We start from the raw sequence: 41507 nt of genomic DNA on the forward strand, positions 1-41507 counted from the left end.
CGCCGCTGCACGCGGCGTCGTCCCGGTCCGTGATTCCAAGGTGGTGGGCGGTCCGGTGCTGACGGTCCCCGCGACCGCGTTCGCGGCGTTCGTGGCGGGTGTGCGGGGCGGGACGTTCGACACCGCCTGACGGGCTGAGCAGCAGGACGCCTCACCGTTGTGCTCGCGGTGGGGTGTCCCGCTGCCCGGGGAGAGAGGGGGCAGGACGCTCTGCTCGCGGAACCGTGGAAGGCGCTGGGGCTGTTGTTCCCGCCCCTCGCGGGTCAGGCCGTGTTCGGTCCTCGGAGAGGGAGCGCCGATGCCTGCTCCCCGGGGTCGGGCCACGTCGCCACGAGTGCTCCCTGGTCCGGAAAGCGGGGGCCGGGGACCGTCTCCCGGGAGGGTTCGCCGTTGAGCCAGCACACCTGCTCGGGAGCGCCGTCGCCGGTGTCGAACAAGCAGCACACCCCGCCGCTGTCGGCGGTGAGGTCGGTGAACGCCTTTCGGATGCCGGCCGATCGCGCGAACAGGCCGCTCATCGCCGACGTCGCCGCCCAGCACTCCACTGACGCGTAGCCGGGATGTATGAGGGACGCGAACCGGATCGTCGCGTAGACGTACCCGATCGGGATGCGGCCGGCGGCATCCTGACCGGGACCACCTGTCCGCGCGTACTCGCGCAGTGCTTCATCGGCGTCGAACATGAGGGACATGTCGAGTTCGAGCGTGCTGCTCGCGGAGCAGTCGACCGGATCGCTCGCGAAGTTCGACGTGAAGGGGAGGACGACCCGGTCACTCCCGGGCAGGGTGATTTCGAGCGGCGGCACGGTACGCGCCGGTGGCGCCAGCTCGGCCATGCGGACCAGGACTCCGGCGACTTTCCGAGGACGCACATAGATGTCGTAGCCGTAGATCAGTCCCATAGCTTCCCCCCCCTGCCCCAGGCCGAACCGCACTCTCTCACGACCGGCCCCGGGGTCGTCTTCGCCGTTTCCGCTCCGGGGGCGCCCGGGGCCGGACATGCTTGCTCTCGGCAGTGTTCGGACAGCACGGTGTAGCCGGGAGGCAGCATGTTCCACACCGATTTCGTCAGCATGTACCCATGGCTGGCGAACGAGTTGGAGGAGACGCACGGCGGTCAGCCCGGCGTGGTGAACGAGGACGGGACCGAGCCCGGCCCCCTGAGCATCCCGTCCCACTCCGGCGGCGGCAGCATCGGCACGCTCACCGAGTGGTGGGCCTACGACGGAAGCCTGGGGCGCGCCGCCACGCACCTGCGCGGCTCGTGCTCGTGCGGCTGGCGGGGCGAGACCCTGTACCCGGTGGACTGGGACGAGGCCCACGAGGAACCGCCCTACGCGTACGACACCTCGGGCCCGGAGAGGGACTGGAAGCAGCACACCGAAGAGGTCCGCTCCGCCCTCGTCCCCCTGCCCGCGGACCTCGTCGCCCTCCTGGACCAGGTGAACGAGCAGGTGGCCCGGTTGTCCGACGGTGAACCGCTGCTCGCCCTGCGCGCGGGCAACATCCTGCTGAACGGCACCCAGTTGTCCCTGCAGAACGCGGCATGGACCGTCGAACGGGACGGAACCAGCATGAGCGCCGTCGGAGCCGCCATCGGATGCACCTCCGACCAGGCCGCCCGCCGCCTGCGCAGCTACCGCTGACCTCCCGGGCCGTACGCCCGGCCGGGCCGGAACCGGTGCCCGGCGGGATCCGTCCGCCTGGGAGCCCGTGCGGCTCCTTCGTGGCCTCGCTGCCGGCCTCCAGCAGGCCCCGGCGTACATGGATCTCTACGCCCACTCGCTCTGGGCCTTGCTCACCGTCAACCGGTGGCTGCCGCTGGCGGACCCCGCTCTCGCGGAAGCTCTCGCCGCGTACATCGCCCGGCTCCTCGACCACGACGGGATCACCCCGCGAGCCAGAGGAGAACTCAGTTCGGTGCACTACGTTCTACGCGAGAACAGCACATGACACATCGGAGGGCGCACTTCATGGCGGAGACAGAGCAGGAGCAGGCGAAGGGCACCACGGGCTTTCTGCTGGAGATGGGCATGCTCAAGCGCGCCAAGCGGTCCGGCTGGTGGATCGCCGGGGTCAAGGACCCCGAGACCATCGCCGAACACAGCTTCAGGGTCGCACTCATCGGCTCCGTACTCGCCATGATGGAGGGCGCCGACCCGGCGAAGACCGCCCTCCTCGGCCTGTGGCACGACACCCAGGAGACTCGCGTCGGCGACATTCCCCACATCGGCCGCCGCTACCTCGAAGCCGCCGGCAACGAGAAGGTCACCGCCGACCAGGTCTCCGCCGCACACCCGGCGGTGAAGGCCGGCGCCCAGCGAATCGTTGAGGAGTACGAGAACGGTGACTCCCCCGAAGTCATCTGCGCTCACGACGCCGACAAGCTCGAATGCCTCCTCCAAGCCGTCGAGTACCGCGAACAGGGCTGCTCGAACGTCCAGCCCTGGATCGACAGCAGCGTCGCCAAGCTCAAGACCGCCTCCGCGCAGTCCCTCGCCGAGGCCGCGCTCACCATGACGTCGATCGAGTGGCAGCAGACGTACCTTCGGTGACCCGGCGGTAGGCGGCCCCACCGGCCGAAGCCGCCGTACGTTCCCCCGCCGTCCTGGTCCTGCGCAGCTACGGGCAGCCGCCATAAGCCGGTTGACGTGCTTCGTCACGCGCGGGTCTGCCCGCCGGCGACGGCCGTCTTCGCTCCGCGCGGCGGCGCGGGTTCGTCGTGATCGAGGCGTACGGGTTGCCGGGGTGGGACGCCCCCGGGCCGTCCTCCCGCCGGGGTCGGACGTACGGAGGGGGCCCACCCGGCATCGGGTGGGCCCCCTCGTCGCGGGTGCCGCCGGTCTCCCGGGCTACCGGTCGCCGGAGGCCGTGCGGCGTCGGCGCATCCACCACGTCAGCGCGCCGCCGGCCGCCGCCAGCACGGCCGCGAGGCCGATCAGGAGGCCGACGGGGGTGTCGCTGCCGGTGTCGGCGAGGCCGCCGTCCGGGTCCGGCCGGTTGCCCGGCGGGGGAGTAGCGCCGTCATCGCCGGGCCCGGTGGGGTCCGGGGCCGGGGACGACGGCGGGTCGCTCGGCCTGCCGGTGTCCGACGGGGTCGGGGTCGGCCGTGGGCTGGGGTCCCCGCCCGGGTCCTCGTCGCTTCCGCCGTCCGCGGGGCCCGCGCCGAGGTAGAGCGTGTCCAGGTCCCGGTACGAGGTGTCGTCGGACTTACGGGAGTTGGCGGTGGTCGTGTCCAGGTCCCGGTTCTGCGCGACGAACTGCGCCTCGGGGATGTTCCGCTTCGGCTGCTTGGAGAAGTCGACGCCGCCGACGCCCTGGTTGTAGACCTTGCCGCCGTACTTCAGCTCGAACCACTCGATCCCCTTCTTGATCGAGTCCATGTAGCGGTTCCAGACCTGCTCGCGGGTCCAGTCCTGGTGCGGGTCGCGCAACGGCCACGCGGACACGTCGTCGCTGTCGATGATCGCGCGGAAGTCCGTCGCCTTCTTGGCGTCCTGCTGCCGGATGTACTCGGCGGCCACGCGGGCGGTGTAGACGGCCCGCAGGTCGGCGTAGTCGGGGTCGGTGTTGACCCGCTCCTCCACCAGCGGCATCACGTTGGCCGCGACGGACCGCTCGATCGCCTTCTTCTCGGCGTCCGAGAGGTCCTTGCACTCGGTGGAGCCGGGGACCGTGTAGTCCACGTCGAGCCACTGGGTGCTGACCTTGAGGGGGGCGTCCAGGATGTAGATCCCGCCGTCCTGCTCGCGGACCTGGGCGGGCTTCGGCTCGATCCACATCCGTACGCCCGGGAAGCACGGCATCCCGTCGCGGCGCGGCGCGGTGTCCCAGTACACCTTGGCCCCGGCGTGCTTGTCCGGGTTCACGGCCTCGCTGAAGTCGCGCTTCATCTCCAGGTCGGCCTCCAGGAGGACGCGGCCGGCGTCGGTCCTGCCGAACCGCGCGTCCATGACCTTGTTCGGCTGGTCCGGGTTGAGGTTCACCCAGAACTTGTCCGGGGTGAGAGCCAGCCAGGTGAACAGGGCGTCGGAGGAGAGCTGCATCCGGACCGCGCCGCCGAAGCCGGGGTTCGCGTCCGGGTCCGGCATCTGGTCGGCCTTCATGGAGTACGCCATGCCCTTGCCCTTGCCGAGCCCGCCGACGTAACGGAGTTCGAGGGTGGTGAAGTCCACGCCCCCCGGGCCGCCGCGCGGGAGCGTGCCCCGGGGGTCGAGGCGGTTGGCGTCCCGCTGGAAGCGGCGGGCCTCCTCCAGGGTCCTGCCCGAGGACAGGGCGCGCTCGTTGGCGGGGCCCCGGGTGCCGCAGGCGTTGGCGCCGGCCGCGAGCTGCCGGGTGCCGGTCTGGCAGCCGGGGGCGAACCAGCGCTGGTGGTCGGAGTAGCCCCGGATCGGAGTGGTCCGGGGCACCGGGTTGTACATCCGCTGGTTGCCCCGGACCTGGCCGCTCTTCCCGCCGCGCATCGCCTTCACGTCGCGTTCCAGGTCGGCGATGTGCTGGGCCTGGCCCTTGGTGAACTTCTTCGCGCCGGTGAAGCGGAAGGTGTGGTCGGGCAGCGACCGGGCGACGACCCGGTCCTTCGCGAGCTGGTCCGGCGTCAGCTTGGCGTTCGACTTGAACTCGTTGAACTCCTTCTTCACCCTGTTGTAGGCGTCGTAGCGGCGTTCACCGACCTTCGCGCCGTCCTTGTCGAACAGCTCGACGGTGACCTCGCACAGCCAATCCGGGCCGATCAGCTTGTAGTCGCGGACCAACTGCCCCTCGAAGCCCGACCCCTTGTGGTTGTTGATCTGGTTGCGGATGAACCGCTTGTCGAACCAGTGCTTGAAGTCCAGGCCCTCCTTGTGCGCCAGGAACCGGGCGTAGATCTCCATCGCGCGGTCGGCGGGCTTGCCGGAGGCGTCGGCGATCTTCTTCCAGGCGTCGACGTTCTTCTTCGGGTCGCCGGGTACCTGGGAGAGGGCCTTCTTCTGCTCGGCGGCGGTCGGAGCCTCCAGGCCGTCGTACGCCTGCCCGGGGAGGTCGAACTCGTAGTTCTTCGGAAGGGCCCGGTCCTTGTGGATCATGCCGGTGGGGTCGTCCGGGAAACCGGAGTCCGCCGGGGTCTTCTTGGCGGGCGACAGGCCGTTGCGGACGTCGCAGCGCTTTCCGGAGTTGGGCTTCAGCTTCGCGGAGACGGGCGGTCCGGCCGCCTCCGCGGTCTCGACATCGGGCAGGCCGGTCACCGTGACGGCGACGGCCAGAGACACCGCCGCCGCGAGGCGCGCGGTCAGCCGCCACCGGGACGGCGGGCGAAGTGTGTGGTGCACGAGCGTGTCCTCCCTCTCGCCGAGGACATGGGGGCGCGGGCGACGCGTAGGCCCCCGTGACATGTACGCGTCGCCCGGCCACCATAGGGGCCGCCCATGCCTCCGGGAGAGGGGTTCCGTCGTGTCGTGACACCTCAATTACGTTGGGGCGGGCGGGTGTTCACACGAAGTACAGAGCCTCCATGGCGCGCACCGCATCCTCCGCGTGCCGCACACGGAACGCCGTCGTACGGATCTCCTCCCACCCCCACGGATCCGACGGGCCGAGCGCCAGGCCCGCCAGTCGCGCCCACTCGACCTCGTTCGCGTCCTCGCGCAGATCGACACCGGCGTTGTCGAGCTGCCACCGCTTCAACTCCAGCGACGCGATGACGGCTCGCGGGTCGCCGGAGACCACGAAGGGCTCGTCGCCGAACCAGCCGGAGGCGTGGAACATCGCCCCGTCCGGCAGCCACACCACGTCCTCGGTGTGCTCACCGCCCCCGTGATAGGCCACCCGGCCGACGATCCGCGCGTCGGGGAACCGTTCGCGCAGCACGATGGCCGCCGCCAGCAGCGGCTCGTGGTTCCCGTCGGTCGCGAACGCCGGATCGGCGATGCTGAGCATGCCGCCCCACGCCCCCGCGTGGACGATGTCGAGGTCCTCGCGTACGGACGACGGCAGCGGCGTCAGCACCGAGCGCGGTCCGATGTCCTCCCGCACCTCTTCGACGCTCGGACACGACTCGGCGAACGCCCGTGCCGCCGCCGGGTCCTGGGCGGGCAGGTCGCGGGCGTCGACGTCGAACGGCGGCTGGGCCACGGTCAGATGGCACAGCCCCATCCCGCCACGCACGGTCCGGTCCGGCGCGGAGGTCCAGTGATCGGTGTTGGTCATGCGGGCCACCGTAGTGGCCGCCGGGGTCAGGCCGACCGCTGAGAGCCGTGACCGCCCCCGGAGTTCGTGGGGAAGGTGAACTCCAGGAGAAGCGCGCCCGCTTCGGTGTGCTCGACGCGTCGGAACCCGGCCTTCTCCCAGGCGCGTACGGCTCGCGTGTTCGTGGCGTCGGGATCGACCGTCGCGCGCCGCCAGCGGAGCGTTCCGCCCAGGTGCGCGAGGAGCGCCCGGGCGGCGTCCGGCCCCAACCCCCGTCCCCGCGCGGAGGGATGGAGCACCATGTCGATGCCGCCTTCCGCGGGGCGGCCGGTCGTCGCGGCCGCCGCTTCGGGGGCAGCGTCCTCGGCCGGGGCCGCGTACCAGTACTGGGCGTAGCCCACCGGTGAGTCGTCGGCCAGGACGAGATAGGACTGCACGCGCGGCCGACGCCGTCCGGTGTACTTCGCGGCCACCTCCTCGCGTGACAGCGGTACGCCGCCCCAGTGTTCGACGAAGCCGGGGGAGGAGAACCACCGGGCCAGCAGGTCGAGATCGGCCTCCGTGACCGGCACGAGACGGGTGAGCTTCCCGTCGAGCGGCGTCGCCGAGTCATCGGGCCCTGGCTCGGGCTCAGGCACGGGCAGGGGCGGCACGGGTGCGTCTCCCGTCGGGTGGCGGAGTCCTCCCCCTACTGTGCCCCTTCGCCCTCGGCCGCTCTCGCGCGGTCGGACTGTACCGCCCGGCGGGGCGAGGGCTACTCTCTGCGGGGCCTCGGTGCCGACACCGACGCGGAACAGGGGAGCGGACAGTGCGTACGACCACGGTGACCTGCGACGGGGACCAGATGCGGTGGGTGGAGCTGCCCGGTGAGGACCCGGCCCGCGTCTACGTGCACGGGCTGGGGGCCACGTCGCCCGCCTACTTCGCCGAGGTCGCCGTGCATCCGCTGCTGGCCGGCCGCCGCTCACTCCTGATCGACCTGCTCGGACACGGCCACAGCGACCGGCCGACGGACTTCGCCTACACGCTGGAAGCGCACGCCGACGCCCTCGCGAAGGCCCTGGAGTCGGCGGGCGTCACCGGGGCCGAGGTGGTCGCGCACAGCATGGGCGGCTCGGTGGCCGTCGTGCTGGCCGCCCGCCACCCGCACCTGGTCTCGCGGCTCGTCCTGGTCGACGCCAACCTCGATCCGATCGCGCCCGAGCGCGGGGCCGGCGGCAGCAGGGGCATCGCCGCGTACAGCGAGGAGGAGTTCCTCGCCGGGGGCTGGGAGGAGGTCCGCGACCGGGTGGGCCCCGGCTGGTGGTCCACCATGCGCCTCACCGGCCGCGTGGCCCTGCACCGCACCGCGACCCACCTCGCACGGGGGACCGTGCCCACCATGCGCGAACTGCTGCTCGGGCTGAGCATCCCCCGCGCCTACCTGCTGCCCGAAGCCGACGGGCCCCTCGCGGGCGCCGACGCGCTCACCCGGGCCGGGGTGTCCGTCGTCCCGGTCCCGGACTGCGGCCACAACATCATGCTGGACAACCCGCCGGGCTTCGTACGGGCGACGGCGGCGGCGCTCACGGACTGACCGGAGACGCGCCGGGAAGCCCCGGCGCGGAGGCGGCCCGGGCGGAGTCCTACGCTCGCGCCATGACGATCGACTACGAGTGGCGCGGCGACTTCGGCGACGACGAGGTCGACGCGCTGCACGCGGAGGGCTTCAACCACCCGCTGGTGAGCGGCGATTGGCTGAACCGGGTGCGACGCCACAGCCTGGGCTGGGTCTGCGCACGCGATGCCGGCGGCCTCGTCGGCTTCGTCAACGTCGCCTGGGACGGCGGAGTCCACGCGTTCCTCCTCGACACGGTGGTCGCGGGGAGCCACCGCGGGGCCGGGGTCGGAGCCGGCCTCGTCGCCGAGGCCGCCCGGCGGGCGCGGGCGGCCGAATGCGCCTGGCTGCACGCCGACTTCGAGGACGACCTGCGCCCGTTCTACGTCGACGCCTGCGGCTTCCGGCCGACTGCGGCGGGCCTCATCGCCCTCTGAGCCCCGCGCCTCCCCGAAACCCCGTGGGGCTTCCCCGCGTCTCTCCGAAACCCGTGGGGCTTTCCCGCGAGGGCCCGGCGCCCCTGCGCCCGTTGACGTTGACGCGGCGGGGGCTCGGCGCCCCCTGCCTCAGATGACGATGACGCGGCGGCCCCGCGTGTGCCCGGCCCGGCTGTCGGCGTGGGCGGCCGCCGCCTCGGTGAGCGCGTACGACTTCTCGACCGGGATGTGCAGCCTGCCGCGCGCGATGAGCGAGGCCGCCTCGGCCAGCGCGTCCGGCACGCTGCCCGCCACACCGGAGAACCGGACGCCGAACTCCGGCGCGCCCAGGTCGGCGATGGTGACCACCTTCGCCGGATCGCCGGTCAGCGCGACCAGATCGGGGATCACGCCCGAGCCCGCCAGGTCGAGCGCCGCGTCGACGGGGCCGAGCCCGCGCACCCGCTCCACCCAGCCGTCGCCGTACGTCGTGGCGAGCGCGCCCAGCTCCCGCAGGTAGTCCTGGTTGGCGGCGCCCGCCGTGCCGATGACCGTGACGCCCCTCTCCCGGGCGATCTGCAGCACCGCCGAGCCGACGCCGCCGGAGGCCCCGCTGACCAGCAGTTTCTGGCCCGGCCGCACGCCGACCTCGTCGATGATCCGCAGCGCCGTCTCCACCACGGACGGGTACCCGGCCGCCTCCGCGAACGACAGCCCGTCGGGCATCGGGGCCCAGGCCGACAGCACGGCGAACTCGGCGTACGTATCGGCCCCTTCGCCGAACACGCGGTCCCCGACCGCCACATCCGTGACGCCCTCGCCGACCTCGTCCACCACCCCGGCGGCGTCCAGACCCACCCCCGCCGGCAGTTCGACCGGATGGGCGCCGAGCGCCTGCCCCTCGCGCAGGCGCCAGTCGACCGGGTTCACCCCCGCCGCGCGCACGGAGACACGGATGCGGCCGGGGCCCGCATGGGGCTCCTCGGCGTCTATGAGGTCCAGGACGTCGGGGCCGCCGAACGCGGCGTAGCTCACTTTCTTCATGCCGAGGACCGTAACACTAACGGTTAGCCTTTCGGAACGGTTACTTCTTCGGCTTTGATAGCGTCACGCCATGAACGAGCCGTCCGGCCGCCGCGAGCGCAAGAAGGCCGCCACGCGCCAGAAGATCGCCGACACCGCGCTGCGCCTCTTCCTGGAGCGGGGGTACGAGGCCGTGGGCATCCGCGATGTCGCCGCCGAGGCGGACGTGGCGGTCACCACGCTCTTCTCGCACTTCGCGTCGAAGGAGGCGCTGGTCTTCGAGCAGGACCGGGGCTTCGAGCAGGGCCTCGTACGGGCGGTGGCCGACCGGGCCCCGGGCGAGCCGCTGATTCCCGCGCTGCGGAGCGAGATCCACGCGCTGGTGCGCCACTGCACCGCGCCCGGGGCGGCGCCGGTCTGGAACATGATCGAGGCGTCGCCCGCATTGCGCGAGTACGAGGAGTCGATGCGGCTGCGCCACGCGGAGTCGCTGGCCGCCGCGCTCGCCGCCGACCTCGGCGTACCGGAGGCGTCGATCGCCTGCCGGACGATCGCCCGCTTCGTGATCGACGCGTACGCCCTGGCCCGCGAGGCGGAGCAGCCGGAGGCGGCGGTGGACGAGGTCTTCCGGATGATCGAGGCCGCCTGGGCGGCGACGGACCTGGGCTGAGCCCCGGCCGGTCCGGCTCTCCTGCCGGGCCGGGCGCCCTCCGTGGAACAGCGCACCGTCCACCGGCCCCGCCGGGCGGTCGCCGCGCGCCCCGGCCGCCCGCACGGTTTCGACCCGTCCCCCGGGGGCAACCGGCCGCCATGGACACCAACATACGCATCGAAGAGCCGGCTCCGACCCAGGGCGACGAGCACCACCTCCTCCTCAGCGCCGACACCAACGGCGACGGCAAGCCGGACGTGTGGATGACGGACACGACCGGTGACGGCAGAGCGGACCTGTACCAGTTCGACACGACCGGCGACGGCACGGTCGACGTGACGGTGGTCGAGGGCGCGGAGGAGCCCGGTACGGACCGCCTCGTCGTCGAGGGCGACGGCGGCCACCCGCAGCAGGTCTGAGGCAGGGGCGGCGGACCGCGAGGGGCGCGACGGAGGGGGACGGAACCATGGCGGAAGCGGGTGGCGCGGGGCGGGGCGGTACGGGGTACTCACGGTCCGAAACGGGCCACAGGCCCCTGGTGGGGAAGGCGCTCGCCGTACTCGCCGCCGCGGCGGCGGCGGGCTTCGCCGCGGGAGCGGTCATCGGTGAGGAGAGGGTGAACACCTCTGCGGGGCTGTACAGCGCCGCGGCGTTCGTCCTGTTGTTCCTGGCCGCCATGGCCGGTGTGTGGTGGTGGAACCGCCGTCGGGCGGCGCGGTTCGGGATGAGCGCGGGCCGGTACCTGCGCGTAGGGCGGCTGGTCCAGCGCGGCAAGGCGCCGGACGACCCCGCCGAGCGCGAGGCCGCCGTCGACATCGCCGTACGCATGCGTCGCTCGGCGGCTTTCCACCACCCTCGGTTGATGTGGTGGCTGATGGGCGGCGTCGCGCTGCTCATGTCCCTGAGCGCGGTGCTGCATTTCGTCGACGGCGTGTACCTGCGGGGCTGGGGGAACCTTCTCCTGGCGGGCATGTTCCTGGTCAGCCCGCTGAGGATGGAACGCGGCAGGCGGCGGCTGGCGGCCGCCGAGCGCGCGCTCGGCATCACGGCCCCCGCCTGACCGGGGGGCGTACGGCGAGCGGCGGCGTACGCCGGGGCACGGAGAGCCAGGCGTCAGGGACGTACGGGAGACCATGTGCGAAGGGCCGCGAGAGGCCGGGCACGACGGGCGGTTTGGCCGCTCCCGGTGAGCGGGTCAGACTGTGGGCGGCCTCCCGCCCGCCGTGCCTCCCCGAACCTCCCCGTCAGGAACCCCCGTGTCCCACAGCTCCACCGCCGCCCCCGCCCCCGTGGCGGACGGCGACGCCTCCTCGCGCCCCGGTGAGCACCGGTTCAGCGCCGTCCTCCACCGGATAGCCGAGGAGATGGCGGCCCGCGACGACCACGGCGCCCCCGCCGACTACATCCCGATGCTCGCGGGCGCGGACCCCCGGCGCTTCGGCATGGCCGTCGCGGAACCGGACGGGACCGTGTACGGGGTGGGGGAGTGGCGGCAGCCGTTCTCCGCGCAGTCCATCACCAAGGTGTTCGCCCTGGCCCTGGCGCTCTCCCTGGACGGCGAGCGGATCTGGCGGGGCGTGGGCCGCGAGCCCTCGGGCAACCCCTTCAACTCCCTGGTGCAGCTGGAGTACGAGAACGGCATCCCCCGCAACCCGTTCATCAACGCCGGGGCCCTGGTGGTCACCGACCGGCTCCAGGAGCTGACCGGGGACGCCGCCGGGCAGGTACGGGAGCTGCTGCGCCGCGAGAGCGGCAACCCGGACATCGACTTCGTCCCGGAGGTCGCCGCGTCCGAGGCCGCCCACGGCGACCGCAACGCCGCGCTGGCCCACTTCATGGCCGCGTACGGCAACGTCACGCACCCGGTCCCCGACCTGCTCACCGCCTACTTCCGCCAGTGCTCGATCGAGGCGTCCTGCGCCGATCTGGCACTCTCCGCCGGCTTCCTCGCCCGGCACGGCGTACGGGCCGACGGCTCGGCGCTGCTCACCCGCAGCCAGGCGAAGCAGGTCAACGCGGTGATGCTGACTTGCGGGACGTACGACGCGGCGGGCGAGTTCGCCTACCGGGTCGGGCTGCCGGGCAAGAGCGGCGTGGGCGGGGGCATCATCGCGATCGTGCCCGGCGAGTGCACCCTGTGTGTCTGGAGCCCGGGGCTCGACCGGCGCGGCAACTCGGTGGCGGGCGTGGCGGCCCTCGACCGCTTCACCACCCTCACGGGGCTGTCCGTCTTCTGACGCCCTCCGACGCCGGCCCGCCCGCGCGGACGGGCCTGCCGCCTCAGGAGGAACGGGGCCGGCCCCGCGCGGACGTACCCGCCCCGCGCACGCGTGACCGTGCGCGGGGCTCACGCCACCGTGCGCGGCAGCCGCAGGCTCAGGCCGACCGTCAGGGCCACCGTCGCCAACTGCGCCACCAGGGTCACGACCAGCGCGTCCCGCATGCCGAGGCCCGGTACGAGGGCCAGGAACAGCGTGCCCAGCGTCGCCACTCCCAGGGCCAGGGCCGCCTGCTGGGTCGTCGTCATCACCCCGCCGCCCACCCCGGCCTTCTCCGGGGGGACGTCGGAGAGCACGATCCGGAACAGCACGGGGAGCTGGAGCCCCTGGCCGAGGCCCGCGACCGCGACGCCGGGCAGCAGACCCCACGGGCCGAGGCCGTCCCACGCGAGGTGGGCGGTCAGCGCCAGGACGGCGATGCCCGCGCCCTGGATCAGGCCGCCCGCCGTCACGACCCGGCTGCCGTGGCGGCGTACCAGGCGGGGTCCGGCCAGCGAGGCGCCGAAGAACGCCAGAGCCATCGGGGCCAGCGAGAGGCCGGCCGCCGCCGGGCCGAGGCGCAGGCCCTGCTGGAGCGCCACCGCGATCACGAACATGAAGCCGCCGAACCCGATCGAGAACGGCACCACCAGGGCCAGCCCCCGCCGCAGCGAGTCCAGCCGCAGCAGGCTCGGCGGGACCAGTGGCGCCCTGCCCAGCCGGTCGGCCCGGCGCTCTACCCGGTAGAAGGCGTACGCCGAGAAGGGGAACAGGGCCAGCGACAGCCAGGTCCACAGCGGCCAGCCCGCCGCCCGGCCCTCCGTCAGCGGAGCGAGCAGCGTGACCAGGGAGAGGGCCAGGAGCAGGGTGCCGGGTACGTCCACGGGGGCGGGGCGGTCCGAGCGGGTCTCCGGCACCGCGCGGGCGGCCAGGACCAGGCCCACGGCGGCGACCGGCACGTTCACCAGGAACACCGCCCGCCACCCCGCGCTCTCCCCGAAGACCGAGGAGAGCGGGGCGGCGGCGACCAGCACCCCGCCGAGGATCTGGCCCGCGACCATGGACAGCCCGGCCGTCGCCCCGTACAGGCTCATCGCCCGCGCCCGGTGCGGGCCGCGCGTCGCCGCCTGGATCGTGGCCAGCACCTGCGGCAGCATCAGCGCGGCGGCGGCGCCCTGCGCCACCCGGGCGCCCACCAGCGTCCAGGCGTCCGGGGCGAGTCCGCAGGCCAGCGAGGTGATCCCGAAGGCCGCCATCCCGGCCAGGAACAGCCTGCGGCGGCCCGCCATGTCCCCCAGCCGCCCGCCGAGCACGAGCAGGACGGCGTATGCGAGGCCGTACCCCGCGACGACGAGTTCGAGCAGGGCCGGACCGGCGTCCAGGTCGCGGTCGATCGTGGGCAGCGCCACGTTGACGATGAAGAAGTCGATCAGCGGGAGCGCCGCGCCCAGCAGCACGGTGAACAGGCCCAGCGCGCCGAGGACGGGAGCGGGGTGGTCGTGGTGGACGGGGCCGGGCGGTGCGCCGGGCCGCCTCGCGGCGGTGGCGGCCCCGGGGCCCGGGACCCGGGCGGAACCCGAGGGGGCGAGGGCCGGCGCCCGCCTCGTACGGAGGGAGCGGAGAGCCGGGCGGACGGAGAAGTCGGGTACGGAGGCTTCGGGTACGGCGGAATCGTGTACGGAGGATTCACTCACGCCGTCGACTCTCCCGCCGATCCCAGCCTGGTACCAGAGTCTCCTTATCCTGGTACAAGCGGTACCTGGCAACCGGCCGGCCCACCCCGCACGCTGGAGGCATGACGACCATGGCAGCCGACACCCGGCTCGCGCCCGAACGCGCGGAGTCCGCCTCCGACATCCGCCGGCACGAGCTGGCCGCCTTCCTGCGCAGCCGCCGCGAACGCATCACCCCCGAGCAGGTCGGCCTCGCCCGGGGCCGCCGCCGGCGCACCCCGGGACTGCGCCGGGAGGAGGTCGCCCAGCTCTCGGCGGTCGGGGTCACCTGGTACACCTGGCTCGAACAGGCCCGGGACATCCAGGTCTCCGTCCAGGTGCTGGACGCCATCGCCCGCGCCCTGCTGCTCGACCCGAGCGAACGCGCCCACCTCTTCGCGCTCGCCGGGGCCGCCGACCCGGCCCCCGGCACGGAGTGCCCCGCCGTCACCCCGGCGCTGCGGACCATGCTGGAGCAGCTGGACCCGATTCCGGCCTGCGTCCAGAACAGCCGGTACGACGTCCTCGCGTACAACCGCACCTACGCCCGGCTGCTCTGCGACCTGGACGCGGTGGCGCCCGAGGACCGCAACTGCCTGCTGCTGGCGTTCACCCACTCCGACTGGCGGGCCTCGATCGTGGACCTGCCCGAGGTGACCCGGATGATGGCCGCCAAGTTCCGCGCCTCGATGGCCGGACACCTCGCCGAGCCCGCCTGGAAGGCGCTGGTGCACCGGCTGGAGGAGCGGTCGCCGGAGTTCCGCGAGGTGTGGGAACGCCACGAGGTGGTCGACCAGCGGGGCCGCACCAAGTACATCCGCAACGCCCACGTGGGACTGCTCCACGTCGAGCACGTCAACCTCTGGCTCGGCCCGTCCAGCGGTCCGCGCCTGGTCAGCTACCCGCCGGTCGACGCGCGGACCCGGGACCGGCTGGAGGAGCTGCACAGGCTCGCGTCGGACGCCGCGTAGTCGCGCGCGGTGGCGGTGGGCGCGCGGCCACGCGGCCGGACCGGACGGCACGCGGGCGGGCGTGCCGTCGCCGGGGCGGACGGTGTTCCTCCGCTTATTTCAGGAGCAAATGGCCGTGTGCGCCCGGGAGTTCGGGGCACTCGATCGTCAGGCCGGTCCGCTTCGAGACCGGATCCGGAGCGACCGTCCTGAAGGAGCGACACGATGGCTACGCAGTACACCAACCAGCCGACCGGGCAGCAGCATCACAACGCGCCGAAGGGTGGGGCCGGAGGCAACGTCTTCAGCATCATCGCCATGGTCCTGGGCGTGATCGGGCTGATCATCCTGCCGATCGTCTTCGCCCTCGGTGGCCTGGTCATGGCCATCATCGCCAAGACCGTCCGCCACGAGCGGCTCGCCACGATCGCCATCGTCGTCAGCGCCGTCTGCCTGGTCGGCGGCATGGTTCTCGGCTACATCGTCAACACGTGACCCGAGGGCCACGTCGACACGTGACCCGAGGACCCGCCGCCGTCGCGCGTACGGCCCCCGGCCTGAGCCCCACCGCCATCCGGACGCGGTGGGGCTCAGGCCTGTCCCGCCCCCTGGCCTGTCCCCGCCTTCTGGTTCCGTCCCGTCCCCCGGCTCCGTCCCGCCTCTCGGCTCCGTCCCCGCCCCCCGGCGTGGCGTTCCGCCCTACCCGATCCGCTCGGCCAGCGCGACGATGATTCCCGAGGGGCCGCGCAGATCGCAGAGCCGGTAGACGCCCTGGTACTCCGCGATCCCGCCCAGGAGTTCGGCGCCGTGGCGGCGCAGCCGGGCGACCGTGTCGTCGATGTCGTCGACGGCGAACATGACCCGGTGCAGGCCCAGCGTGTTGGGCGGCGGGTCCTGCGGCGCGGCGGCGACGGCGGCCGGGGCGAGGAACTTCGTCAGCTCCAGCTTCCCGTGGCCGTCCGGGGTGCGCAGCATCGCGATCGCGCTGCGGACGCCGTCGAGACCGGTCATCCGGTCCGGCACCGCCCCCTCGACCACCGCCTCGCCCTCCAGCTCAAGCCCCAGCTCCAGGAAGAAGGCGACGGCGGCCTCCAGGTCCTCGACGACGATGGCGACGTTGTCCATGCGCTGAACGGTCACGGGATGCTCCTTCGTGGTCGCGCGGCCCACCACGGGCCACCGCTGCTCCGGGGACGGAGCGGGCCCCTGCTTCTCGACATCCGCAGGGAACGGACGGCCCGGCCTCCGGGGAAGGGACCGTATCCGCCCGGCCGTCCCGCCATGCTCCGCCATGCCGTTCTGCGTGCGGCCACGGGGCTCGGGCGGACAGCCTCTCCAGCGACTGCTCCGTGACGGCCCGTGCGCGATGCCGGGAGGCGCTCCGGCCTGTCCCCTCGCCGGGCCGGACGGTGATCTCAGTGCTCCCGGATGTACGTCACGATCCACGAGACGGTGAGCCCGAGTCCCAGAACCCCGATGCCGAGGAGTCCGAGCGTCATCCGGATCTCTGTCGTGTCCAGCAGACCGCGTGCCCCGCCGACGAGTCCGCCGACGCACATGAACACGCCGAGCACGAGCCCTCGGGAGCTTCGCAGGCGCAGCGCATGCCACAGGTTCGGGCTCCGGCGGCCGGGTGGCGGCGGTCCCGCGCGCCGACTGCCGGTGGGTTGCCTGCGCGCGGAGCGCTTCATCGGTACTTCACCTTTCCCGGTGCTGCCGCCGCTTCCACCCGGCTGCCACCCGGCCTCTGGTCCGAACGGGTACACCCGCAGTCGACCACGGGGCCGCCACGGTGGAGACCGGGGGGCTCGACCGTGGACCGGCCCGGGGCTCCCCGCCCGCTCGGGACCGTTCGGGCCGCCACCCGTCCGGCGTACGCGACAATGGGGTCATGACCACGCTCGCCCCCGCCCTCCCGCAGCTCCGTATCGGCCCGCACACCGTGCAGCCGCCGGTCGTGCTGGCCCCGATGGCCGGCATCACCAACGCCCCGTTCCGGACCCTGTGCCGGGAGTTCTCCGGGGGCAAGGGGCTGTTCGTCAGCGAGATGATCACCACGCGGGCGCTGGTCGAGCGCAACGAGAAGACCATGCAGCTCATCCACTTCGACGCGACCGAGACGCCGCGCTCGATCCAGCTGTACGGAGTGGACCCGGTCACCGTCGGCAAGGCCGTCCGGATGATCGTGGAGGAGGACCTGGCCGACCACATCGACCTCAACTTCGGCTGCCCGGTCCCCAAGGTCACCCGCAAGGGCGGCGGCTCCGCGCTCCCGTACAAGCGGCCCCTGCTGCGGGCCATCCTCCGGGAGGCCGTCTCGGGCGCCGGGGACCTCCCGGTCACCATCAAGATGCGCAAGGGCATCGACGACGACCACCTCACCTTCCTCGACGCGGGCCGCATCGCCGTCGAGGAGGGCGTCACCGCCGTCGCCCTGCACGGACGCACCACCGCCCAGCACTACGGCGGCACCGCCGACTGGGACGCCGTCGCCCGGCTCAAGGAGCACGTCCCGGAGATCCCGGTGCTCGGCAACGGCGACATCTGGTGCGCCGACGACGCCCTGCGGATGATGCGCGAGACCGGCTGCGACGGCGTCGTCGTCGGGCGCGGCTGTCTCGGGCGGCCCTGGCTCTTCGCCGACCTGGTCAGCGCGATGGAGGGCCGTTCGACCCGGCACGCGCCCACCCTGCGCGAGGTCGCCGACGTCATGGTGCGCCACGCGACGCTGCTGGGGGAGTGGATCGGCGACGAGGCGCGGGGCGTGATCGACTTCCGCAAGCACGTCGCCTGGTACCTCAAGGGCTTCGCGGTCGGCTCCGAGATGCGCAAGAAGCTCGCGATCACCTCCTCGCTGGAGGAGCTCGCCTCCCAGCTGCACGAGCTGGACCTCGACCAGCCCTGGCCGGACGGGGCGGACGGGCCGCGCGGGCGGACCTCCGGCAACAACCGGGTGGTCCTCCCGGACGGCTGGCTCAAGGACCCGTACGACTGCGCGGGCGTCAGCGCCGACGCGGAGCTGGACACCTCCGGCGGCTGAGCGCGTACGGAGGCGGCGGCCGAGGTCGAACGTCCCGTCCGTACCCCGTGGCGTCCCGCCCCGTGCGGTACCGGCCGCCCCCGCCGTCTCAGCCCGTGACGTCCGGGCCCGCGTGGCGTTCCAGCGGGGCCGCCGCCGCGGAGTTCATCACGTTGAAGACCACGCTGCCCGCCCGGTAGCGGTCGTCCGTCCACTCGATCGCCCGGCCCGCCGCCGTGTACGTCAGATGGCGCTGGCGCAGCAGCGGGCTGGCCCGGCGCACCCGCAGCAGCCGGGCGTCCTCGCTGCCCGCCGCCACCGCGTCGATCAGGTGCTCCCCGTAGTGCGCGACGACGTCCGCCCGCTCCGCGATGCTGTCCATGATCGAGACGCAGTCCTCCGGCAGCGCGAGGACCGCCGGGGCCACCCACTCCGCGTACACGGTCCGCTCCACCATCACCGGCTCGCCGTCCAGGTGGCGCAGCCGCAGCACGTACAGCACCTCGCCGCCGGGCTCCGCGTCGAGCCGCGCCGCCTCCTCGTCGGTCGCCGGGCGCACGGTGCGCTCCAGGATGCGGCTGGAGACCTCGCACCCCATCGCCCGCGCCCACTGGGCGAAGCTGTTCAACTGCTGGAAGCTCTGCCGCCGTTCCTGGCGCAGCACCACCCGCCGGGCCCCCTGCCGGGAGCCGATCAGGCCCTCGGACACGAGGAGCGCCACCGCCTGGCGCACCGTGCCGCGCGAGGCCCCCCAGCGGGCGGCCAGGTCACTCTCGGACGGCAGCCGGGAGCCCAGTGGATGGGCACCGCTGCGGATCGCCTGGCGCAGCGCCTCTGCGATCTCCTCGTAACGCGAACGGCCCACGCATCCCCCGTCGGTCGGCTCTCATCGGTCCGGACTGTGCACAGGTTGCCATCCGCGCGGCGGTCCGCCGGCCCACTCTAACGTCCTCGCGGACCGGCTCATCGCCCAGCGGATCGGGTATCACAACTCCGACATGACCGGCTTTCGTCTTCCTCGGCTCTTGCGGGACCGGACATCGAGCGTTAACCGAGCCGACACCTGAGCCGGGCGAACTGATGCCAGCTTGTATGAACAAGTGGCCCTCACCTCGCTCCGGGAGACCTACCGTGCGCAGAGTCCGACCCCGCCTCCACACCCGCGCCAACGGCCGTGCCGTCGCCGCTCTCGCCCTCTCCACCGCCGCCCTCACCGCGCTCACCGCGTGCGGCGCGGCGCCCGAGGAGAAGACCGCGACGGGGGTCAACGGGGTCACGTCCGCCGAGGCCGCCTCGCTCGCCGACTTCGGCGACCTGGACAAGCTGGTCGCCGCGGCCGAGAAGGAGGGCGAGCTGAACGTGATCGCCCTCCCGCCGGACTGGGCGAACTACGGCGAGATCATCAAGGCGTTCGAGGCCAAGTACAAGATCAAGATCAAGAGCGAGACGCCCGACGCCTCCAGCTCCGACGAGATAGCCGCCGTCAAGTCCCGCAAGGGCCAGAAGCGCGCCCCCGACGTCCTCGACCTCGGCATCGCCTTCGCCCGCAGCGGCGCGGCCGAGAACCTCTTCGCCCCGTACAAGGTCGCCTCCTGGGACAAGATCCCCGACGCCCAGAAGGACGCCGACGGCCGCTGGTACAACGACTACGGCGGCTACGTCTCCATCGGCTGCGACGCCGCCCGTGTCACGACCTGCCCCGAGACCTTCGCCGACCTGCTGAAGCCCGAGTACAAGGGCAAGGTCGCGCTCAACGGCAACCCGACCAAGTCCGGCTCGGCGTTCGGCGGCGTGTACGCGGCCTCGCTCGCCAACAGGGGCTCGTTCGGCGACATCCAGCCCGGCATCGACTTCTTCGGCAAGCTGAAGAAGAGCGGCAACTTCATCCCCGTCGAGTCCACCCCGGCCACCGTCGAGAAGGGCGAGACGCCGATCAGCATCGACTGGGACTACCTGAACGCCGGGTACGCCGACCAGTTCAAGGGCAAGGGCGTCGACTGGAAGGTCTCCGTACCGGCCGACGGCGTCTACGCCCAGTTCTACTCCCAGGCCATCAACAAGGAGGCCCCGCACCCGGCCGCCGCCCGCCTCTGGATGGAGTACCTCTACAGCGCCGAGGGCCAGAACCTCTGGCTCAAGGGGTACGCCCGCCCCGTGCTGCTGCCCGCCATGACCGAGGACGGCACGGCCGACAAGACCTTCGTCGCCAAGCTGCCGAAGGTCGAGGGCACCCCGTCCTTCCCCTCCTCCGAGGAACTGGACAAGGCCAACGCCACCCTCGCCGAGAACTGGGACAAGGCCGTCTCCTGATGACTCCCGCCCACCCCGCCGCCGCCCCGGGACCCGGGGCGGCCCCCGCCGCCGGCCGCACGGCCCCCGGCCCCGGGGGCACGAGCCCGGAAACCCCCGGACCCGAGACCGCGAGCCCGCAGGCACCCGGTTCCGCGACCGCGAACGGGACGCCCGCCGCGCCCCGGGCGGCCGGCCGCCCGCGCGGGCCCCGGGCAGCCCGCCCCTGGCTCGGCGCGCTCCCGCTGCTCGTCTTCACCGGCCTCTGCTTCGGACTGCCCGCCGGCGCCCTGCTGTACGGGGCGGTCACCCGCACCGACCCGGTCGCCGGGACCACCGAGTTCACCGGCGAGCACCTGTCCCGCTCGCTCCAGGGGCCCTACCTCACCTCGCTCACCGGCAGTGTCCAGCTCTCCGCGCTGACCGCAGCGCTCGCCACCGTGCTCGGGGTGCTGATCGCCCAGGCCGTCGTCACCTCCCGGCGCGGCGCGCTGCGCGGAGCGGTCCTCACCGCCTCCGGGGTGCTCGCCAACTTCGGCGGCATCCCGCTCGCCTTCGCCTTCGTCGCGACCCTCGGCATCTCCGGGGTGGTCACGGAGATCGGCCACCTGGACGCGCTCGGCTGGAACCTCTACTCCTTCACCGGGCTCACCGTCATCTACCTCTACTTCCTGGTCCCGCTCATGGTCCTCGTCGTCGTCCCCGCACTGGACGGGCTGCGCCCGCAGTGGCGCGAGGCCGCCCTCAACACCGGGGCCACCGCCTGGCAGTTCTGGCGATACGTCGGCCTGCCGGTCCTCGCGCCCTCGCTGCTCGGCGGCTTCGTGCTCCTCTTCGGCAGCGCCTTCGCCGCGCACGCCACGGCAGCCGCCCTGGTCGGCGGCTCCGTCCCGCTGGTCACCCTGAAGATCGCCGACGCGCTCTCCGGCAACGTCCTGGTCGGCCAGGAGAACGTGGCCCTGGCGCTCAGCCTCGACATGATCGTGATCGCCGGACTGGTGATGGCCGTCTACCTGCCCCTCCAGCGACGGAGTTCCCGATGGCTGCGCTGACCCCCCTCTCCACGCCCCCGGCCTCCCCGGACGCGGTTCCCGCCCCGGCCGGGGCGGCCCGGCGCCGCCCCCGCTACTGGCGCGGCGCCGTGCTCACCGTCGCCGGGCTGTACTTCCTCACCCCGCTGGTCTCCTCGTTCGTCTTCACCGTCCACGTGCCGGGGCAGGGCCTCACCTTCGCCGCGTACAGCGGGATCCTGTCGGCGGAGGGGTTCACCGAGAGCCTGTTCCTCTCGCTCTCGCTGGCCGCCGCCACGATCGCGCTCGCCCTGCTGCTCGTCGTGCCCGCCCTGATCGCGGTCCGCCTCGGGCCGCCCCGGCTGCGCGCCGTCGTCGAGATCGTCTGCATGCTGCCGCTGGTGGTGCCGCCGATCGCCCTGGTCACCGGGATCGCCACCGTGCTGCGCTGGGGGCCCGACCACTTCTCCCGCACCCCGCTCTACCAGACCTTCCTCGCCGTGCAGAACGAGTCGTTCCCGGTGGTGCTGGTCCTCGCCTACACCGTGCTGGCGCTGCCCTTCGTGCACCGCTCGCTGGACGCCGGGCTGCGCGCGGTCGACGTGCCCACCCTGGTGGAGGCGGCCCGCAACTGCGGTGCCGGGCGGCTGTACGTGATCCTCCGCGTCATCCTGCCCAACCTGCGCTCCTCGCTCGCCGGGGCGTCCTTCCTCACGCTGGCGCTGGTGCTCGGCGAGTACACGGTCGCCTCGCTGCTGGGCTTCCGCCCCTTCGCGGTGTGGATCGTCTCCGTCTCCGGGGCCGAGGCCCGCATGTCCGTCGCGGTGTCGCTGCTCAGCCTGCTGATCACCTGGGCCCTGCTGCTCGTTCTCTCCCGCGCCGGAACCGGCCCGTCCACCGCGGTCCCGGGCGCCGGCCCGTCCGCCGCCGGGCCCACCGGGTCCGCCGCGTCCCTAGGGTCCGCCGGGTCCGCGGGGTCCGCCGGGTCCGCCGGGTCCGCCGTGTCCCCCTCCGCCCCCGACCCGGCCGCCGCCCCCATCCCCGTACCCGGCAAGGAGTAGCCACCCATGTCAGCCCTGCCCGCCCCCTCCGCCACCCGCCCCGGACCGGCCGGGCCCGCGTCCGCCGGGTCCGCCGCGCGCGCCGGCTCCGGCGCCCGGGTGGAGTTCCGCTCGCTGCGCCGCGCGTTCGGCCCGACCGTGGCCCTCGACGGACTCGACCTCACCGCCGAGCCCGGCGAACTCCTCGCCCTCCTCGGCCCCTCCGGCTGCGGCAAGACCACCGCGCTGCGGGTGCTCGCCGGGTTCGAGCAGCCCGACTCCGGAGAGGTCCTGGTGGACGGCGAGGACATCACCCGGATCCCCGCCAACCGCCGCGACGCCGGCATGGTCTTCCAGTCCTACAGCCTCTTCCCGCACCTGAACGCCCGCGACAACGTCGCCTTCGGCCTGCGCGTGCGCAAGAGGCCCGCCGCCGAACGGCACGCCACCGCCGCCGAACTCCTCGACCTGGTCGGCCTGCCCGACCACGGCGCACGGTTCCCGCACCAGATGTCGGGCGGCCAGCAGCAGCGGGTCGCCCTGGCCCGCGCGCTCGCCCTGCGCCCCCGGGTCCTGCTGCTCGACGAACCGCTCTCGGCACTCGATGCCAAGGTCCGGCTCTCGCTCCGCGAGGAGATCCGCCGGCTCCAGCTCTCGCTGGGCATCACCACCATCTTCGTCACGCACGACCAGGAGGAGGCCCTCTCCATGGCCGACCGGGTCGCCGTCCTCAACGCGGGCCGCCTGGAGCAGTGCGCACCCCCGGCCGAGCTGTACGAACGCCCCGCCACCGCGTTCGTCGCGGAGTTCGTCGGGACCATGAACCGGCTGCCGGGCCGGCTGACCGGCACCGGATCGGTCGAGGTCGCGGGCGCGGTCCTCCCGGTCGACGGCGAGGCCCCGGCCGGGCGCGGTTCCGTGGACGTCCTGCTGCGCCCCGAAGGCGTCCGCGCCGAGGCCGACCCGGAGGGTACGGCCACCGTCGTCTCCGCCTCCTTCCTCGGCTCCGTCACCCGGGTCCTGCTCGACCTCCCGGACGGCACCGCGGTCAAGGCCGACCTGGCCTCCCGGGACGCCGCAGCCCTGCTGCCCGGCGTAAGGGCCCGGGTCGCGCCCGGCCCGCGCCCGGTCCTCGTCGTCCCCACGACGCCCGCCTCCCCGGTGCCCGCACCGCGGGCGCAGGCGCGGGCCGGGGCGGTGGACGCGTGACGACGCCCGCGGCCGTGCTGTTCGACATGGACGGCACCCTCGTCGACACCGAGGTCCTCTGGTGGGAGACGGCCGACGAGGTCGCCGCCGGACTCGGTCACCGCCTGAGCGACGCGGACGCCCCCGAGGTCGTCGGCCGGGCCGTCGCGGACACCGCCGCTCATCTGATCGGGGTCACGGGCCGCCCGGCGGCCGAGCTGCCCGGGATCGCGGACGAGCTGACCGGCTCCTTCTTCCGCAAGGTCGACGCGGGAGCGCCGCTGCGCCCCGGGGCCGCCGCCCTGCTGACCGCGCTGGAGCAGGCCGGTGTGCCGTTCGCGCTGGTCAGCGCATCGCCCCGGTCCGTGGTGGACGCGGTGGTGGCGGGGGCGCTGGCCGGGGTGCCCTTCGCCTTCACGCTGTCGGCCGACGACACCGTACGGACCAAGCCGCACCCCGATCCGTATCTGGCGGCGGCGGACCGGTTCGGCGTTCCGGCCTCCGCCTGTGTGGCCGTCGAGGACTCCCCGGACGGCACCGCCTCCGCGCACGCGGCGGGGTGCGGGGTGCTGGTCGTGCCCTCCCTGCTGCCGGTGCAGCCCGCGCGGGGGAGGACCTTCGCCCGTAGCCTGGAAGAGGTGGATCACGGGGTGCTCCGCGACTGCCTCCGGCGTCCCGAGACGTCCGGATCCTGAAATCCACGGCCCGAAACCAGCGTGATTCACGCCACCCCTGATCGGGGTTGCGCTCAGATGAGCGAATTGGAGGCGGCTGCACTTCTGGAAGGCGTGGCACTCAGTGCCACCCTGGTGCGTTCGAGAAGTGGACTCACCTGCTCTGCGATCCGCTCAGGTGAGCGGAATGGGTCAAGTTTCGGCCATGTCGCCTTCAGGAGGTGAAGCCAAGGATCTTCGCGCTTCGGCCGGACGGCCCTTTCGATCTGCTGGCGGACGGGTGGTTGCGGCCGTATGACGACCAGGTGGACGTACCCATACGCCTTCGATCTGGGTATGTTCCTCGCCGTCAGGGCAGCCACCGCGTCCTCGAGGAGTCGAGACCCGTGTCGGAAAACAAAGATCCCCAGAAGTTCGTCTACGACTTCACCGAGGGCAACAAGGATCTGAAGGATCTTCTGGGCGGCAAGGGCGCCAACCTCGCCGAGATGACCAACCTCGGGTTGCCCGTCCCTCCGGGCTTCACCATCACCACCGAGGCGTGCAAGGTCTACCTCGACAGCGGTGACGCGCCGACCGAGCTGCGCGACGAGGTGAGTGCGCACCTCAAGGCGCTGGAAGAGCGCATGGGCAAGCAGCTCGGCCAGGCCGACGACCCGCTGCTGGTCTCCGTACGCTCCGGGGCCAAGTTCTCCATGCCGGGCATGATGGACACCGTCCTCAACATCGGCCTCTCCGACGCCTCGGTGGCCGGCCTCGCCGCCCAGTCGGGCGACGAGCGCTTCGCCTGGGACTCCTACCGCCGGCTCATCCAGATGTTCGGCAAGACCGTCCTCGGCGTCGACGGCGAGCTGTTCGAGGAGGCACTGGAGGCCGCCAAGCACGCGAAGAAGGTCACGGTCGACACCGACCTCGCCGCGGCGGACCTGAAGAAGCTGGTCAAGCAGTTCAAGAAGATCGTCGAGTCCGAGGCCGGGCGCGAGTTCCCGCAGGACGCCCGCGAGCAGATGGACCTCGCCATAAACGCGGTCTTCGACTCGTGGAACACCGACCGCGCCAAGCTCTACCGCCGCCAGGAGCGCATCCCCGGCGACCTCGGCACGGCCGTCAACGTCTGCTCGATGGTCTTCGGCAACCTGGGCCCCGACTCCGGCACCGGCGTCGCCTTCACCCGCGACCCGGCCAGCGGCCACCAGGGCGTCTACGGCGACTACCTCCAGAACGCGCAGGGCGAGGACGTCGTCGCCGGCATCCGCAACACGGTGCCGCTCGCCGACCTGGAGTCGATCGACAAGAAGTCGTACGACCAGCTCATGCAGATCATGGAGACCCTGGAGAACCACTACAAGGATCTCTGCGACATCGAGTTCACCATCGAGCGCGGCCAGCTCTGGATGCTCCAGACCCGGGTCGGCAAGCGCACCGCCGGCGCCGCCTTCCGGATCGCCACCCAGCTCGTGGACCAGGGGCTGATCGACGAGGCCGAGGCGCTCCAGCGCGTCAACGGCGCCCAGCTCGCCCAGCTGATGTTCCCCCGCTTCGACGAGGGCGCGAAGACCGAGCTGCTCGGCCGGGGCATCGCCGCCTCGCCCGGCGCCGCGGTCGGCAAGGCCGTCTTCGACTCGTACACCGCGATCAAGTGGTCCCGCTCCGGCGAGAAGGTCATCCTGATCCGCCGCGAGACCAACCCCGACGACCTCGAAGGCATGATCGCCGCCGAAGGCATCCTGACCTCGCGCGGCGGCAAGACCTCGCACGCGGCGGTCGTGGCGCGCGGCATGGGCAAGACCTGTGTCTGCGGCGCCGAGGACCTGGAGGTCGACACCAAGCGCCGCCGCATGACGGTCGGCGGCACCGTGATCGAGGAGGGCGACCTCGTCTCGATCGACGGCTCCACCGGCAAGGTCTACCGGGGCGAGGTACCCGTCGTACCGTCCCCGGTCGTCGAGTACTTCGAGGGCCGGATGCACGCCGGGGCCGACGACGCCGACGAACTGGTCGCCGCCGTGCACCGGATCATGGCGTACGCGGACCGGGTGCGCCGCCTGCGCGTACGGGCCAACGCCGACAACGCCGAGGACGCCCTGCGCGCCCGCCGCTTCGGCGCCCAGGGCATCGGCCTCTGCCGCACCGAGCACATGTTCCTCGGCGAGCGCCGCGAGATGGTCGAGAAGCTGATCCTCGCGGACACCGACGACGAGCGCGAGAGCGCGCTGGCCGCGCTGCTCCCGCTCCAGAAGGCCGACTTCATCGAGCTGTTCGAGTCGATGGACGGGCTGCCCGTCACCGTCCGGCTGCTGGACCCGCCGCTCCACGAGTTCCTGCCCGACATCACCGAGCTGTCGGTCCGCGTCGCGCTCGCGGAGTCCCGCAAGGACGCCAACGAGAACGACCTGCGCCTCCTCCAGGCCGTGCACAAGCTGCACGAGCAGAACCCGATGCTGGGCCTGCGCGGGGTGCGCCTGGGCCTGGTCATCCCCGGCCTGTTCGCGATGCAGGTACGGGCGATCGCCGAGGCGGCCGCCCACCGCAAGAACGCCAAGGGCGACCCGCGCGCGGAGATCATGATTCCGCTCGTCGGCACCGTCCAGGAGCTGGAGATCGTCCGCGAGGAGGCCGACCGGGTCATCGAGGAGGTCCAGGCCGCCACCGGCACCGACCTCAAGCTGACCATCGGCACCATGATCGAGCTGCCGCGCGCCGCGCTGACGGCCGCCCAGATCGCCGAGGCCGCGCAGTTCTTCTCCTTCGGCACGAACGACCTGACCCAGACGGTGTGGGGCTTCTCCCGCGACGACGTGGAGGCGTCGTTCTTCACCGCGTACCTGGAGAAGGGCATCTTCGGGGTCTCCCCGTTCGAGACGATCGACAAGGACGGCGTCGGCTCGCTGGTCCGCAGCGCCGTCGAGGCCGGCCGGGCCACCCGCCCCGACCTCAAGCTCGGCGTCTGCGGCGAGCACGGCGGCGACCCGGAGTCGGTGCACTTCTTCCACGAGGTGGGCCTGGACTACGTGTCCTGCTCGCCGTTCCGCATCCCGGTAGCCCGCCTGGAGGCGGGCCGGGCCGCAGCCGAGTCCAAGGGCAGCGACAGCCGCTGACCCGGACTCACCGGTCCGGGGTGCACGAACACCCCGGATCTCCTGGGCAGGGCTGCACGAACAGCCCTGCCCATCGACCACGGCCGCATGGACGGCCTGCCCCTCCGGGGGCGCGACGGGAAAGCCGGGCCCGGCCCTCACCGCGCGCACCGGCCCCCACCGCGGCCCCGGAGCACCGAGAAGCGGCGGCACCCTGTGCGGGGGTGCCGCCGCTTCGCCGTGCGCGGGCCCGACCGGCGCGGCCGCGTGGGGCATCCGCCGGCCGGGCTCGCGGCGCGGGGATGCGGCCGGGGCGGGTCCTGCGCGGAGGCGGCCGGGCTGGCGGCTCGGGGATGTGGTCGGGGCGGGGCGTGCGGGGATGCGGCCGGGCTCGCGGGGAGGGGATGCGGCCGGGGCGGGTCCTGCGCGCAGGCGGCCGGGCCGGGTCGTGCGCGGAGGCGGTCGGTGGCGGCGGGAATCCGACAGGAGCGCGCATCGAATGGGGCGCGGGAAATGTGGCGCAGAGCACATTGCGCCGTTGCGTCGTTTAATCCGCAAAGAAATTCGGGTGTCCGGAAGGAGACCGGGGTGCGGTTCACGGATCCCCACCCATGAACCGCACCCGGCTTACCCCCGTCGGGTACGGAGCCGCACCGCCGCCCACCGCCGCCGAACACACAAAGCCCCCCACGGCCTTCATGCGCTCATCCGGTGCGCGTCGGATGCGTACCCGACGTCGTACAGCCTTATCGGTGAAGCGGAACGGGGCGAGACCTTTCACTTCTGGCCGAAACCCCGTGGTGACCTCCTGTGACGATCCGCATACCCTTTGGTAGGGGTAATTGCGGATGCAACAGGTGGGGGAGAAGTGCTGCGGATCCATGTGTCCAGGCTCGACCTTTCGCGCGTGCGGATGGCCACGAGACCGGACGCGCTGTGGGAAACCGTTCTCAGTTTTCACCGGCTCAGGGACCGGCGCGCTTCGACGGTGTTCGGAAAATGGCGTTCGGAATCCCGGGCGCGGTTGAATGGCGAAGCGCAACTGCTGGCGGCGGTCGTTCCGCCCCGGGGGTATTTCCCGGATTTCCTGACGCCCTCCCAGGAAGGCGCGGAGCCCCTCGGGCTCGACGCCGGAATGGAGGCGCTGCGCGACACCCCTCTCGACCGCGTCCACGCCGAGCTGGAGCTGATGGCCGCCGGCCGCCTCCGGCAGGGGACAGACCGGCCGGTCGGTCAGTGCCGTCGCGGAGCCCGGACGGGAGCGGCGGGCGCGGCGCTGCCCGCCGCGCTCACGGACGGCCGGGCCGAGCCGCTGTCCCGGCTCATCGGCGCCCTCCGCAGCTACCACCGCGCCGCCGTCGAGCCTTACTGGCCGCACATCCGGGCCAGCGTCGAGGCGGACCGCGCCGTGCGCGGCCGGGCCGTGCTGGACGGCGGCACGGACGGGCTCCTGGCCACCCTGCCGCCGACGATCCGGTGGCGCGCCCCCGTGCTGGAGGCGGACTACCCGGTCGACCGCGATCTCCATCTGGACGGGCGCGGGCTGCTGCTCCAGCCGTCCTTCTTCTGCCGGGGCGCCCCGGTGGTCTACCGCGACCCCTCACTCCCGCCGGTGCTCGTCTACCCGGTGGCCAACCCCGGCGCCCCGGTCTTCGCCGAGCCGGGCCCCTGGCTCGGCCGGCTCGTCGGGCACACCCGGTCGGCCGTCCTCTCCTCCATAGGCACCGGCTGCACCACCAGCGAGCTGGCCCGCCGGGCCGGGGTGTCGCTCGCCTCCGCCAGCCAGCACGCCTCCGTGCTCCGCGAGGCGGGCCTGGTGCTGACGCTGCGCCACGGCAGCTCGGTCCTCCACACGCTCACACCGCTCGGCGGCTCCCTGCTGCGCGGCGGCGCCCCGCACGCCCTGCCCGAGGGCGCCTGAGGGCCCTCCAGGGCGTGTCCGAAGGCCCAGGGGAGCCCGCCGCGCGGACGCCGGAGGGCCGGCGCCGGGGCGGCCGGTCGGCCGATCGTCGCCGGGCCGTTGTCAGTGGGCCGTGCGAATCTCCTGTCCGTACGCCGATGAGTTCGGCACGGCTCCGCCGTCTACCCATCGAAAGCGCCGGACGGACCACCGCGGGCGCCACGGGACCCAGGAAGAGGAAACGACCATGGCTCAGATGATCTTCGTGAACCTGCCGGTGAAGGACCTGGAGACCACCAAGGGCTTCTTCGAGAAGCTCGGCTACGGCTTCAACCCGGCGTTCAGCGACGACAAGACCGCCTGTCTCGTCATCAGCGACACCATCTTCGCCATGCTGATGACCGAGCCGCGCTTCAAGGACTTCACCAAGAAGGACGTCACGGACGCGTCGAAGTCCACCGAGGTCATCCTCGCGCTGAGCTGCGACAGCCGTGAGGAGGTCGACCGCCTGGCGGACGCCGCCCTGGCCGCCGGCGGCTTCCCGGCCGGTGAGACGCAGGACCTGGGCTTCATGTACGGCCGCTCGTTCCAGGATCCCGACCACCACAACTGGGAGGTCATCTGGATGGACCCGGCCGCCGCCGCGGGCGACCAGGGCTGAGCACCGGCGCGTGCTGAACCCCGGGACGTGCCCGACCGCGGGGCGTGCGCCGGGGCCGCGGAAGGCCACCGGCGCACGCGGGGCGCGGCCGTCAGCTGCGGAACGGCCCCTTCACCTCGTACGTGATGCCGCCGGAGGAGGTGCCGCTCGTCCCGCGCTGCGAGGAGAAGTAGAGGCGGCTGCCGTCCGGCGAGAACGCGGGCCCGGTGATCTCGGACCCGGACTGACCGGAGATCCGCAGGAACGGGGCGACCGTGTCGTCCGGCGTGATCAGGCAGATCTCCATGTTCCCGCCGTCCTCCGCGATGTAGAGGTCGCCGGAACCGGAGCGGGTCACGTTGTCCACACCGGTCAGTGGGGCCGAACCGCCCGTCACCAGCGAGTCGTCGTAGGCGAGCGAGATCGACGAGGTGTTCGCGTCGTAGGCCCACACCCGGTTGTCGCCCTTGGTGGTGAACCAGCAGGTGCCGGCCGCGTAGAAGCAGCCCTCGCCGCCGTTGAAGACCTTCGCCCCGGACACCTGGTGCCGCGTCTGGGTGGAGGAGGCGGCCGGATCCGGCACGTTCGCCCAGGTCACCGGACCGGAGGTGGCGGAGCCCGCCACCAGCACCTGGAGCGTGCCCTTCGACAGGTCGCCCCAGGTCGTGGGCCGGAAGCGGTAGAAGCGGCCGTCGCTCTCGTCCTCGGTGAGGTAGACGTACCCGTGGTCCGGGTCGGCGGCGGCGGCCTCGTGCTTGAAGCGGCCCATCGCCGGTCGCCGCACCGCCGCGTTCACGCCCCACGGGTCGGTCTCGTACACGTACCCCCGGGTGACCTCCTCGCAGGACAGCCAGGTCTTCCACGGGGTGGCGCCGCCCGCGCAGTTGTTGTTGGTGTCGCCGAGGATGCGGTACGCGGAGGTCACCGTGCCCGAGGCGTTGAACTTCAGCGCGCCGGCCCCGCCTCCGCTGCTCGGGGAGACCTCGGCGTTGGAGACGTAGATCCAGCCCGAGCCGTCGGCGTAGGTCGCGCCGCCGTCCGGGGCGCTGTGCCAGCGGTAGGAGGTGCCGGGCACGGTCTGACCGGAGCGGGCGACGACCCGGCTGGTGAAGCCGCGCGGCAGCAGGATGCCGTCGCTGTTGGCCGACTGGAGTGCGCCGTACGGGCCGGTGGCCGGCTGGGCCGGGTCGGCGAAGGCGGCGCCCCGCCACAGCGTGCCGCCGAAGGCCGCCGCCGAGCTGCCGATCACCGCGGTGCGCAAGAAGTTCCGACGTTCCACGATCACTCCACGCATGAGTGAGGGCCCACCGCTCCGGACGGACCGGTGGGTCGCGCGTCAGGAATGTAGGAGTACGGAATTGACGGGGCGTCACGTGAAGGTGAACGGGCGGCGGAGGAGTTGCGCAGGCCCGGGGCGGGCGGTCCGTGCCCAGGCCCCGCCCTGGCCGGGCGGTCGGTCGGTCTTTACCCGGGCCCCGCCCATGCCCGGGTGTCACTCCACCCGCACGGCGAACACCGGCACCGACACGTCCTCGTCGTCCAGGCACGCTCCCGTCGTCAGGTCGAACCGCTGCTTCAGCAGCGGGGAGGCCACGAACGGCCGCCCGCCCGCCGAGCCGAGCAGCCCCCGCGCGAGCACGTAGGCCCCGGTGAACGGGTCCCGGTTGCCGACCGCGTGCACCCGGCCGGACCGGTCCAGGAACACGGCCGCCTGGTCGCCGTCCGGCAGCAGCACGGAGACGCCCCGACCGGGGGTCAGCAGCCCCCGATCGCAGACCGTGAACCAGCCGTCGCCGTGGGCCAGACGGACCGCCGCAGTGGCGGACGTTGCGGGCGGGGCGGACGTTGCGGGGGTGGCCGAAGGCGTGCTCTGCCGCGTTGTCGTGATCGTCGCGGTGGTCATCGGGATACGGTCCCTTCGAGAGTGCGGACGGCGAGCACGGGCCCCGCGAGCAGCTCCAGATCGGGCTTGACCTGGTCCCGCTCCGGGACGAACCTCACCGAGGGGTCGGGGGCGTCGGGCGCGTTGACGAAGCTCACGAACCGCCGCAGCCGATCGGGGTCGTTGATGGTCTCGGCCCACTCGTCGCGGTAGCCCGCGACATGGTCGGCCATCAGACGTTCCAACTCTCCGCACAGCCCCAGCGCGTCGTGGACGACCACGTCCCGGACGTGGTCCAGGCCGCCGTCGATCCGCTCCAGCCAGGCCGAGGTGCGCTCCAGGCGGTCGGCGGTGCGGATGTAGAACATGAGGAACCGGTCGATGAGCCGCACCAGTTCGGCGTCCGACAGATCCTGGGCCAGCAGGTCGGCGTGGCGCGGGGCGGCCCCGCCGTTGCCGCCGACGTACAGGTTCCAGCCCTCGGCGGTGGCGATGATCCCGAAGTCCTTGCCCCGGGCCTCCGCGCACTCGCGGGCGCAGCCGGAGACCGCCGACTTCAGCTTGTGCGGGGCGCGCAGCCCCCGGTAGCGCAGCTCCAGGTCGATCGCCATCCGCACGGAGTCCTGCACCCCGTAGCGGCACCAGGTCCGCCCCACGCAGGACTTCACCGTACGCAGCGATTTCCCGTACGCGTGCCCGGACTCGAAGCCCGCCTCCACCAGCCGGGACCAGATCAGCGGGAGCTGGTCGACGCGGGCGCCGAAGAGGTCGATGCGCTGGCCGCCGGTGATCTTCGTGTAGAGGCCGAAGTCGCGGGCCACCTCACCGATGACGATGAGCTTCTCCGGGGTGATCTCGCCGCCCGGTATGCGCGGCACGATCGAGTACGAACCATTGCGCTGGAGGTTGGCCAGGAAGTGGTCGTTGGTGTCCTGGAGCGCCGCCTGCTCGCCGTCCAGCACATAGCCGCTCGCGCCCACGGTGGGGGCCAGCGAGGCGATGACCGAGCCGACGACCGGCTTGCAGACCTCGCAGCCGTCCCCGCCCCGCGCCTCCTCGCGGCCGTGCCCGTCGAGCAGCGCGGAGAACGAGGTGATCCGCAGCGTGCGCACGATCTCGTACACCTCCGAACGGCTGTGGGGGAAGCAGCCGCACAGCCCGGCGTCCGCGGGCGGCGGCATCAGCTGCCCGATCAGCTTGAGGCAACTCCCGCACCCCGTGCCCGCCTTGGTGCACTTCTTCACCTCGGGCAGCGAACCGTGCGCCCGGATGGCGCCCTTGGTCACGTTGTGGCAGGAGCAGACCACCGCCTCGTCCGGCAGCGCGGCGGGGCCGAGCGCCACCGGACCGCCGCCCGCCCCGGCCGGCAGCACCAACTCCTCGGGGGCGACCGGCAGGACCGAGCCCGTCAGCGACCGCAGCGTGCCGTAACTCTCCGCGTCCCCGACCAGCACCCCGCCCAGCAGGGTCCCGTCCGGGCCGACCACCAGCTTCTTGTAGACCCCCGACCGGGCGTCGGAGTAGACGACGTCGAGCGCCCCCTCGGAGGCGCCGTGCGCGTCCCCGAACGAGGCCACGTCCACCCCGAGCAGCTTCAGCTTCGTCGACAGGTCGGCCCCGGTGAACGCGGAGCGGCCGCCCGCGACGGCCTCGGCCGCCGTGCGCGCCATCTCGTACCCCGGCGCGACCAGCCCGTACACCCGCCCGTCGGCGGCCAGCGCGCACTCACCGATCGCGAACACCGCCGGGTCCGACGTCCGGCACTCCTCGTCCACGGCGATCCCGCCGCGCTCCCCGAGCGCGAGGCCGCACTCCCGGGCCAGTTCGTCGCGGGGCCGTACGCCCGCCGAGAAGACGACGAGGTCGACGGCGAGCGAGGACCCGTCGGAGAGGGCCATCCCGCTCACCGCGCCGCTCCCGTCCACGGTGACCTCCCGCGTACCGACCCCCGTGCGGACCGTCAGCCCCAGGCCCTCGACGGTCCGCAGCAGAGCCGCCCCGCCGCCCTCGTCCACCTGGACCGGCATGAGCCGCGGCGCGAACTCCACCACGTGGGTGGCCAGCCCGAGCCCCTTCAGCGCCCCGGCCGCCTCCAGGCCCAACAGCCCGCCGCCGACCACCGCGCCGGTTGCCGCGCCCTTCGCGTACGCCTCGATCGCGCGCAGGTCCTCGATCGTCCGGTACACGAAGCAGCCCCGGGCGTCCCTCCCCGGCACCGGCGGCACGTACGGGTACGAGCCCGTCGCCAGCACCAGCGTGTCGTACGGGAACACCGCCCCGGACCGCGCGGTCACCGTCCGCCCGGCCCGGTCCACCGCCGTCGCCGGGTCGCCGACGCGCAGTTCGATGCCGTGCCGGGCCATGAAGTCCGGCTCCACCAGGGAGAGGTCATCGGGGCCGCGCCCGTCGAAGTACGAGCTGAGTCGCACCCGGTCGTAGGCGGGCCGGGGCTCCTCGCAGAGCACGACGACGCGCGCGCCGCCGGCCTCCGGGGTCAGCCCGCGCTCGGCCAGCTCCTCCAGGAACCGCTGGCCGACCATGCCGTGCCCGACGACCACGATCGTCGGAGCGCCGGCGGGGGCGTCCGGGACGGCGGCGCGCGCCCGGCCGCGGTCCGAGGGGTGGGCCGCCATGGCGCTCGGGTCGAAGGTGGGCTCCGGCATCTCAGTGGCCTCCGTCGGTTGTCCTCATGGACCGAGCCTGGGCGGGGGGTGTTACCCGGCCGCATCCCGGCTGTTTCCCGGGCGGAACCTTGCGCTCAGCGGCGAGGACGGGCGCTTGTGAGGGAGGCCGGACGGCGCGGGGCGGGACGGGCGCGCCGGGTCGGCGGGAGCCGGTCCGGGGCACGGACGGGGGCGGGACGGGCGCGCCGGTCCGGGATGCGGACGGGGCGAGAACCTGTGAGCGGCGGTGGGAGCCGGTCCGGGGTGCGGACGGGGGAGAGCGAGCGGGTGACAGGCGTCTAAGGTCGGGTCGTGCCTGACATATCCCTGACCACTCTGATCCTCCTCTGCCTCGCCGCGGCCGCCGCCGGCTGGATCGACGCGGTGGTGGGCGGCGGCGGACTGCTGCTCCTGCCCGCGCTGCTGCTCGGCCTCCCGCACGTCCCCGCCGCCCACGTCCTCGGTACCAACAAGGCCGTCGCGATCGTGGGCACCTCGGGCGCCGCGGTGACCTATCTGCGCAAGGCCCCGGTACGGGTGGGGCTCGCCGTGCGGGTCGGGTTGATGGCGCTGGCGGGATCGATGACCGGGGCGTTCTTCGCCGCCGGGATCAGCAGCGACGTGCTCCGCCCGGTGATCATGGTGGTGCTGCTGGGGGTCGCGGCCTTCGTCATGCTGCGCCCGTCCTTCGGTACGGCGGCGGGCGACGGCACGGACCGGCCGGTCACCCGGGCCCGGATCGTCATGGCGGTCGTGCTGGTCGGCGGCGGCATCGGCTTCTACGACGGGCTGTTCGGGCCCGGCACCGGCACGTTCCTGGTGCTGGCCCTGACCGCGGTGCTCCACCTGGACCTGGTGACGGCGTCGGCCACGGCGAAGATCGTCAACGTGTGCACGAACGCCGGGGCGCTGGCGATGTTCGCGTACCAGGGGACCGTGCTGTGGCAGCTCGCGGCCGTGATGGCGGTCTTCAACCTGGCGGGCGGGATGGTCGGGGCCCGGATGGCGCTGAGCCGGGGGAGCGGCTTCGTACGGGCGGTGCTGCTGACCGTGGTGTTCTCGCTGGTGGCCAAGCTGGGCTTCGACCAGTGGAACGCGTGAGGGCCGGGCGGAACGGGTGAGGCCGGGTGGAGCGCGTGAGGTCCGCCGAACACGGCTGCCCGGCGCACACCGGCTCGCACGGTGCCTGAGGACTCGTTGAGCGCACCCCGGCTCGTTCAGCGCACGCCGGTGAGGTGCGCGTACGCGACCACGTTGCCCTGGTAGCCGGTCTCCTTGGAGAAACCGCCGCCGCACGTGATCAGCCGGAGCGCGGCGTGCGGGGCGTCGCCGTAGACGCGCTGGTCGGGGAAGTCGTCGTTGTCGTAGACCTCGATCGCGTCGATCGAGAACACCGCCGTGCTCCCGTCCCTGCGGTCCACCTCGACGGTGGTGCCCTTGGTCAGGGAGCCCAGCGCGTAGAAGACCGCCGGGCCGTCCGCGTTGTCCACGTGCCCCGCGACGATCGCGGTGCCGCGCGCGCCGGGCGGGACGCCGCCCCCGTACCAGCCGGCCAGGTTGCGGTTCTCGTCCGGCGGTACGTCGAGGCTGCCGTCGGCGGCCAGCCCCAGCCGGGTCATCGGGGCGTCCACCTCGATGACCGGGATGCGGATGCGGACCGGCTCGGAGCGGTCCATCGGCTCGGCGACCGGCGAGCCGGGCTGGAGCTGCGGCCCGGCGGCGAACGCCTGGGCGCTGGAGGGCTGCGGCGGGACGATCTGGCCGCCGGGGCCGTTCTGGACGAGCCAGATGCCGCACAGCACGGCGATGCCCACCAGCCAGCCCTTGGCCTTCTGCGCGCTCGGTGACAAGGCGTCGTCCTCGGTCGGCGGTACGGGGGCGGGCGGGGCGCGCTCGGGGACGCGCCCCGCCCGGTCGAGGGGGGAAAAGCAGAGCCCAGGACGTGTGGCTCAGCTTCCTTCGGCGCTCTCGGAGCGGCGGCGCAGCAGCCACAGTCCGCCGACTGCGGCCAGTCCGATCACCCCGACACCGAGGGCGACCTGGGTGGAGTTCGGCTCGACGCTGCCGCCGACCCCGGTGCGCACGTGGCCGGACGGCCGGTCGTGGATCGGCTTGTCGGGCTTGCCGCCGCCGATCACCTTGAGGTCGCCCACCGCGTCCTTGCCGTTGTCGCAGGAGACGACGATCTCGTAGTCGCCGGGGCGGGTGTCGTGCGGCACGGTGAACTGGCCGACCAGCACCTCCTTGTGGGTGCCGGCGCGCATCTCGAAGTCGCCGGCGTCCAGTTCGTTGGCGTCGCCGATGCCGGAGCCCTTGGGGCCGCAGGCCGTGGTGTTCACGGTGACGGTGGCGCCGGGGGGAGCGGTGGCCGGGGTGATCTCCAGGCGGCCGAAGTCACCCGCGTACGCGGACGGAGCGGCGGCGGTGAGACCGAACGCGATGACGGTGAACGCGGCACCGACGGTGCCGGTCACGAGGCGGGCAGGACTGCGCATGGTGATCCTCCGGGCAGACGGCGCGAGCGGGTGTGTCCTGACCCCGAGCCAACGGGGACACCGCCGCCCACGCCTCCTGACACCACATCAGCTTTCACCCGTACGGACCGGCGCGGCACCCTTGCCGGAGTGGATCACCGCAGGTGGGGGCGGTGTCTCTGGGCCGTTCGGTCCGCACCGGCGGCCCGGGTGCCGATCGAGTGAGGCACCGCATGATGTGTGACGTACATCACATGCATGGCTTCGCGGGGCCCGGGCACACGCAAGACACCCCCCACGGGACGGATCCTCCGCCCCTGCGGCGCCCGCCCTCACCGGTCCACCCCCCCCAGGACCGGTGAGGCCGGGGCCGGATCGTCGGCCCACTTCCCCCCCTGGGCCGACGGGGGCGTCGGATCCGGCCGGGCGCACCCGCCGGACACGACGGGCACCCCCTCCGACGTGCGCGACGGGCATGCTCCCCCGTACGTCGGAGGGTGTTGAGCCCCGCTCACGCGCCGTGCGTGGCGCTCCAGACGATCCGCGGCGGACGCACCCGGGCGCACAACGGCTGCCCCTTGGCGTCGGTCAGTCCGAGCCGCCCGGTGAGGTGGCCGGTGCGGGCGGCCGACTCCAGGATCTCCGGCTCGATGTCGGAGAACATCAGTTTGGCGCGCCGGAACATGGTGAAGACCCCGGCCTCGTCCACCGTTCCCCAGGACAGGTAGACGAACCGCCCGCCCAGCCGGTTCTGAATGTACGGCCCCGCCACCTCGACCCCGTCCGCCGTGGCGGTGGCCGTGCAGTCGAGGGTCCACGACGCGGAGGGGGCGTCCCCCGGGTGCAGGCCGAGCAGTTCGCCCGGCCGGTCCTTGCGCTGGACGCCCACGTGGATGTCGGCGAATCCCGGGAAGTCGCTGTCCGGACCGCAGTCGCGGCCGGGGAGGTCCGAAGCCTCGATGTGGATCTGCATGGCTCCATGGTCCGCCATGCCGGGCCGCGTCAGGCCGGGGGCCCGGCCTCGCGCGCCCGGCGCGGCGTCGGCCCCGCTGCCGAACGTGCCGTCACACGGCGTCCGCCGGAGCCGCCCCGTACGCCGCGCGCAGCTCCCGCATCAGCTCCTCGTCGACCGTGAAGGGGGTGGCGTCGATCCGCTGGATCGGCGCGATCCCCTGCGAGTTGCAGACGAAGGCGGCGCGGAAGCGGCCCACCCCGTCCGGGCCCTCCAGCGTCACCGGGCGGCGCACCGAGGGGCGCCCGGCCCGGTCGAGCCCCCGCTCCAGCAGCGTCATCGTCGTGCCGGTGAGCGCCGGGGCGTCCGGCCACACCACCGAAGCGCCGTCCCAGAAGCCGACGTTGGTGGTCGCCCCCTCGGTCACCGCGCCGCTTGGCAGGGTGAGCAGCGCCTCGTCGAAGCCCGCCCGGCCGGCCAGCATCCCGTAGTACGTCTGTCCGAACTCGCCGGGCCGCTTGATGTGCGGGGCCGGACGCGCGTACGGGACCGACATCAGGCTCCGCGCGGCAGCGGGCAGCGCGGCGGGCTCCCGGACCGCCACCATCAGGACGGTCTCGGCCGCCCCCGGCGGCAGATAGGCGTTGACGCGCACCGAGGCGTCCGCCCGCCCCGCACCGGCCAGGGCGTGCCGGATCAGCTCCCGCACCCGGTCGCCGCCCAGCGGCCGCCCGAACAGCTCCCGGTTCGCGGCGTCCAGCCGGTCGAGGTGCGCGCCCAGGCCGCGGACCGCGCCGCCCCGCACCTGGAGGGCGGTGAAGTGGCCGAAGCCGTGGAGCGCGGGAATCCGCAGATCCTCCTCGGTGGCCGGCCGCCCGTCGAACTCGATGTGGGGCGCGGGGGCGGCCGGGGCGTTCTGCGGGCGCGTCGTCATGCCGCCACCGTAGCCACCCCCGGCGGTGGCTCCTCCGAGGACGGACTTGACCTCAACCATGGTTGAGGCTGAAAGGTCGTCCCCATGACCACCACAGCCGCCTCCGCGCACCCCACCACGTCCACCGAGCCCGCCGCCCCCCTCAAGGTCGCCGTCATCCTCGGCAGCAACCGCGACGGCCGCTTCGGGCCCGTCGTCGCCGCCTGGTTCCTGGCCCGCGCGGCGAGGCACCCCGGCGTCGAGACCGACCTGATCGACGTCGCCGAGGCCGACCTGCCCGCCGCCATCACCTTCAGCCCCGACGCCGACGCCGCCGCCCGCCTCGGCGCGGTCTCCGCCCGGCTCGCCGCCGCCGACGCCTTCGTCGTCCTCACCCCCGAGTACAACCACTCCTTCCCCGCCCCGCTGAAGACCCTCATCGACTGGCACAGCGCCGAATGGCAGGCCAAACCCGTCGCCTTCGTCGGCTACGGCGGCATCTCCGGCGGCCTGCGTGCCGTCGAGCACCTGCGGCAGGTCTTCGCCGAGCTGCACACCGTCACCCTCCGCGACACCGTGTCCTTCCACAACGCCGGGGCCCTCTTCGACGACGAGGGACGCCACCTCGACCCGGAACCCGCCGACGCGGCCGCCAAGACGCTGCTGGACCAGCTCGTGTGGTGGGGCACCGCCCTGCGCGACGCCAGAAAGGCCCGTCCGTACGGCGCGTGACGCCCCGTGGGCCGACAATCGCATCGAAGGCCCCTGGGCAGGGAGCCCGCCGAACACGGAGGAGACCGACGATGACAGCGCCGCCAGCATGGCTGACCGTACTGACCACGACCGACAGCGAGGACAAGGCCCACGCCCTGGCCCGGTCGGCGGTGGAGGCCAGGCTGGCGGCCTGTGCGCAGATCTCCGCCCCCGTCACCTCCGTCTACCGCTGGCAGAGCGCCATCGAGACCTCCGAGGAGTGGCAGATCTTCCTCAAGACGACGGCGGAGCGCTACGACGAGCTGGAGGAGCACCTCCAGCGGGAGCACGACTACGACACCCCGGAGATCATCGCCCTGCCGGTCGTCCGGGGCAGCGCCCGCTACCTCGGCTGGGTGACGGCGGAGACGGCGCCCCCGGCAGCCCTGTGACGGCGGCGATGACGACGTCCGCCCCGGGCGGCGGCGCCACCGACGCCGAACCGCCCTTCTTCGTGTACGGGACGCTGCTGCCGGGCGAACCCAACCACGACCTGTTCCTCCGGGGCCGTACGGCGTGGGAGCGCCCCGCCGTGCTGCCCCGGGCGCTGCTGTACGAGGGCCCCGGCTATCCGTACGCGATCGAGGGCCACGGCAGGGTCCACGGCACGCTGCTCGCCGCCGCGCCCGGGGTGTACGGGGAGCTGCTGGGGCTGCTGGACCACTTGGAGGAGTTCCTCGGCCCCGGCCACCCGCGCAACCTGTACGAACGCGTCGCCCGCGAGGTCGAGCTGCCGGGCCCGGACGGGGGCTCCGCGCGGGCCTGGGTCTACCTCGCCGCGTCCGCCGTGACCCGCTCGCTGCGCACCGGCGGCGTCCTGATCCCCGGGGGCCGCTGGGCCGCCGCCCGCCCGCCGGAAAAGCCGACGGCCCGGGGCGGCGGCCCGCACCCCGGGTGACGCCGGGCCCGTGGGCGGGCCGGGGCTGCGGAGGCGGTGGCTCCGGGCGGGGTGCGCCTCCCGGCGGGCGGCGATCCGTCAGGGCGCCCCGCTCGCCAGCGCGTCGGCCACCCCGGGCTCGCGCGGTCCCAGAAAGTGCGGGTCGGGCCGGAGCAGGGCGTCCAGGGCCGCCTTGCCCGAGGCCGCCAGCTCCCGGGCCCCGCCGTAGTACCAGGTGGCGTCGCGCGGTTCGTCGACCCCGACCCCGTACGCGTCGATCCCGGCGGACCGGCACAGCGCGACCGCCCGGTGGATGTGGAAGCCCTGGCTCACCAGCACGGCCCGGTCGACGCCGAAGATCTTCCTGGCCCGGACGCAGGAGTCCCAGGAGTCGAACCCGGCGTAGTCGCTCACGATCCGCTCGTCCGGCACCCCGTGCGCGGTCAGGTACGTGCGCATCGCGTCCGGCTCGTCGTACTCCACGCGGCTGTTGTCCCCGGTGACCAGCACGACCCGCACCTTCCCGGCACGGTAGAGCTCGGCCGCCGCGTCCAGCCGGTGCGCGAGGTACGGGGTCGGCCGCCCCTTCCACAGCCCCGCGCCGAACACCACGGCGACCTCCCGGGCCGGGGCGTCGGCCACCGTGCCGACCCGGCCCCCGGCCTCCAGCCGCATCCAGGTGGCGGGCACGACAGCGAGCACGCAGGCGGCCATCACTACCTGCACCAGCCGCCGTCGCCCCCGCCGGGTACGCGGCGGCCGCACGCCCGCGAGCCGGCGCCCCGCCCGCCGGACCACCGCAGCCGGCCCGGCGAACCACTCCAGCACCCGAGGCGCCCCGGCCCGAGGACCCGTCAGCCCTGCGACGGGCATCCGTCTCTCCCCGCTCTTCCCACGCACCACGAGCCCCACCCGTCCGTCCGTCACTCGTCATCGCCGCCGCGCCGTCCGCGCGCCGCGTCCCCGCTCCCTCACCCCACCTGACGACGGGCACGCCGCGAAGGTTCGCCGGCCGCCCCGGTTGTGGCGTCCGCCACCGCCGCGCACCGGGCGGACGGAGGCCCGCCCACCGCCCGCACCGGCCGGACGCCCACCCCCGGCACACCGCCCTGCCACTGCCGCGCACCGGACCGACGACCGCCCCGGCCACCGCCTCCGCCGCGCTCCAGGCGGACGCCCGCCCCCGGCACACCGCCCCGCGAACCGGCCGAAGGACAGGCCCCGGCCCCCGCCCGAGAACCGGCCGGACGACGGCCCCCGCACACCGCCCCCGCCCCCACCGTGAGGCGGCGGCAAAGCCCCGTGACCCCGGCGCAACGACCGGGCAACCTCCGCCCGGCACCATCGACCCATGACCGAGCCCGCCCCCGAACACCCGCAAGC

42 protein-coding genes are annotated in these 41507 nt (G+C 73.3%); 25 read left to right on the forward strand and 17 right to left on the reverse strand.

The window, feature by feature from the left end:
- The coding region (locus IF19_RS01000000135170) for a DUF397 domain-containing protein (RefSeq protein ID WP_032788684.1) at positions 1 to 130 on the forward strand (130 nt) is incomplete at its 5' end.
- Positions 131 to 263: 133 nt separating this feature from the next.
- Here IF19_RS01000000135170 and IF19_RS0132185 read toward each other — a convergent pair.
- A complete protein-coding gene (locus IF19_RS0132185) occupies positions 264 to 902 on the reverse strand; it encodes a hypothetical protein (RefSeq protein ID WP_050493800.1) in 639 nt (212 codons plus the stop codon).
- Positions 903 to 1049: 147 nt separating this feature from the next.
- Here IF19_RS0132185 and IF19_RS0132190 point away from each other — a divergent pair, with 147 nt between their 5' ends.
- The 3 genes from IF19_RS0132190 to IF19_RS0132200 all read left to right on the forward strand — a co-directional run bounded on the left by IF19_RS0132190 (position 1050) and on the right by IF19_RS0132200 (position 2555).
- Complete coding sequence (locus IF19_RS0132190; protein WP_050493267.1) at positions 1050 to 1646, forward strand: hypothetical protein; 597 nt, start codon at positions 1050 to 1052, stop codon at positions 1644 to 1646.
- A gap of 67 nt (positions 1647 to 1713) precedes the next feature.
- Positions 1714 to 1953 (forward strand): hypothetical protein, encoded by a 240-nt coding sequence (locus IF19_RS1000000135585; protein WP_030119074.1) that lies wholly within the window; start codon positions 1714 to 1716, stop codon positions 1951 to 1953.
- Between the two features lie 20 nt (positions 1954 to 1973).
- Positions 1974 to 2555, forward strand: coding sequence for an HD domain-containing protein (locus IF19_RS0132200; RefSeq protein ID WP_030119073.1), 582 nt, complete (start codon positions 1974 to 1976; stop codon positions 2553 to 2555).
- A gap of 297 nt (positions 2556 to 2852) precedes the next feature.
- Here IF19_RS0132200 and IF19_RS1000000138760 read toward each other — a convergent pair whose 3' ends face one another.
- The 3 genes from IF19_RS1000000138760 to IF19_RS0132215 all read right to left on the reverse strand — a co-directional run bounded on the left by IF19_RS1000000138760 (position 2853) and on the right by IF19_RS0132215 (position 6803).
- Positions 2853 to 5309, reverse strand: coding sequence for a hypothetical protein (locus IF19_RS1000000138760; RefSeq protein WP_050493801.1), 2457 nt, complete (start codon positions 5307 to 5309; stop codon positions 2853 to 2855).
- A 160-nt stretch (positions 5310 to 5469) separates the two neighbouring features.
- Positions 5470 to 6186 carry a DUF6333 family protein gene (locus tag IF19_RS0132210; RefSeq protein WP_191048069.1) on the reverse strand — a complete coding sequence of 239 codons (717 nt, stop codon included), beginning with the start codon at positions 6184 to 6186 and terminating at the stop codon, positions 5470 to 5472.
- 26 nt (positions 6187 to 6212) lie between these two features.
- Entirely contained in the window at positions 6213 to 6803 is a 591-nt protein-coding gene (locus tag IF19_RS0132215; protein ID WP_050493806.1) for a GNAT family N-acetyltransferase, read from the reverse strand.
- Between the two features lie 206 nt (positions 6804 to 7009).
- Here IF19_RS0132215 and IF19_RS0132220 point away from each other — a divergent pair, with 206 nt between their 5' ends.
- Entirely contained in the window at positions 7010 to 7741 is a 732-nt protein-coding gene (locus IF19_RS0132220) for an alpha/beta fold hydrolase (RefSeq protein ID WP_203603424.1), read from the forward strand.
- Between the two features lie 62 nt (positions 7742 to 7803).
- A complete protein-coding gene (locus tag IF19_RS0132225) occupies positions 7804 to 8199 on the forward strand; it encodes a GNAT family N-acetyltransferase (RefSeq protein ID WP_030119067.1) in 396 nt (131 codons plus the stop codon).
- Positions 8200 to 8328: 129 nt separating this feature from the next.
- Here IF19_RS0132225 and IF19_RS0132230 read toward each other — a convergent pair whose 3' ends face one another.
- Complete coding sequence (locus IF19_RS0132230) at positions 8329 to 9222, reverse strand: NADP-dependent oxidoreductase (RefSeq protein ID WP_030120233.1); 894 nt, start codon at positions 9220 to 9222, stop codon at positions 8329 to 8331.
- A gap of 70 nt (positions 9223 to 9292) precedes the next feature.
- Between IF19_RS0132230 and IF19_RS0132235 the strand changes: the two genes are divergently transcribed.
- From IF19_RS0132235 to IF19_RS0132250, 4 genes are all read left to right on the forward strand, one after another.
- A complete protein-coding gene (locus IF19_RS0132235) occupies positions 9293 to 9871 on the forward strand; it encodes a TetR/AcrR family transcriptional regulator (protein WP_030120232.1) in 579 nt (192 codons plus the stop codon).
- Between the two features lie 140 nt (positions 9872 to 10011).
- Positions 10012 to 10272, forward strand: a complete 261-nt coding sequence (locus IF19_RS0132240; protein WP_030119063.1) for a hypothetical protein — start codon at positions 10012 to 10014, stop codon at positions 10270 to 10272.
- A gap of 119 nt (positions 10273 to 10391) precedes the next feature.
- On the forward strand, positions 10392 to 10913 hold the full coding sequence (locus IF19_RS0132245) for a hypothetical protein (RefSeq protein ID WP_234310332.1): 522 nt from the start codon (positions 10392 to 10394) through the stop codon (positions 10911 to 10913).
- Positions 10914 to 11109: 196 nt separating this feature from the next.
- On the forward strand, positions 11110 to 12090 hold the full coding sequence (locus IF19_RS0132250) for a glutaminase (protein WP_030277187.1): 981 nt from the start codon (positions 11110 to 11112) through the stop codon (positions 12088 to 12090).
- A 110-nt stretch (positions 12091 to 12200) separates the two neighbouring features.
- Here the strand turns inward: IF19_RS0132250 and IF19_RS0132255 are convergent, their stop codons facing one another.
- Positions 12201 to 13568, reverse strand: a complete 1368-nt coding sequence (locus IF19_RS0132255; protein WP_373681613.1) for an MFS transporter — start codon at positions 13566 to 13568, stop codon at positions 12201 to 12203.
- A 338-nt stretch (positions 13569 to 13906) separates the two neighbouring features.
- Here IF19_RS0132255 and IF19_RS0132260 point away from each other — a divergent pair, with 338 nt between their 5' ends.
- The gene (locus tag IF19_RS0132260) at positions 13907 to 14794 is read left to right on the forward strand and encodes a helix-turn-helix transcriptional regulator (protein WP_030117506.1); all 888 of its coding nucleotides are present in this window, start codon (positions 13907 to 13909) and stop codon (positions 14792 to 14794) included.
- Positions 14795 to 14998: 204 nt separating this feature from the next.
- On the forward strand, positions 14999 to 15268 hold the full coding sequence (locus IF19_RS0132265; RefSeq protein ID WP_030193858.1) for a hypothetical protein: 270 nt from the start codon (positions 14999 to 15001) through the stop codon (positions 15266 to 15268).
- A gap of 204 nt (positions 15269 to 15472) precedes the next feature.
- On the opposite strand, the gene IF19_RS0132270 is transcribed toward IF19_RS0132265, so the two are convergent.
- Together IF19_RS0132270 and IF19_RS0132275 are read right to left on the reverse strand one after the other, a co-directional pair.
- The gene (locus tag IF19_RS0132270) at positions 15473 to 15898 is read right to left on the reverse strand and encodes a VOC family protein (protein ID WP_030117507.1); all 426 of its coding nucleotides are present in this window, start codon (positions 15896 to 15898) and stop codon (positions 15473 to 15475) included.
- 290 nt (positions 15899 to 16188) lie between these two features.
- Positions 16189 to 16464 carry a hypothetical protein gene (locus IF19_RS0132275; protein WP_030117508.1) on the reverse strand — a complete coding sequence of 92 codons (276 nt, stop codon included), beginning with the start codon at positions 16462 to 16464 and terminating at the stop codon, positions 16189 to 16191.
- Between the two features lie 200 nt (positions 16465 to 16664).
- Here IF19_RS0132275 and dusB point away from each other — a divergent pair, with 200 nt between their 5' ends.
- Entirely contained in the window at positions 16665 to 17813 is a 1149-nt protein-coding gene (dusB, locus tag IF19_RS0132280) for a tRNA dihydrouridine synthase DusB (protein WP_030117509.1), read from the forward strand.
- Between the two features lie 88 nt (positions 17814 to 17901).
- Here dusB and IF19_RS0132285 read toward each other — a convergent pair whose 3' ends face one another.
- Positions 17902 to 18657 carry a GntR family transcriptional regulator gene (locus tag IF19_RS0132285; RefSeq protein WP_030117510.1) on the reverse strand — a complete coding sequence of 252 codons (756 nt, stop codon included), beginning with the start codon at positions 18655 to 18657 and terminating at the stop codon, positions 17902 to 17904.
- Between the two features lie 266 nt (positions 18658 to 18923).
- On the opposite strand from IF19_RS0132285, the gene IF19_RS0132290 reads away from it, so the two are divergent.
- From IF19_RS0132290 to IF19_RS0132325, 8 genes are all read left to right on the forward strand, one after another.
- A complete protein-coding gene (locus tag IF19_RS0132290) occupies positions 18924 to 20102 on the forward strand; it encodes an ABC transporter substrate-binding protein (protein WP_030117511.1) in 1179 nt (392 codons plus the stop codon).
- Positions 20102 to 21133 carry an ABC transporter permease gene (locus IF19_RS0132295; RefSeq protein WP_030117512.1) on the forward strand — a complete coding sequence of 344 codons (1032 nt, stop codon included), beginning with the start codon at positions 20102 to 20104 and terminating at the stop codon, positions 21131 to 21133. The genes IF19_RS0132290 and IF19_RS0132295 overlap by 1 nt, the downstream gene beginning before the upstream one ends.
- Entirely contained in the window at positions 21121 to 22152 is a 1032-nt protein-coding gene (locus IF19_RS0132300) for an ABC transporter permease (protein ID WP_030117513.1), read from the forward strand. Before IF19_RS0132295 ends, IF19_RS0132300 begins: the two co-directional genes overlap by 13 nt.
- Positions 22153 to 22158: 6 nt before the next feature.
- Positions 22159 to 23340 (forward strand): ABC transporter ATP-binding protein, encoded by a 1182-nt coding sequence (locus IF19_RS0132305; protein WP_030117514.1) that lies wholly within the window; start codon positions 22159 to 22161, stop codon positions 23338 to 23340.
- A 26-nt stretch (positions 23341 to 23366) separates the two neighbouring features.
- Positions 23367 to 24014 carry an HAD family hydrolase gene (locus IF19_RS0132310; protein WP_050490854.1) on the forward strand — a complete coding sequence of 216 codons (648 nt, stop codon included), beginning with the start codon at positions 23367 to 23369 and terminating at the stop codon, positions 24012 to 24014.
- 365 nt (positions 24015 to 24379) lie between these two features.
- A complete protein-coding gene (ppdK, locus tag IF19_RS0132315) occupies positions 24380 to 27091 on the forward strand; it encodes a pyruvate, phosphate dikinase (protein WP_030117516.1) in 2712 nt (903 codons plus the stop codon).
- 847 nt (positions 27092 to 27938) lie between these two features.
- On the forward strand, positions 27939 to 28991 hold the full coding sequence (locus IF19_RS0132320; protein WP_030277188.1) for an ArsR/SmtB family transcription factor: 1053 nt from the start codon (positions 27939 to 27941) through the stop codon (positions 28989 to 28991).
- 226 nt (positions 28992 to 29217) lie between these two features.
- Entirely contained in the window at positions 29218 to 29631 is a 414-nt protein-coding gene (locus IF19_RS0132325) for a VOC family protein (RefSeq protein WP_030117519.1), read from the forward strand.
- A 91-nt stretch (positions 29632 to 29722) separates the two neighbouring features.
- Here the strand turns inward: IF19_RS0132325 and IF19_RS0132330 are convergent, their stop codons facing one another.
- The 3 genes from IF19_RS0132330 to nirB all read right to left on the reverse strand — a co-directional run bounded on the left by IF19_RS0132330 (position 29723) and on the right by nirB (position 34155).
- Positions 29723 to 30889: an alkaline phosphatase PhoX gene (locus IF19_RS0132330; RefSeq protein WP_030117520.1), complete on the reverse strand. Its 1167-nt coding sequence runs from the start codon at positions 30887 to 30889 to the stop codon at positions 29723 to 29725.
- Positions 30890 to 31102: 213 nt separating this feature from the next.
- The gene (gene nirD, locus IF19_RS0132335) at positions 31103 to 31513 is read right to left on the reverse strand and encodes a nitrite reductase small subunit NirD (protein ID WP_030117521.1); all 411 of its coding nucleotides are present in this window, start codon (positions 31511 to 31513) and stop codon (positions 31103 to 31105) included.
- A complete protein-coding gene (nirB, locus tag IF19_RS0132340) occupies positions 31510 to 34155 on the reverse strand; it encodes a nitrite reductase large subunit NirB (RefSeq protein ID WP_030120222.1) in 2646 nt (881 codons plus the stop codon). Before nirB ends, nirD begins: the two co-directional genes overlap by 4 nt.
- A gap of 312 nt (positions 34156 to 34467) precedes the next feature.
- On the opposite strand from nirB, the gene IF19_RS0132345 reads away from it, so the two are divergent.
- Positions 34468 to 35256, forward strand: coding sequence for a TSUP family transporter (locus IF19_RS0132345; RefSeq protein WP_030117524.1), 789 nt, complete (start codon positions 34468 to 34470; stop codon positions 35254 to 35256).
- Positions 35257 to 35372: 116 nt separating this feature from the next.
- Here the strand turns inward: IF19_RS0132345 and IF19_RS0132350 are convergent, their stop codons facing one another.
- From IF19_RS0132350 to IF19_RS0132365, 4 genes are all read right to left on the reverse strand, one after another.
- A complete protein-coding gene (locus tag IF19_RS0132350; protein WP_030120221.1) occupies positions 35373 to 36005 on the reverse strand; it encodes a class F sortase in 633 nt (210 codons plus the stop codon).
- Positions 36006 to 36104: 99 nt separating this feature from the next.
- The gene (locus IF19_RS0132355) at positions 36105 to 36650 is read right to left on the reverse strand and encodes a hypothetical protein (RefSeq protein ID WP_030277190.1); all 546 of its coding nucleotides are present in this window, start codon (positions 36648 to 36650) and stop codon (positions 36105 to 36107) included.
- Positions 36651 to 37140: 490 nt separating this feature from the next.
- On the reverse strand, positions 37141 to 37602 hold the full coding sequence (locus tag IF19_RS0132360) for a DUF5990 family protein (RefSeq protein WP_030117528.1): 462 nt from the start codon (positions 37600 to 37602) through the stop codon (positions 37141 to 37143).
- A 91-nt stretch (positions 37603 to 37693) separates the two neighbouring features.
- Positions 37694 to 38515, reverse strand: a complete 822-nt coding sequence (locus IF19_RS0132365; protein WP_030117529.1) for an aminotransferase class IV — start codon at positions 38513 to 38515, stop codon at positions 37694 to 37696.
- 84 nt (positions 38516 to 38599) lie between these two features.
- Here IF19_RS0132365 and IF19_RS0132370 point away from each other — a divergent pair, with 84 nt between their 5' ends.
- From IF19_RS0132370 to IF19_RS0132380, 3 genes are all read left to right on the forward strand, one after another.
- Complete coding sequence (locus IF19_RS0132370; RefSeq protein WP_030117530.1) at positions 38600 to 39226, forward strand: NADPH-dependent FMN reductase; 627 nt, start codon at positions 38600 to 38602, stop codon at positions 39224 to 39226.
- Positions 39227 to 39297: 71 nt separating this feature from the next.
- On the forward strand, positions 39298 to 39639 hold the full coding sequence (gene cutA, locus IF19_RS0132375; protein ID WP_030117531.1) for a divalent-cation tolerance protein CutA: 342 nt from the start codon (positions 39298 to 39300) through the stop codon (positions 39637 to 39639).
- An 8-nt stretch (positions 39640 to 39647) separates the two neighbouring features.
- The gene (locus IF19_RS0132380; protein WP_106973623.1) at positions 39648 to 40145 is read left to right on the forward strand and encodes a gamma-glutamylcyclotransferase family protein; all 498 of its coding nucleotides are present in this window, start codon (positions 39648 to 39650) and stop codon (positions 40143 to 40145) included.
- Positions 40146 to 40223: 78 nt separating this feature from the next.
- Here IF19_RS0132380 and IF19_RS0132385 read toward each other — a convergent pair whose 3' ends face one another.
- On the reverse strand, positions 40224 to 40997 hold the full coding sequence (locus tag IF19_RS0132385) for a SanA/YdcF family protein (protein ID WP_078580568.1): 774 nt from the start codon (positions 40995 to 40997) through the stop codon (positions 40224 to 40226).
- Positions 40998 to 41507 lie beyond the last annotated feature (510 nt).

Origin of the sequence: Streptomyces californicus (assembly GCF_000717645.1) — a bacterium.
Classification (GTDB): domain Bacteria; phylum Actinomycetota; class Actinomycetes; order Streptomycetales; family Streptomycetaceae; genus Streptomyces; species Streptomyces californicus.

Coding starts and splice junctions, on each gene's coding strand:
- nirB (WP_030120222.1), bottom strand. CDS start 34,155: ATGCCGGAGCCCACCTTCGACCCGAGCGCCATGGCGGCCCACCCCTCG.
- IF19_RS0132360 (WP_030117528.1), bottom strand. CDS start 37,602: ATGCAGATCCACATCGAGGCTTCGGACCTCCCCGGCCGCGACTGCGGT.
- cutA (WP_030117531.1), top strand. CDS start 39,298: ATGACAGCGCCGCCAGCATGGCTGACCGTACTGACCACGACCGACAGC.
- IF19_RS0132275 (WP_030117508.1), bottom strand. CDS start 16,464: ATGAAGCGCTCCGCGCGCAGGCAACCCACCGGCAGTCGGCGCGCGGGA.
- IF19_RS0132230 (WP_030120233.1), bottom strand. CDS start 9,222: ATGAAGAAAGTGAGCTACGCCGCGTTCGGCGGCCCCGACGTCCTGGAC.
- IF19_RS0132265 (WP_030193858.1), top strand. CDS start 14,999: ATGGCTACGCAGTACACCAACCAGCCGACCGGGCAGCAGCATCACAAC.
- IF19_RS0132220 (WP_203603424.1), top strand. CDS start 7,010: ATGCGGTGGGTGGAGCTGCCCGGTGAGGACCCGGCCCGCGTCTACGTG.
- IF19_RS0132325 (WP_030117519.1), top strand. CDS start 29,218: ATGGCTCAGATGATCTTCGTGAACCTGCCGGTGAAGGACCTGGAGACC.
- IF19_RS0132370 (WP_030117530.1), top strand. CDS start 38,600: ATGACCACCACAGCCGCCTCCGCGCACCCCACCACGTCCACCGAGCCC.
- IF19_RS0132365 (WP_030117529.1), bottom strand. CDS start 38,515: ATGACGACGCGCCCGCAGAACGCCCCGGCCGCCCCCGCGCCCCACATC.
- IF19_RS0132385 (WP_078580568.1), bottom strand. CDS start 40,997: ATGCCCGTCGCAGGGCTGACGGGTCCTCGGGCCGGGGCGCCTCGGGTG.
- IF19_RS0132300 (WP_030117513.1), top strand. CDS start 21,121: ATGGCTGCGCTGACCCCCCTCTCCACGCCCCCGGCCTCCCCGGACGCG.
- IF19_RS0132260 (WP_030117506.1), top strand. CDS start 13,907: ATGACGACCATGGCAGCCGACACCCGGCTCGCGCCCGAACGCGCGGAG.
- nirD (WP_030117521.1), bottom strand. CDS start 31,513: ATGACCACCGCGACGATCACGACAACGCGGCAGAGCACGCCTTCGGCC.
- IF19_RS0132355 (WP_030277190.1), bottom strand. CDS start 36,650: ATGCGCAGTCCTGCCCGCCTCGTGACCGGCACCGTCGGTGCCGCGTTC.
- IF19_RS0132240 (WP_030119063.1), top strand. CDS start 10,012: ATGGACACCAACATACGCATCGAAGAGCCGGCTCCGACCCAGGGCGAC.
- IF19_RS0132270 (WP_030117507.1), bottom strand. CDS start 15,898: ATGGACAACGTCGCCATCGTCGTCGAGGACCTGGAGGCCGCCGTCGCC.
- IF19_RS0132235 (WP_030120232.1), top strand. CDS start 9,293: ATGAACGAGCCGTCCGGCCGCCGCGAGCGCAAGAAGGCCGCCACGCGC.
- IF19_RS0132295 (WP_030117512.1), top strand. CDS start 20,102: ATGACTCCCGCCCACCCCGCCGCCGCCCCGGGACCCGGGGCGGCCCCC.
- dusB (WP_030117509.1), top strand. CDS start 16,665: ATGACCACGCTCGCCCCCGCCCTCCCGCAGCTCCGTATCGGCCCGCAC.
- IF19_RS0132380 (WP_106973623.1), top strand. CDS start 39,648: ATGACGACGTCCGCCCCGGGCGGCGGCGCCACCGACGCCGAACCGCCC.
- IF19_RS0132225 (WP_030119067.1), top strand. CDS start 7,804: ATGACGATCGACTACGAGTGGCGCGGCGACTTCGGCGACGACGAGGTC.
- IF19_RS0132305 (WP_030117514.1), top strand. CDS start 22,159: ATGTCAGCCCTGCCCGCCCCCTCCGCCACCCGCCCCGGACCGGCCGGG.
- IF19_RS0132185 (WP_050493800.1), bottom strand. CDS start 902: ATGGGACTGATCTACGGCTACGACATCTATGTGCGTCCTCGGAAAGTC.
- IF19_RS0132200 (WP_030119073.1), top strand. CDS start 1,974: ATGGCGGAGACAGAGCAGGAGCAGGCGAAGGGCACCACGGGCTTTCTG.
- IF19_RS0132310 (WP_050490854.1), top strand. CDS start 23,367: ATGGACGGCACCCTCGTCGACACCGAGGTCCTCTGGTGGGAGACGGCC.
- IF19_RS0132210 (WP_191048069.1), bottom strand. CDS start 6,186: ATGACCAACACCGATCACTGGACCTCCGCGCCGGACCGGACCGTGCGT.
- IF19_RS0132190 (WP_050493267.1), top strand. CDS start 1,050: ATGTTCCACACCGATTTCGTCAGCATGTACCCATGGCTGGCGAACGAG.